Origin of the sequence: Streptomyces sp. NPDC046727 (assembly GCF_040645635.1) — a bacterium.
GTDB lineage: Bacteria > Actinomycetota > Actinomycetes > Streptomycetales > Streptomycetaceae > Streptomyces.
Map to the genome: position 1 here is coordinate 1 of NZ_JBEYYR010000016.1, position 56355 is coordinate 56355.

53 protein-coding genes (1 of these 53 only partly in view) are annotated in these 56355 nt (G+C 73.2%); 22 read left to right on the forward strand and 31 right to left on the reverse strand.

Going from position 1 to position 56355, the window contains the following annotated elements; genetic code table 11:
• From ABZ937_RS20790 to ABZ937_RS20805, 4 genes are all read right to left on the reverse strand, one after another.
• Nucleotides 1-612 (reverse strand): lysophospholipid acyltransferase family protein (locus tag ABZ937_RS20790; RefSeq protein ID WP_361693856.1); only part of this gene is annotated, 612 nt, incomplete at its 3' end.
• Nucleotides 609-905: a DUF6313 family protein gene (locus ABZ937_RS20795; protein WP_361693858.1), complete on the reverse strand. Its 297-nt coding sequence runs from the start codon at nucleotides 903-905 to the stop codon at nucleotides 609-611. The genes ABZ937_RS20790 and ABZ937_RS20795, both read right to left, overlap by 4 nt.
• Complete coding sequence (locus ABZ937_RS20800) at nucleotides 902-1330, reverse strand: DUF6313 family protein (protein WP_361693860.1); 429 nt, start codon at nucleotides 1328-1330, stop codon at nucleotides 902-904. The genes ABZ937_RS20795 and ABZ937_RS20800 overlap by 4 nt, the downstream gene beginning before the upstream one ends.
• A 393-nt stretch (nucleotides 1331-1723) precedes the next feature.
• Nucleotides 1724-3022 carry an aldolase gene (locus ABZ937_RS20805; protein WP_361693862.1) on the reverse strand — a complete coding sequence of 433 codons (1299 nt, stop codon included), beginning with the start codon at nucleotides 3020-3022 and terminating at the stop codon, nucleotides 1724-1726.
• A 213-nt stretch (nucleotides 3023-3235) separates the two neighbouring features.
• Here ABZ937_RS20805 and ABZ937_RS20810 point away from each other — a divergent pair, with 213 nt between their 5' ends.
• On the forward strand, nucleotides 3236-4141 hold the full coding sequence (locus ABZ937_RS20810) for an endonuclease/exonuclease/phosphatase family protein (RefSeq protein ID WP_361693864.1): 906 nt from the start codon (nucleotides 3236-3238) through the stop codon (nucleotides 4139-4141).
• A gap of 59 nt (nucleotides 4142-4200) precedes the next feature.
• Here ABZ937_RS20810 and ABZ937_RS20815 read toward each other — a convergent pair whose 3' ends face one another.
• From ABZ937_RS20815 to ABZ937_RS20830, 4 genes are all read right to left on the reverse strand, one after another.
• The gene (locus ABZ937_RS20815; RefSeq protein ID WP_361693866.1) at nucleotides 4201-5163 is read right to left on the reverse strand and encodes an electron transfer flavoprotein subunit alpha/FixB family protein; all 963 of its coding nucleotides are present in this window, start codon (nucleotides 5161-5163) and stop codon (nucleotides 4201-4203) included.
• Between the two features lie 53 nt (nucleotides 5164-5216).
• Nucleotides 5217-6002: an electron transfer flavoprotein subunit beta/FixA family protein gene (locus ABZ937_RS20820; RefSeq protein ID WP_361693868.1), complete on the reverse strand. Its 786-nt coding sequence runs from the start codon at nucleotides 6000-6002 to the stop codon at nucleotides 5217-5219.
• Between the two features lie 217 nt (nucleotides 6003-6219).
• The gene (locus tag ABZ937_RS20825) at nucleotides 6220-6729 is read right to left on the reverse strand and encodes a flavin reductase family protein (protein ID WP_361693870.1); all 510 of its coding nucleotides are present in this window, start codon (nucleotides 6727-6729) and stop codon (nucleotides 6220-6222) included.
• A gap of 208 nt (nucleotides 6730-6937) precedes the next feature.
• Nucleotides 6938-7366 carry a thioredoxin family protein gene (locus ABZ937_RS20830; RefSeq protein WP_361693872.1) on the reverse strand — a complete coding sequence of 143 codons (429 nt, stop codon included), beginning with the start codon at nucleotides 7364-7366 and terminating at the stop codon, nucleotides 6938-6940.
• 278 nt (nucleotides 7367-7644) lie between these two features.
• On the opposite strand from ABZ937_RS20830, the gene ABZ937_RS20835 reads away from it, so the two are divergent.
• Nucleotides 7645-8373 carry a lysophospholipid acyltransferase family protein gene (locus ABZ937_RS20835; RefSeq protein WP_361693874.1) on the forward strand — a complete coding sequence of 243 codons (729 nt, stop codon included), beginning with the start codon at nucleotides 7645-7647 and terminating at the stop codon, nucleotides 8371-8373.
• 111 nt (nucleotides 8374-8484) lie between these two features.
• On the opposite strand, the gene ABZ937_RS20840 is transcribed toward ABZ937_RS20835, so the two are convergent.
• From ABZ937_RS20840 to ABZ937_RS20855, 4 genes are all read right to left on the reverse strand, one after another.
• Complete coding sequence (locus tag ABZ937_RS20840; protein ID WP_361693876.1) at nucleotides 8485-9075, reverse strand: transglutaminase domain-containing protein; 591 nt, start codon at nucleotides 9073-9075, stop codon at nucleotides 8485-8487.
• A 78-nt stretch (nucleotides 9076-9153) separates the two neighbouring features.
• Nucleotides 9154-10224 (reverse strand): low specificity L-threonine aldolase, encoded by a 1071-nt coding sequence (locus tag ABZ937_RS20845; protein ID WP_361693878.1) that lies wholly within the window; start codon nucleotides 10222-10224, stop codon nucleotides 9154-9156.
• Complete coding sequence (locus tag ABZ937_RS20850; RefSeq protein ID WP_361693880.1) at nucleotides 10221-11012, reverse strand: SDR family oxidoreductase; 792 nt, start codon at nucleotides 11010-11012, stop codon at nucleotides 10221-10223. Before ABZ937_RS20850 ends, ABZ937_RS20845 begins: the two co-directional genes overlap by 4 nt.
• On the reverse strand, nucleotides 11009-12406 hold the full coding sequence (locus tag ABZ937_RS20855) for a DUF6421 family protein (RefSeq protein WP_361693882.1): 1398 nt from the start codon (nucleotides 12404-12406) through the stop codon (nucleotides 11009-11011). The genes ABZ937_RS20850 and ABZ937_RS20855 overlap by 4 nt, the downstream gene beginning before the upstream one ends.
• A 405-nt stretch (nucleotides 12407-12811) precedes the next feature.
• Between ABZ937_RS20855 and ABZ937_RS20860 the strand changes: the two genes are divergently transcribed.
• Nucleotides 12812-13495: a glycerophosphodiester phosphodiesterase family protein gene (locus tag ABZ937_RS20860; protein WP_361693884.1), complete on the forward strand. Its 684-nt coding sequence runs from the start codon at nucleotides 12812-12814 to the stop codon at nucleotides 13493-13495.
• 27 nt (nucleotides 13496-13522) lie between these two features.
• Here ABZ937_RS20860 and ABZ937_RS20865 read toward each other — a convergent pair whose 3' ends face one another.
• Nucleotides 13523-14062, reverse strand: a complete 540-nt coding sequence (locus ABZ937_RS20865; protein WP_361693886.1) for a GNAT family N-acetyltransferase — start codon at nucleotides 14060-14062, stop codon at nucleotides 13523-13525.
• A gap of 71 nt (nucleotides 14063-14133) precedes the next feature.
• On the opposite strand from ABZ937_RS20865, the gene ABZ937_RS20870 reads away from it, so the two are divergent.
• A complete protein-coding gene (locus tag ABZ937_RS20870; protein ID WP_361693887.1) occupies nucleotides 14134-14520 on the forward strand; it encodes a VOC family protein in 387 nt (128 codons plus the stop codon).
• A gap of 244 nt (nucleotides 14521-14764) precedes the next feature.
• On the opposite strand, the gene ABZ937_RS20875 is transcribed toward ABZ937_RS20870, so the two are convergent.
• Nucleotides 14765-15673: an N-acetyltransferase gene (locus ABZ937_RS20875; protein WP_361693888.1), complete on the reverse strand. Its 909-nt coding sequence runs from the start codon at nucleotides 15671-15673 to the stop codon at nucleotides 14765-14767.
• Between the two features lie 181 nt (nucleotides 15674-15854).
• Here ABZ937_RS20875 and ABZ937_RS20880 point away from each other — a divergent pair, with 181 nt between their 5' ends.
• On the forward strand, nucleotides 15855-16907 hold the full coding sequence (locus ABZ937_RS20880; RefSeq protein WP_361693890.1) for an aldo/keto reductase: 1053 nt from the start codon (nucleotides 15855-15857) through the stop codon (nucleotides 16905-16907).
• Between the two features lie 6 nt (nucleotides 16908-16913).
• Here ABZ937_RS20880 and ABZ937_RS20885 read toward each other — a convergent pair whose 3' ends face one another.
• Both ABZ937_RS20885 and ABZ937_RS20890 read right to left on the reverse strand, forming a co-directional pair.
• Nucleotides 16914-17510, reverse strand: coding sequence for a MarR family transcriptional regulator (locus ABZ937_RS20885; protein WP_361693892.1), 597 nt, complete (start codon nucleotides 17508-17510; stop codon nucleotides 16914-16916).
• Nucleotides 17507-19204: an FUSC family protein gene (locus tag ABZ937_RS20890; RefSeq protein ID WP_361693894.1), complete on the reverse strand. Its 1698-nt coding sequence runs from the start codon at nucleotides 19202-19204 to the stop codon at nucleotides 17507-17509. Before ABZ937_RS20890 ends, ABZ937_RS20885 begins: the two co-directional genes overlap by 4 nt.
• 165 nt (nucleotides 19205-19369) lie before the next feature.
• Here ABZ937_RS20890 and ABZ937_RS20895 point away from each other — a divergent pair, with 165 nt between their 5' ends.
• From ABZ937_RS20895 to ABZ937_RS20915, 5 genes are all read left to right on the forward strand, one after another.
• On the forward strand, nucleotides 19370-19921 hold the full coding sequence (locus ABZ937_RS20895) for a DUF5134 domain-containing protein (RefSeq protein ID WP_361693896.1): 552 nt from the start codon (nucleotides 19370-19372) through the stop codon (nucleotides 19919-19921).
• Between the two features lie 93 nt (nucleotides 19922-20014).
• Nucleotides 20015-20950: a M56 family metallopeptidase gene (locus ABZ937_RS20900; RefSeq protein WP_361693898.1), complete on the forward strand. Its 936-nt coding sequence runs from the start codon at nucleotides 20015-20017 to the stop codon at nucleotides 20948-20950.
• Between the two features lie 88 nt (nucleotides 20951-21038).
• Complete coding sequence (locus ABZ937_RS20905) at nucleotides 21039-21740, forward strand: phosphatase PAP2 family protein (protein WP_361693900.1); 702 nt, start codon at nucleotides 21039-21041, stop codon at nucleotides 21738-21740.
• Nucleotides 21741-21750: 10 nt separating this feature from the next.
• Nucleotides 21751-22440 (forward strand): HAD-IA family hydrolase, encoded by a 690-nt coding sequence (locus ABZ937_RS20910; protein WP_361693902.1) that lies wholly within the window; start codon nucleotides 21751-21753, stop codon nucleotides 22438-22440.
• Between the two features lie 211 nt (nucleotides 22441-22651).
• The gene (locus tag ABZ937_RS20915) at nucleotides 22652-23320 is read left to right on the forward strand and encodes a helix-turn-helix domain-containing protein (RefSeq protein ID WP_361693904.1); all 669 of its coding nucleotides are present in this window, start codon (nucleotides 22652-22654) and stop codon (nucleotides 23318-23320) included.
• 22 nt (nucleotides 23321-23342) lie between these two features.
• Here ABZ937_RS20915 and ABZ937_RS20920 read toward each other — a convergent pair whose 3' ends face one another.
• Nucleotides 23343-23906, reverse strand: coding sequence for a DUF6214 family protein (locus ABZ937_RS20920; protein WP_361693906.1), 564 nt, complete (start codon nucleotides 23904-23906; stop codon nucleotides 23343-23345).
• Between the two features lie 150 nt (nucleotides 23907-24056).
• Here ABZ937_RS20920 and ABZ937_RS20925 point away from each other — a divergent pair, with 150 nt between their 5' ends.
• The gene (locus ABZ937_RS20925; protein ID WP_361693908.1) at nucleotides 24057-25391 is read left to right on the forward strand and encodes an FAD-dependent oxidoreductase; all 1335 of its coding nucleotides are present in this window, start codon (nucleotides 24057-24059) and stop codon (nucleotides 25389-25391) included.
• Nucleotides 25392-25521: 130 nt separating this feature from the next.
• On the forward strand, nucleotides 25522-26958 hold the full coding sequence (locus tag ABZ937_RS20930) for a nucleobase:cation symporter-2 family protein (protein ID WP_361693910.1): 1437 nt from the start codon (nucleotides 25522-25524) through the stop codon (nucleotides 26956-26958).
• Here ABZ937_RS20930 and ABZ937_RS20935 read toward each other — a convergent pair.
• Nucleotides 26875-27234: a helix-turn-helix transcriptional regulator gene (locus ABZ937_RS20935; RefSeq protein ID WP_361693912.1), complete on the reverse strand. Its 360-nt coding sequence runs from the start codon at nucleotides 27232-27234 to the stop codon at nucleotides 26875-26877. The genes ABZ937_RS20930 and ABZ937_RS20935 overlap by 84 nt on opposite strands.
• 158 nt (nucleotides 27235-27392) lie before the next feature.
• Between ABZ937_RS20935 and ABZ937_RS20940 the strand changes: the two genes are divergently transcribed.
• The gene (locus ABZ937_RS20940) at nucleotides 27393-28472 is read left to right on the forward strand and encodes an NADH:flavin oxidoreductase/NADH oxidase (protein ID WP_361693914.1); all 1080 of its coding nucleotides are present in this window, start codon (nucleotides 27393-27395) and stop codon (nucleotides 28470-28472) included.
• Nucleotides 28473-28553: 81 nt separating this feature from the next.
• Here the strand turns inward: ABZ937_RS20940 and ABZ937_RS20945 are convergent, their stop codons facing one another.
• The 3 genes from ABZ937_RS20945 to ABZ937_RS20955 all read right to left on the reverse strand — a co-directional run bounded on the left by ABZ937_RS20945 (nucleotide 28554) and on the right by ABZ937_RS20955 (nucleotide 34856).
• Complete coding sequence (locus ABZ937_RS20945) at nucleotides 28554-32846, reverse strand: cation-translocating P-type ATPase (RefSeq protein ID WP_361693916.1); 4293 nt, start codon at nucleotides 32844-32846, stop codon at nucleotides 28554-28556.
• 7 nt (nucleotides 32847-32853) lie between these two features.
• Nucleotides 32854-33417 carry a hypothetical protein gene (locus tag ABZ937_RS20950; protein WP_361693918.1) on the reverse strand — a complete coding sequence of 188 codons (564 nt, stop codon included), beginning with the start codon at nucleotides 33415-33417 and terminating at the stop codon, nucleotides 32854-32856.
• Between the two features lie 149 nt (nucleotides 33418-33566).
• Nucleotides 33567-34856 carry an SGNH/GDSL hydrolase family protein gene (locus tag ABZ937_RS20955; protein ID WP_361694196.1) on the reverse strand — a complete coding sequence of 430 codons (1290 nt, stop codon included), beginning with the start codon at nucleotides 34854-34856 and terminating at the stop codon, nucleotides 33567-33569.
• Nucleotides 34857-35192: 336 nt separating this feature from the next.
• On the opposite strand from ABZ937_RS20955, the gene ABZ937_RS20960 reads away from it, so the two are divergent.
• Nucleotides 35193-35981, forward strand: coding sequence for a pectate lyase (locus ABZ937_RS20960; RefSeq protein WP_361693920.1), 789 nt, complete (start codon nucleotides 35193-35195; stop codon nucleotides 35979-35981).
• A 61-nt stretch (nucleotides 35982-36042) separates the two neighbouring features.
• On the opposite strand, the gene ABZ937_RS20965 is transcribed toward ABZ937_RS20960, so the two are convergent.
• From ABZ937_RS20965 to ABZ937_RS20990, 6 genes are all read right to left on the reverse strand, one after another.
• Nucleotides 36043-37221, reverse strand: coding sequence for a benzoate/H(+) symporter BenE family transporter (locus ABZ937_RS20965; RefSeq protein WP_361694198.1), 1179 nt, complete (start codon nucleotides 37219-37221; stop codon nucleotides 36043-36045).
• 140 nt (nucleotides 37222-37361) lie between these two features.
• Nucleotides 37362-38564, reverse strand: coding sequence for a PLP-dependent aspartate aminotransferase family protein (locus ABZ937_RS20970; RefSeq protein WP_361693922.1), 1203 nt, complete (start codon nucleotides 38562-38564; stop codon nucleotides 37362-37364).
• Nucleotides 38561-40408 (reverse strand): FAD/NAD(P)-binding protein, encoded by a 1848-nt coding sequence (locus ABZ937_RS20975; RefSeq protein WP_361693924.1) that lies wholly within the window; start codon nucleotides 40406-40408, stop codon nucleotides 38561-38563. The genes ABZ937_RS20970 and ABZ937_RS20975 overlap by 4 nt, the downstream gene beginning before the upstream one ends.
• Entirely contained in the window at nucleotides 40402-41403 is a 1002-nt protein-coding gene (gene sbnB / locus ABZ937_RS20980; RefSeq protein WP_361693926.1) for a 2,3-diaminopropionate biosynthesis protein SbnB, read from the reverse strand. Before sbnB ends, ABZ937_RS20975 begins: the two co-directional genes overlap by 7 nt.
• Nucleotides 41404-41459: 56 nt before the next feature.
• A complete protein-coding gene (sbnA, locus tag ABZ937_RS20985; RefSeq protein WP_361693928.1) occupies nucleotides 41460-42392 on the reverse strand; it encodes a 2,3-diaminopropionate biosynthesis protein SbnA in 933 nt (310 codons plus the stop codon).
• A gap of 282 nt (nucleotides 42393-42674) precedes the next feature.
• Nucleotides 42675-43433, reverse strand: a complete 759-nt coding sequence (locus tag ABZ937_RS20990; RefSeq protein WP_361693930.1) for a PaaX family transcriptional regulator C-terminal domain-containing protein — start codon at nucleotides 43431-43433, stop codon at nucleotides 42675-42677.
• A 71-nt stretch (nucleotides 43434-43504) separates the two neighbouring features.
• Here ABZ937_RS20990 and ABZ937_RS20995 point away from each other — a divergent pair, with 71 nt between their 5' ends.
• Nucleotides 43505-45184: a DNA alkylation response protein gene (locus ABZ937_RS20995; RefSeq protein WP_361693932.1), complete on the forward strand. Its 1680-nt coding sequence runs from the start codon at nucleotides 43505-43507 to the stop codon at nucleotides 45182-45184.
• 145 nt (nucleotides 45185-45329) lie between these two features.
• Nucleotides 45330-47330, forward strand: coding sequence for a HEAT repeat domain-containing protein (locus tag ABZ937_RS21000; RefSeq protein ID WP_361693934.1), 2001 nt, complete (start codon nucleotides 45330-45332; stop codon nucleotides 47328-47330).
• 103 nt (nucleotides 47331-47433) lie between these two features.
• Here ABZ937_RS21000 and ABZ937_RS21005 read toward each other — a convergent pair whose 3' ends face one another.
• Nucleotides 47434-47742, reverse strand: coding sequence for a hypothetical protein (locus ABZ937_RS21005; protein WP_361693936.1), 309 nt, complete (start codon nucleotides 47740-47742; stop codon nucleotides 47434-47436).
• Nucleotides 47724-48317, reverse strand: coding sequence for a hypothetical protein (locus ABZ937_RS21010; protein WP_361693938.1), 594 nt, complete (start codon nucleotides 48315-48317; stop codon nucleotides 47724-47726). Before ABZ937_RS21010 ends, ABZ937_RS21005 begins: the two co-directional genes overlap by 19 nt.
• 277 nt (nucleotides 48318-48594) lie before the next feature.
• Here ABZ937_RS21010 and ABZ937_RS21015 point away from each other — a divergent pair, with 277 nt between their 5' ends.
• From ABZ937_RS21015 to ABZ937_RS21030, 4 genes are all read left to right on the forward strand, one after another.
• On the forward strand, nucleotides 48595-49683 hold the full coding sequence (locus ABZ937_RS21015; RefSeq protein WP_361693940.1) for an exo-alpha-sialidase: 1089 nt from the start codon (nucleotides 48595-48597) through the stop codon (nucleotides 49681-49683).
• 64 nt (nucleotides 49684-49747) lie between these two features.
• Entirely contained in the window at nucleotides 49748-50425 is a 678-nt protein-coding gene (locus tag ABZ937_RS21020; RefSeq protein WP_361693942.1) for a uracil-DNA glycosylase, read from the forward strand.
• Nucleotides 50422-51396, forward strand: coding sequence for a BadF/BadG/BcrA/BcrD ATPase family protein (locus ABZ937_RS21025; RefSeq protein ID WP_361693944.1), 975 nt, complete (start codon nucleotides 50422-50424; stop codon nucleotides 51394-51396). Before ABZ937_RS21020 ends, ABZ937_RS21025 begins: the two co-directional genes overlap by 4 nt.
• A gap of 164 nt (nucleotides 51397-51560) precedes the next feature.
• Nucleotides 51561-52487 (forward strand): hypothetical protein, encoded by a 927-nt coding sequence (locus tag ABZ937_RS21030; protein ID WP_361693946.1) that lies wholly within the window; start codon nucleotides 51561-51563, stop codon nucleotides 52485-52487.
• A gap of 114 nt (nucleotides 52488-52601) precedes the next feature.
• On the opposite strand, the gene ABZ937_RS21035 is transcribed toward ABZ937_RS21030, so the two are convergent.
• On the reverse strand, nucleotides 52602-53639 hold the full coding sequence (locus ABZ937_RS21035; protein ID WP_361693948.1) for a lactonase family protein: 1038 nt from the start codon (nucleotides 53637-53639) through the stop codon (nucleotides 52602-52604).
• 295 nt (nucleotides 53640-53934) lie between these two features.
• Nucleotides 53935-55434 carry an FUSC family protein gene (locus tag ABZ937_RS21040; protein WP_361693950.1) on the reverse strand — a complete coding sequence of 500 codons (1500 nt, stop codon included), beginning with the start codon at nucleotides 55432-55434 and terminating at the stop codon, nucleotides 53935-53937.
• A 227-nt stretch (nucleotides 55435-55661) separates the two neighbouring features.
• Between ABZ937_RS21040 and ABZ937_RS21045 the strand changes: the two genes are divergently transcribed.
• Complete coding sequence (locus ABZ937_RS21045) at nucleotides 55662-56138, forward strand: Lrp/AsnC family transcriptional regulator (protein WP_189300821.1); 477 nt, start codon at nucleotides 55662-55664, stop codon at nucleotides 56136-56138.
• Between the two features lie 20 nt (nucleotides 56139-56158).
• Nucleotides 56159-56355 carry the beginning of an HAD family phosphatase gene (locus ABZ937_RS21050; protein WP_361693952.1) on the forward strand. 493 nt of this gene lie beyond the right edge of the window, so the window shows 197 of its 690 coding nt (coding positions 1-197); it begins with the start codon at nucleotides 56159-56161; its stop codon lies off the right edge, out of view.

Here is a 56355-nt window from a genome sequence, read left to right on the forward strand (position 1 = left end):
GAGGGTGCCCTCGGGGTAGAAGGCGACGCACTCGCCGCGCTCCACGGCGTCGATCGCGGCCCGGAAGGCGCTGAGCGCGTCGGTGGACTCGCGGTGGACCGGGATCTGCCCGGTGCCGCGCATGGCGGCGCCGACGAGACCCCCCTTGAACAGCCCGGCCTTCACCAGAAAGCGCGGGACCCTCCCGGTGTTGTACTGATAGTGCGCGTACGCGAAGGGGTCCACGTGGGAATTGTGGTTCACCGCGGTGATGAATCCGCCCTCGGCCGGAATGTGCTCCATGCCCCGCCAGTCCCGTCGGAGCACAACCAGAAGGACCGGCTTCACCAGGAACGCCATCAGTCGGTAGACGAAGCCGATGCGACCGCGCCGCACCCGCCCGCTGTACGCCGTGGCCCCGGCCTCGGCAGGCTGGTCCGGCGGCGGTTCACGCCCCTCCAGACGGTCGAAGGCCTGCCGCAGCCGTTCGGCGTCCTGCTCCTCGGGAACCTCGTTCAGCCCGATGTCGCTCACCACCCGGGCGGCATCGCGTACGGCGTCCGGGTCGGCGCCCGGCACGGCTGACTCGATCATCTCGCGGAGGACCTGGTCGGCGGGCATCTTCTCCGTCATACCCGCACCACCCCGCTTCCGCCCCGTGTCCCGGGATCCTGAGTGCAGGCCCAGCAGCGCCCGCCCTCCATCAGACCCTGACACAGCGTACGGGCAAGGTCCTCGGCCCGTCGGGCTGCCTCGAAGGCCGTCATGTCGTCCAGTTCCTTGGCCCGGTCGGCGATGTGCTGCACGGTGCGGGTCCAGTGCTCCTTGGCCAGGATCCAGTCCCCGGTGTGCAGCCGCTCGTTGAACTCCTCGGCGAAGCGCCGGTCGTCACCGCCCGCGGCGTAGAGGTCTGCGAGCGTTCTCATCCACCGCTCCCGCTGCGCGGAGCCGGCGGAGTACTGGCCTGTGCCCGCATCTGTTCCAGCAGGTCCGCCTCGGGCACCCGGCGGCGGCGCTCGATCTGCCGGTTGACCAGATACCCCGATGCCCCGCCGACGACCGCCGGGACCAGGAGCCACCCGGTCAGGGACAGCGGCACGCCGTACCAGGGGAACTCCGTGTCGGCCGGCGAGGTGATCCCGAGCAGCACGTTGTAGGCGGTCGTCCAGCCGAGGAGCAGGCCTCCGCCGACGTACAGCGCGAGGAAGCACGAGCCCCACCGCAGGAAGCGGGTCAGCAGCCAGTGCTGCGGCCGGTTGAGACGGGAGACGGATCTCCGCCAGTCCCGGCAGCGTTCCCGCCAGGTGTCGGGAGGCGGTGGGTCCGAGGGGGGCGGAGCAGGCTGTGCCACGGCACGAAGATAGCGAAGTCGCCGTGCGCGCAAGTCGGATACGGGCAACGCGGGGCGGCCGGAGGGTCAGCAGTCCGGGAGTCCCGGCACGGGTGCGTGCCGACTCTCACGGGTGGCGCGGCACCGGGCCACGCTGCCAGGGCGCCGCCGCCTGGCGGAGCGGGCCGCGAGCCTCCTCCGCGCCCGGGCGCTTGGCCATCAGGCGTCGAGCACCGGGGAGTTCGGCTTGGACACGATCGCCGTGCGCGTGGGCAAAGAGGGGGGTGCGCCGTTGCTTGAGGGCGGCTTCCCGGCCTCCGCGCCCATGTGGCCGTATCCCCGGCCCGGGTTCCTCCGGCCCCGGACCGAGCCCCCGTTCCCCCGGACCGGCCCCTGCTCCCCGAAGGGCCTCGGCTACTGGGCGGAGGCCGTCAGGTCGCCGCGGCGGGGTGCCGCGAAGCCCTCCAGGTCGGCGCGGGTCAGGCCGGTGAGGCGGGCGACCTCGGCGATGTCCAGGGCGCCGCAGTCCAGGCCGCGCAGCAGGTAGCCGCTGAGGGCCTTGGCGGTGGCGGGCTCGTCCATGACGTCGCCGCCGGCCCGGTTGACGTACCGGGCGAGGCGGCCCGCGGCCTGCTCGAAGCCCTCGCGGTAGAAGGCGAAGACGGCCGCGTAGCGGGTGGGGATGTGGCCGGGGTGCATGTCCCAGCCCTGGTAGTAGGCGCGGGCGAGGGCGCGCCGGGTGAGGCCGTAGTGCAGGCGCCAGGCGTCGTGGACCTTGGCGGTCGGGCCGACGGGGAGGACGTTGGTGGAGCCGTCCGAGACGCGGACGCCGGTGCCGGCCGCGGCGACCTGCATGATCGCCTTGGCGTGGTCGGCGGCCGGGTGGTCGCTGGCCTGGTAGGCGGCGGAGACGCCGAGGCAGGCGCTGTAGTCGAAGGTGCCGTAGTGCAGTCCGGTGGCGCGGCCCTCGGCTGCCTGGATCATGCGGGCGACGGTGGCGGTGCCGTCGGTGGCCAGGATGGACTGGCTGGTCTCGATCTGGATCTCGAAGCCCAGCCGGCCGGCGTCCAGGCCGTGCGCCTTCTCGAAGGCCTCCAGGAGGCGCGCGAAGGCGCTGACCTGCTCGGGGTAGGTGACCTTGGGCAGGGTGAGGACCAGGCCCTCGGGCAGGCCGCCGGCCTCCATCAGGCCGGTGAGGAAGACGTCGAGGGTGCGGATGCCCCGGTCGCGTACGGCGGCCTCCATGCACTTCGTGCGGATGCCCATGTACGGCGCCGCCGTGCCGTTCGCGTACGCCCCGGCGATCAGGCGGGCCGCGCGGGCGGCCGTCTCGTCCTCCTCGGCGTCGGGGTGGGCGCCGTAGCCGTCCTCGAAGTCGACGCGCAGGTCCTCGACGGGCTCGCGCTCCAGCTTGGCCCGGACGCGGGAGTAGACCGGCTCGGCGAGGTCGTCGGCGAGACCGAGGACGGCCGCGAAGGAGGCGGCGTCGGGGGCGTGTTCGTCGAGCAGGGCGAGAGCCTGGTCGCCCCAGGTGCGCAGGGTGTCGGCGGCGAAGGCGTCACCGGGGACGTAGACGGTGTGGACGGGCTGCCGGGTGCCGGGGTCCCCGGGGTAGCGGCGCTCCAGCTCCGCGTCGACCGGTGCGAGGGAGGCGCTGATCTCCTCGCTGACGGCGCCCGCGAGGCTCGTTGCCACCTTCTCCTGCTGACCCATCCCACACCCTCCAGACTTTCCGCTGTACGGAATCAACAATCCGTATGGCGAAGTTATCTGCCAACCTTCCCGCTGGTCAACACCGCATCCCGTCCGCTCCACTCCGCGCTCTCGGCATGTTCACATGCGTCTGGGACCGTCGGGGCCGCACACTCCTACCGCACAGCGCATCAGCAAGGACTCGTCCGGAAGCCGTTCGCAGAAGGAGCAGCCGTGTCGATCCTCAGCCGCGTCACGCGCCGTATGGGCCTGAAGACCGCGTTGGCCGCCACGGTCTCCCTACCCCTGTCCAGTACAGCACTCTCCGCCGACCTCGCCTCGGCGGGTGGACACCACGGCGGTCCGCTCCGCGTGATGTCGTTCAACCTGCGCTACGCGAGCACCGCCGAGCCCCACAGCTGGGCCGCCCGCAGGCCCGTGACGCACGCCCTGCTGCACCGCGAGCGACCCCACGTCATCGGCACACAGGAGGGCCTCTACCAGCAGCTGCGCGACATCGAGGCCGACCTGGGAGCCCCCTACGACTGGATCGGCACCGGACGCGCGGGCGGCAGCCGCGACGAGTTCATGGCGGTCTTCTACGACACCCGCCGGCTCGCCCCGCGGGAGTACGACCACTTCTGGCTCTCCGACACCCCGGACGTGATCGGCTCCAACACCTGGGGCGGCGGCTCCATCCGCATGGTGACCTGGGTCCGGTTCCGCGATCTGCATGACGGCGACCGGGAGTTCTACTTCCTGAACACCCACCTGGACAACCGCAGCCAGAACGCACGCGCGCGTGCCGCCGCGCTGATCTCCCAGCGCGTCGCCGGGCTCGACCGCTCGCTCCCGCTCGTCGTCACCGGCGACTTCAACGTCGCCGCCCACGAGAACCCGGTCTACGACACGATGCTGGGTGCCGGCCTGGCCGACACCTGGGACACCGCGGCCGAGCGCGGCGAGCTGTACGGGACGTTCCACGGCTACAAGCCGCTGACGCCGGGCGGCGACCGCATCGACTGGATCCTCGCGACCCCCGGTGTCACGGCCCACCGGGCCTCGGTCAACACGTTCTCCCTGCACGGCCGGTTTCCCAGCGATCACCTGCCGGTGCAGGCTTCCCTGACGCTGGGATGAGGCGAGGCCCCCGTGACCGTCGGCGCGGTCACGGGGGCCTCGTACAGCGAAGGCGGATCTCAGCCCTTGCGGGTCTTGATCTCCTCGGTCAGCTGCGGCACGACGTCGAACAGGTCGCCGACCACGCCGAAGTCGACCAGCTCGAAGATCGGGGCCTCGGCGTCCTTGTTGACGGCCACGATGGTCTTCGAGGTCTGCATGCCGGCGCGGTGCTGGATGGCGCCGGAGATGCCGTTGGCGATGTACAGCTGCGGCGAGACCGACTTACCGGTCTGGCCGACCTGGTTGGTGTGCGGGTACCAGCCGGCGTCGACGGCGGCACGGGAGGCGCCGACGGCCGCACCGAGGGCGTCGGCCAGCGCCTCGATGATCGAGAAGTTCTCGGCGCCGTTCACACCGCGGCCACCGGAGACCACGATCGCGGCCTCGGTCAGCTCCGGGCGGCCCGTCGACTCACGCGGCGTACGGCCGGTGACCTTGGTGCCCGTGGCCTTGTCGGAGAAGGTCACGGCCAGGGCCTCGACGCTGCCGGCGGCCGGGGCGGCCTCGACGGCGGCCGAGTTCGGCTTGACCGTGATGACCGGGGTGCCCTTGATGACCCGGGACTTGGTGGTGAAGGACGCGGCGAACACCGACTGGGTGGCCACCGGGCCCTCGTCGCCGGCCTCCAGGTCGACGGCGTCGGTGATGATGCCCGAGCCGATGCGCAGCGCCAGGCGGGCGGCGATCTCCTTGCCCTCGGCGGAGGACGGGACCAGCACGGCGGCCGGGGAGACGGCCTCGTAGGCGGCCTGCAGGGCGTCCACCTTCGGGACGACCAGGTACTCGGCGTACTCGGCGGCCTCGTGGGTGAGGACCTTCACCGCGCCGTGCTCGGCGAGCGTGGCGGCGGTGCCGGCGGCGCCGTTGCCCAGCGCGACGGCGACCGGCTCGCCGAGGCGGCGGGCCAGGGTCAGCAGCTCCAGGGTGGGCTTGCGGACGGCACCGTCCACGTGGTCGACGTAGACGAGGACTTCAGCCATGGGATTGCTCTCCTGCGTAACGAAGTTGAGGGGCGGTCAGCGGCGGGCGAGCCTTAGATGAACTTCTGGCTCGCGAGGAACTCAGCGAGCTGCTTGCCGCCCTCGCCCTCGTCCTTGACGATGGTGCCGGCCGTACGGGCCGGACGCTCGGTCGCGGTCTCGACCTTGGTGAACGCGCCGTCCAGGCCGACCTCCTCGGCCTCGATGTCCAGGTCGGACAGGTCCCAGGACTCAACCGGCTTCTTCTTGGCCGCCATGATGCCCTTGAAGGACGGGTAGCGGGCCTCGCCGGACTGGTCGGTCACGGAGACGATCGCCGGGAGCGCGGCCTCCAGCTGCTCCGAGGCGGCGTCGCCGTCGCGGCGGCCCTTGACCGTGCCGTCCTCGACGGAGACCTCGGAGAGCAGGGTGACCTGCGGGACGCCCAGGCGCTCGGCGACCAGCGCGGGGACGACACCCATGGTGCCGTCGGTGGAGGCCATGCCGGAGATGACCAGGTCGTAGCCGGCCTTCTCGATGGCCTTGGCCAGGACCAGCGAGGTGCCGATGGCGTCGGTGCCGTGCAGGTCGTCGTCCTCGACGTGGATGGCCTTGTCGGCACCCATCGACAGGGCCTTGCGGAGCGCGTCCTTGGCGTCCTCGGGGCCGACCGTCAGGACGGTGACCTCGGCGTCGTCCGCGTTCTCCGCGATCTGCAGGGCCTGCTCGACCGCGTACTCGTCCAGCTCGGAGAGCAGACCGTCCACGTCGTCGCGGTCGACAGTCAGGTCATCGGCGAAGTGCCGGTCGCCAGTGGCGTCGGGCACGTACTTCACAGTGACAACGATCCTCAAGCTCACGCCGGCTCTCCTACTGCATCGACATTTCCGGGCTGCCTCTTGCAGGCAGCATAGGCGCCTCAAGCGGCCGATCCCGATCGGGGCGTCCGCGCGCTCCGAACGAAATATTACTCGTCAGTACACCCAGTTCATGCCCGCTAAGCAAGCGCTTTGAACTGTGACCTTCGCAACGCAGCGTAACCGGAACTCGACGGCTTCGCAGGAGGGGGCGACGTGATCAATCCCGCAGGCCGCTGAAGCGGCCCTGGTGGTAGAGGAGCGGGCGGCCGGCGCCCGAGGGGTCGCCGAGGACCACCTCGGCGAGCACGATCCGGTGATCGCCGGCCGGGACCCGCCCGACGATCCGGCAGACCAGCCAGGCGAGCACGTCGTCCAGCACCGGTACGCCCTCCGGGCCCTCCCGCCAGGCGGTGGGCGCGCCGAAGCGGTCGGCGCCGCTGCGCGCGAAGGTGGCGGCCAGCTCGCTCTGGTGCTCGCCGAGCAGGTGCACGCCGACATGGTCGGCGTCGGAGATCGCGGGCCAGCTGGAGGCGCCCGTGCCTATGCCGAAGGAGACGAGCGGCGGCTCGGCGGAGACGGAGGTGAGGGAGGTGGCGGTGAAGCCGACCGGGCCGGAGGCCCCGCGCGCGGTGATCACCGCGACACCGGCGGCGTGCCGGCGGAAGGTGGTGCGCAGCAGATCGGGCGAGGCGAGCTGAGGGGTGCCGAGGTCGGGCGTGGCCGTCATGGAGTTGTCCTTCTGCGAGAAGTGAGAAGCGGGTCCGTGGCTGCTCAGCAACCAGGACAGCGCGCGCTCGCGGTGCGGGCGAGGTCGACGTGGACCCGCCCGAAGAGAAGGAGTTCGATCGGCATACGGTCAGGCTGACGATAGTTGGTGGGCACAGTCAAGTGCGTTCCGGGATCTGGAAGATGTCTCATCCCTGCCTGAAGCCTCCTCACACGGCCTCCCCGAGGGCCGCGATGACGTCCGCCTTACGGGGCTGCCCGGTGGCGCGCCGCACCACCCGTCCGCCGGCGTCCAGGACCAGGACGGTGGGCGTCTTGAGGATCTGCAGCTCGCGTACGAGGTCCAGGCGGGCCTCGGCGTCGATCTCGACATGGGTCACGCCCGGGACCATCCCGGCGACCTCGCCGAGGATGCGCCGGGTCGCCCGGCAGGGTGCGCAGAAGGCGCTGGAGAACTGCACGAGCGTGGCGCGCTCCCCCAGTTCACCGCCGAGTTCGGCCGTTCCGAGCCGCTTGCCGTCGTCGCGCCCGCGCACCCGCGTTCTCCCGTTCCGCCGCTTGCGCAGCACTCCGTGGGCGCCCGCCGCGGCGAACACCGCCCCGCACACCACCAGTCCGGTCCTCTCCGGCACAAGCATTCACGTGACCGCAAAGATTCCCGCCCCCCGGGGAGTTTCCGCTGCGGAACGCTGATGCATGGGCATCGATGCGTTCGACACGGGTGGAGCAAGGAGACTCGAAGATCCGAGAGGGGATGTAGGCCGACGTGACGAGGATCTCGCCGCCGCGGGGCACCAGGACTGGCTCCCCGTCCGTTCTTCGGGCACGATCTGCGAGACGCCGTAAACCTACGGCTGCGTAACTTTCCCGCCGGGAGCCCCTTTCCCGAGCAGAGCAGAAAGGGTCCGCCCCGCCCATGGCAGAGCTGGTCTACCGTCCCGTCATCGGATTCGCCAAGACGTTGTTCAAGGTCTGGGACCTGAAGATCGACTGCCAGGGGTCGGAGAACATCCCGCGCTCGGGCGGTGCCGTGCTGGTGAGCAATCACATCAGCTATCTGGACTTCGTCTTCAATGGCCTGGCCGCCCTGCCGCAGAAGCGTCTGGTGCGTTTCATGGCGAAGGAGTCCGTCTTCCGGCACAAGGTCTCGGGACCGCTGATGCGCGGGATGAAGCACATCCCGGTGGACCGCAACCAGGGCGAGGCGGCGTACGCGCACGCGCTGGACTCCCTGCGCTCCGGCGAGATCATCGGGGTGTTCCCGGAGGCGACGATCTCGCAGTCGTTCACGCTGAAGAGCTTCAAGTCGGGTGCGGCCCGGCTGGCCCAGGAGGCGGGCGTCCCGCTGGTCCCGATGGCGGTGTGGGGCACGCAGCGGCTGTGGACGAAGGGCCACCCCCGCAACTTCAAGCGCAACCACCTGCCCGTCACGATCCGCGTCGGCGAGGCGGTGGAGGCACCCCGCGACCAGTACGCGGGCGCCATCACCCGCCGCCTGCGCGAGCGCGTCCAGGAACTCCTCGACGCCGCCCAGCGCGCCTACCCGGGCCGCCCCAAGGGCCCGGAGGACTCCTGGTGGCTGCCCTCGCACCTGGGCGGCACGGCGCCGACGGCGGAGCAGCTGCGCACGGCGGAGGCGCACTGACGCCCGCGGCGCCGCGCGGGCGGTAGCCGCACATCAGGCACAGCCCAGCGCCTCGGGCGCGTTGCGGCCGGCCCGATCAAGGACCGGCCGGGAACTGCGGGGACGATCCGCTCAGAGGCCGCTGGGGAGCGTCTTCCACAGGTGCGGGCGGTCGGGTGCGGCCCGCAGCGCGGCGAGGACGACCGGATGCGGTTCCGCGTACAGGACCGGATAGTCCAGCTCCTGGGCCGCAGGGTCGGGGATCCAGGCCAGCCGCTCACCCTCCAGGGAGAACTGGGCGTCGACGCCCGGGATGTTGCCGCGGGGATCCTGCCGGTGCCAGGCCCCGTGGAAGCGGACGGCGATCAGACCGTGCACCGCGTGGCCGCCCTCGTCGTCGGTCAGACGCTGGTAGCACAGGGCCGCCGGGATGTCCTCGGCGCGCAGCAGTGCGGCCAGGGCGTGGGCCTTGGCGTAGCAGATGCCGGTGCCCAGGGCCAGCACGTCGGAGGCGCGCCAGGTGACGCGGAGGTCACCGGAGTCCTGGGAGTGCGGGATGGTGTCCCGGACGAATTCATAGGCGGCCCGCGCATACTCATACGAGTCGGCGGCCTCCGCGGCCAGCCGGGCGGCCGTTTCCCTGACCACCGGATGATGGTGGTCGATGACCTCGTCGGCGGCCAAGTAGGCGGACAGGTCGGCGGTGTTCTGGATCAGCTCCATGCCCGCAGAGCATAGGAATGCGATCACCCGAGCGTCAATGACTTTTCGGGTGACCGCATACCTATGCAGACACAGACCTCAGTGGGCCATCTCCTCCTTGAGGGCGGCCACGAACGCGTCGACGTCGTCCTCGGTGGTGTCGAAGGAGCACATCCAGCGCACCACGCCGGCGGCCTCGTCCCAGAAGTAGAACCGGAACCGCTTCTGCAGCCGCTCGCTCACGTCGTGCGGCAGCTTGGCGAAGACGCCGTTGGCCTGCACGGGGTAGAGGATCTCCACGCCGTGCACCGCACGGACGCCCTCGGCGAGCCGCTGGGCCATCTCGTTGGCGTGGCGGGCGTTGCGCAGCCACAGGTCCTTGGCGAGGAGGGCCTCCAACTGCACGGAGACGAAGCGCATCTTGGAGGCCAGCTGCATCGACATCTTCCGCAGGTGCTTCATCTGCCGCACCGCGTCCTGGTTGATGACGACGACGGCCTCGCCGAACAGCGCGCCGTTCTTCGTCCCGCCCAGCGAGAGGATGTCGACGCCTACCGCGTTGGTGAACGTCCGCATGGGCACGTTCAGGGAGGCGGCGGCGTTGGATATCCGGGAGCCGTCCAGGTGCACCTTCATCCCGCGCGCATGGGCGTGCTCACAGATCGCGCGGATCTCCTCGGGCGTGTAGAGGGTGCCCAGCTCCGTGGACTGTGTGATCGAGACGACCTGCGGCATCGCGCGGTGCTCGTCCTCCCAGCCCCAGGCCTGCCGGTCGATCAGCTCGGGCGTGAGCTTGCCGTCGGGCGTGGGCACGGTGAGCAGCTTCAGCCCGCCCATGCGCTCGGGCGCGCCGCCCTCGTCCACGTTGATGTGCGCGCTCTCGGCGCAGACCACGGCACCCCAGCGGTCGGTGACCGCCTGGAGCGCGACCACGTTCGCGCCGGTACCGTTGAAGACCGGGAAGGCCTCCGCGGTGGCCCCGAAGTGGCTCCGGATGATCCCCTGGAGGTTCTCGGTGTAGTCGTCCTCGCCGTACGCCACCTGGTGGCCGCCGTTGGCCAGGGCCAGGGCGGCCATCACCTCGGGGTGGCCTCCGGCGTAGTTGTCACTGGCGAAACCGCGGACCTGCGGGTCGTGGTGGCGACGCGCGTCGGTCTTGGGAGGGTTCACGGCTTCTCGGTCAGCCACAGACGGTTTCCGTTCACTTCGGCGGCGGACTTGGTCCAGACGCCCTCGATGGCCTCGGCCAGGTCCTTGACGTCCGTGAAGCCCGCGAACTTCGCGTTGGGGCGTTCGGCGCGCATCGCGTCGTGCACCAGCGCCTTCACCACCAGGATCGTAGCCGCCGAGCGCGGGCCCTCCTCGCCGCCGGCCTTGCGGAAGCCGTCGGCCATCGCGAGCGTCCAGGCCTCGGCGGCGGCCTTGGCCGCGGAGTACGCCGCGTTGCCCGCGGTGGGCTTCGAGGCGCCGGCCGCACTGATGAGCACGTACCGGCCGCGGTCGCTTCGCTGCAGGGCGTCGTAGAAGGCGAGCGAGGTGTGCTGGACGGTGCGGACGAGCAGCTTCTCCAGCAGGTCCCAGTCGGCCAGGTCGGTGTCGGCGAAGGTCGCGCCGCCGCGCCAGCCGCCGACGAGGTGGACCAGGCCGTCGACGCGGCCGTGGTCCTTCTCGATGCGATCGGCCCAGGCCCGGGTGGAGTCCAGGTCGAGCAGGTCGACGGTCTCGCCGGTGACGGTGGCGCCGCCCCGGGCGTAGCGGGCCGCGTCCACGGACTCCGCCAGCCGCTCGGGGTTGTTGTCCGCGCCGACGACGACCGCGCCCGCCTCCGCGAGCCGGACCAGCGCCGCGTGCCCGGCGGGGCCGCCCGCGCCGGCCACCGCGATCACCGCGCCACTGAGAGACCCGTTGTTCCCCACGATCTTCCCCTCTGAAACTGTCGTCCGGTCGCGGTCGCTCACGCGGCGATCCGCTCGGCGGTGTCCGCCGTGATGCCCTTGGTGGAGGCGATCACATTCTTCAGCTTCTTGGACAGCGCCTCATAGAACATGCTCAGCGGAAACTCGTCCGGAAGCACGTCGTCCACGAGCTTGCGGGGCGGCTGGGTCAGGTCCAGGGCGTCCGGGCCCTTGGCCCACTTGGAGCCGGGGTGCGGCGCCAGGTAGGTGGAGACCAGCTCGTAGCCGGCGAACCAGTGCACCAGCTTCGGGCGGTCGATGCCGTCCCGGTAGAGCTTCTCGATCTCGGCGCACAGCTGGTTGGTGACCTGCGGGGCACGCTCCCAGTCGATGGAGAGCTTGTTGTCGGTCCAGCGGATGACGTCGTGCTGGTGCAGGTAGGCGAAGAGCAGCTGGCCGCCGACGCCGTCGTAGTTGCGGTTGCGGTCGCCGGTGACCGGGAAGCGGAACATGCGGTCGAAGAGCACCGCGTACTGCACGTCACGGGCCTGCGGGACGCCGTCCGCCTGGAGCTTCACGGCCTCCTTGAAGGCGGTGAGGTCACAGCGCAGCTCCTCCAGGCCGTACATCCAGAACGGCTGGCGCTGCTTGATCATGAACGGGTCGAACGGCAGGTCGCCGTGGCTGTGGGTGCGGTCGTGGACCATGTCCCAGAGCACGAAGGCCTCTTCGCAGCGCTTCTGGTCGTGGACCATCGCGGCGATGTCCTCGGGCAGCTCCAGGCCCAGGATGTCGACGGCGGCGTCGGTCACCCGGCGGAAGCGCGCGGCCTCGCGGTCACAGAAGATGCCACCCCAGGAGAAACGTTCCGGCGCCTCGCGTACGGCGATGGTCTCCGGGAAGAGGACGGCGGAGTTGGTGTCGTAGCCCGCGGTGAAGTCCTCGAAGGTGATGCCGCAGAACAGCGGGTTGTCGTAGCGGGTGCGCTCCAGCTCGGCCAGCCAGTCCGGCCAGACCATGCGCAGCACGACCGCCTCCAGGTTGCGGTCCAGGTTGCCGTTCTGCGTGTACATCGGGAACACGACCAGGTGCTGCAGGCCGTCCGCGCGGTTCGCGGCGGGCTGGAAGGCCAGCAGGGAATCCAGGAAGTCCGGGACCGCGAAGCCGCCCTCGGCCCAGCGGCGCAGGTCCTTCACCAGGGCCTGGTGGTAGGCGGCGTCGTGCGGGACCAGCGGGGAGAGCTGCTCGACCGCGCCGGCGACACGCTCGACGGCCGCCACGACGTCGGCACGCTCCGGGGCGCCCTCGGCGTCGAAGTCGATCGACCCGTCCTTCGACTGCCATGGCCGGATCTGCTCCACGGCATCCTTGAGCACGGGCCAAGCCGGGTGCTCAACCACCCTGGTCAGCGAAGGAACCTGTCCCTCGGTACCCGACTGCACAAGAATTTCCGTCATGTCCCATCCTCCACGGGAGAACCTCGCGTATGGACACCGTATGCATACCCCGTTTCTCTCAGCAAGAGCCTGATCGGGAAAATATTCTGCTGGGCCCCTTGGTCACCGATGTTTTTCCTGCCGTCCACCGTGACGACGCTCACTTCCACCGAGTGCGTCCCGCCCTCTCAGGGGCGGTTCCCTGATCGGTCAAGGACATGGGGACTCGCCCACGGGAGGGTGACGGCCAGGGCGGGTACCGGCCAACTGGCGCCCGCCCCGCGCCCCGAATGCCCGGCGCAGCCGCGGGTTCAACGCGCGGCCCGGCCATTAGGCTGCGACCTTGCCGCGTGGACGACGAGGTCCGGAACGGGGGCCACCGGTCCGCGCGTCGCCGAGCCGCCGTCGACGGAAGCGAGTTGAACCTTGAACTTCCTTACCATCGGTCACCGCGGGGTCATGGGCGTCGAGCCCGAGAACACCCTCCGTTCCTTCGTCGCCGCGCAGCAGGCCGGCCTCGACCTGATCGAACTCGATCTGCACCTGAGCAAGGACGGCGCCCTGGTCGTCATGCACGACGCGGACGTGGACCGTACGACCGACGGCTCCGGACCGATCGCCGACAAGACCCTCGCGGAGCTGCGCGCCCTGGACGCGGGCCGCGGGGAGCGGGTGCCGGTCTTCGAGGAGGTTCTGGAGGCGGTCCGCACGCCGCTGCAGGCCGAGATCAAGGATGTGGCGGCGGCGCGGGCACTGGCCGAGGTGATGCACGCCCGGGATCTGACCGCGCGGGTGGAGGTGTCCTCGTTCCACGACGAGGCGGTCGCCGAGATCGCGCGGTTGGTGCCGGGCGTGCGCACCGCGCTGATCGCGAGCCGGTACGGCACCGACGTGGTGGAGCGCGCCGTCGCCGTGGGTGCCGCGACCGTGTGTCTCAACATCCGCCGGCTCACCCTGGAGATCGTCGAGCACGCGCGCGCGTCCGGGCTGCGGATCATCGGCTGGGTGGTCAACACCCAGGACCATCTGCGGCTGGTCCGCGCCCTGGAGCTGGACGGGGCGACAACGGACTATCCGCAGATCAAGCGGACGGGCCGGTTCACCGCGTGACCCGGCGCCGGGCCCCGCGCACGAACGTCACACCAGCGGCTTGACCAGCACCTCGAACCGCAGGTCGGTGCGCTGCGGAATGCCGTAGCGCTCGTCGCCGTACGGGAAGGGCTTCATCCGTCCCGTACGGCGGTAGCCGCGGCGCTCGTACCAGGCGATCAGGTCGTCCCGTACGGAGATCACCGCCATCTGCATCTCCGTGGCCCCCCAGGTCTCCCGGGCCAGGCGCTCCGCCTCCGCCATGACGACCTTGCCGAGGCCCGCGCCCTGCATCGCGGGGCTGACCGCGAACATGCCGAAGTAGGCGTGATCCGTGCGGTCTTCCAGCTGGCAGCAGGCGACGATACGGCCGTCCTGCTCGACGGTCAGCAGCCGGCTCCGCGGCGCCTTGATCACCTCCAGCACGCCCTGGGGGTCGGTCCGCTGCCCCTCCAGGATGTCCGCCTCGGTCGTCCACCCGGTCCGGCTGCTGTCCCCCCGGTACGCCGACTCGATCAGCGCGACGAGGGCGTCGACGTCGGCGTCGGTGGCGTCGCGGAAGGTGAGTCCGGTGGCGGGACGGTCCATGACGGGGGTCTCCGATCTCGGGCGTGGCTGAACCATCGATGAGGGTAACGCTGCCGCTAGGCTCCGCCCGCATGGTGCATGTACTCAGCAGCCGGATCCTGCTTCGGCCCACCGACCCCGAGCGCTCCCGCACGTTCTACGGCGAACAGCTCGGGCTGTCCGTCTACCGCGAGTTCGGTACCGGTGCCGAGCGCGGCACGGTCTACTTCCTCGGCGGCGGCTTCCTGGAACTGTCCGGCCGGTCCGAGACCGCGCCCTCGCCCGAGCCGCGGCTGTGGCTGCAGGTCGAGGACGCGACGGCCGCGTGCGAGGAGCTGAAGGGGCGGGGCGTCGAGATCGTCCGGCCTCCGCTGCGGGAGCCATGGGGCCTGGTGGAGTTGTGGATCGCCGACCCGGACGGCACCCCGATCGTCCTGGTGGAGGTCCCGGCGGACCATCCGCTGCGGTACCGGCCCTAGGTCCTGTCGTCAAACTCCCGCCGTCCGCCCGGAGGGCGGGCCTCGCGGCGTCAGGTGCGTGCTCTGGGGGTGCCCCCGGCCGGAGGCTGGGGGAGTGCCGGGTCCTGGCCCTCGTACTGGACGTACTTGGGCCCGGGCCCGGTGCGGCGAGAGTGCGTGCATGGCGTCGCGAGGCTGGGGGCACCTCCCGGCCGAAGGCTGGGGGAGGGAGTTTGACGACAGGGCCTCGGGGTCGCGGGGCCGGTCACCGCGGGCGGTGTTCCCAGCCGCGGTCCGTGCGGGTCAGTTCACGGAAACCCGCGGCGAGCAGGCGTCCGATGGCGGCCGTGTCGTCGGCGCGCTCGTAGGCGAGCACGCGGTCCGCCCCGCACAGCCGCAGCCAGTCGGCGGCGTGGCCCAGCAGCCGGCGCTCCCAGCCCTCGTCCCGGTGAGCGGGTTCGACGTGCAGGTTGCCGATGTCGGCCGGCCCGGCACCCCGCGCGTGCCGTTCGGGGCGGGCCAGGCAGGTGTCGGTCTCGACGAAGCCGATGGAGCCGGCGTCCGTGCGGGCGGTGAAGCGGGTGCCGCACTCCCCCACCGTGCGCTCGACCGTCACGCCGGGGCACGGCTCGGAGCGCGGCAGGTCGGACGTGCGGGCGAGGAGGATCACCTCCGTGTCCCCGTGGTGCCGGAAGCCGGCGCGTTCGTAGACGGCCCGGACGTGCGGCCAGGGCCGGGGCAGGCCGTACACGGCGGGGGCGGGGAGGTCTCCGGAGGCGCGCCGCACCCGGACCCGCCAGCGGGCGAGAGTGGCCAGACAGGCCGCCATCAGCTGGTCGGCGGCCCGCTCGGTGCCGGGCCGGAAGGAGGCGGGCGGATGCCAGAGGAACCAGTCGATCTCGCCCACGTCCCGGTAGTGCGGGCCGACCTCCTCGTCGGCGCGGTACCGCTTCAGATGGGCCGCCGCGACGAGGTGCCCGTGCTCCTCGGTGACGAGGGTGACCCGCTCGCCCACCCACGGGTCGGTCACGAACTCGTCGGGCTGTCGCTCCAGTGCGCTGAGCACGGTGTTCACGGAGACGGAGACGCCGGGTACGACGGCGGCCACATGGGCGTTCACCAGGTCGGTCAGCTGGTCGCGGTCGTCGCGGCGGAAGGGGCGCACCTCGGGCATGGGTGACCTCCGGTCTCGGAAGGGATCGGGAGGGCCGCCGTGCGATGCGGTACGGCGCCGAGGGTACGCCGGTGCGGCCGAACGGGCCAGCCGGTTCCGGCGGGCCGGGCGGCGGGCTTGTCTTCGAGAGCGCTCCAGCTCCTAGCGTCGTACGCACCACCTGCTCGGAAAGGAAACACACGTGCGGTACACCCTGTTCGGACGGACCGGTCTGCGGGTCAGTGAGCTGGCGCTCGGCGCGATGACCTTCGGGGAGGACTGGGGCTGGGGTGTCGGCAAGGAGGCTTGCGCCCGGCTCCTCGACGCCTATGCGGACGCGGGCGGCAACTTCGTCGACACCGCGAACAACTACACCTCCGGCAGCTCCGAGCGGATCCTCGGCGAACTGCTGGCCGGGCGCCGCGACCGGTTCGTGCTGGCCAGCAAGTACACCTGCGGCACCCATGACGGCGACCCCAACTCCGCTGGCAACCACCGCAAGAACCTCGTGCAGTCGGTGGAGGAGAGCCTGGCGCGGCTGCGCACGGACCGGCTCGACGTGCTGTGGGTGCACGCCCGGGACAACTTCACCCCGGTGGAGGAGGTGATGCGCGCGCTGGACGACGTCGTGCGCGCCGGCAAGGTGCTCTACGTGGGTGTCTCGGACTGGCCGGCCTGGGAGATCGCCCAGGCGGGCACCCTCACCGAGCTGCGCGGATGGACGGGTTTCGCGGGTTCGCAGCTGCGCTACAGCCTGCTGGAGCGGACGCCGGAGCGCGAGCTCCTGCCGCAGGCCCGGGCGTTCGACCTCGCCGTGTTCGCCTGGGCACCGCTGGCGGCGGGCAAGCTCACCGGGAAGTACCGGCGCGGCGAGCGAGGCCGGCTGGACGTGCTGGGAGAGCGGCCGGATGCGCGGGAGGAGGAGATCATCAGCGCGGTCCTGGACATCGCCGGGCAGGGCGGCTGGAGTCCGGCCCAGGTGGCTCTCGCCTGGCTGCTGGGCCGGCCCGGGAACGTCGTGCCCATCGTGTCGGCCACCAAGCCGGAGCAGCTCGCGGACAACCTGGCGAGCACCGGGGTGCGGCTCGACGCGGACGCGCGGGCGCGGCTGGACGAGGTGAGCGCCGTCCCGCTGGGCTTCCCGCACGACTTCCTGCGCGAGGCGCCCATCACCCGCAATGTGTACGGCGACCGCTGGCCGGACATCGAGGACCGCCGTGCCACGCACCGCCGTACGGTGCACGACGTCCTCTGATTCCCGCTACGCCCGCAGCACGCCCGCCCGGCCCTCCAGTCGGCTGAGCAACTCGGCCAGCAGGCCCGCCAGTTCGCCCCGGTCCTCGGCGGGCAGGGCCGACAGCACGGTGGTCTCGTAGGCGAGTTGCTCGGGGAGGATGCCGTCGACCAGGTCGCGGCCGGCGTCGGTGAGACGCAGGTGGGCCACGCGGCGGTCGCGGGTGTCGCCGCGCCGTTCGACCAGGCCGCGCTCGGTCAGCTGCTTGAGCCGCTTGGTGACGGCGGCCCCGGAGGAGAAGGTCTCCCGGACCAGCTCTCCCGGGGTCAGCTCGTGGCCGGTGCGGCGCAGGGCGCCGAGCAGGTCGAACTCGGGGCGACTCAGTCCGGCCCGGCGCAGCGGCGCGTCCTCGGCCTGCTGGAGCAGGGCGGCACAGCGGTTGATCCGGCCGATGATCTCCATGGGCCCGGTGTCCAGCTGTGGGTGGACGGCCTGCCACTGGCGGACGACGGCGGAGACGGTGTCGCTCCGCGCGGCTTCGGTACCGGCCTGGGGCCGGGCACCGGTCGCGTCGCTTCCGGTCGCGTCGCTTCCGGGCGTCGGTCCGCCGTTGGTCCCCGTCATGGCCGTATGCCCTCCGTCGTCCTGCCCGGGTCCTGGTCACGGTCCGGGTCCTGGCCCTGGTCCCGGTCGTCGTCGTCCGGGTCCCGCGGTACGAGCCCCTGACGTCGTACCGTCGCCGCGAGCGTACGGTGTCCGGACCGCTCGGTGAGCACGACCCGCTCCTCGGGCAGGGCGCGCTGCCACCACTCGCCGGAGGCAGCGTCGGCCGTGGCGCGCAGGTCGACCAGGGCGGCGGCCAGGCCGCGGCGGGCGGACTCCAGGGCGCGGGGCGCCGGGTGCGGCTCGGCGAGCAGGCGGGCGGCGTTCTCCCGGGCACGCTCGGCCGCGGCCAGTTCCCGCTCCAGACGGTCGCCCGCGCGCCGGTTGGTGACGGCGACGGCGGCGACGAAGCCGACCAGCGCGCCGACGAGGGTGTCCGCGACCCGGTCGGTGATCAGTTCGGCCGGGTCCTGGGTGCGGGCGAACTCGGTGACGAGCAGGGCCATCGGGGTGACACAGACGCTGCCCAGCCAGTAGTTGCGGCCGATGAGCGCCTCGGCGCCGAAGTTGAGGGCGAGGCAGCACAGCACCAGGGCGGCGGGGTGCAGATGGGCGACCGGGGCGAGGGCGGCGAAGACGAGAACGCCGACGAGGTTGCCGACGACCCGCTGGACGCCCCGGCTCCAGGTGAGGGTGACGTTGGCCTGGTAGAGGGAGGCCGCGGTCACCAGCGCCCAGTACGGGCGGCCGACGCCGAGCGCGAGGGCGGCGTATCCGGCGAGGGCGCAGCCGAGCGCCGTACGTGCGGCGAGCGGCGCGAGCGGGGCGAGGCGGTGCCGGATCAGGGGAGCCTGTGCGGTGGCCACGCCGAGGAGTTCGTCGGCGTCCTCGCGCGGGGTCGCGACGCGCGGGATCCGGCCGGTGCCGCGCAGTTCGCGGGCCCAGGCGCGCAGGCGTGCGGGGTCGGTGTCGGCCGGCGCGGCGAGGGCGACCTCGGCGCGCACGAGGAGCTGTTCGAGGGCGTGCCGGGTGCGGTCGGGGCGGGCGCCCACGGAGAGCAGCGACTGCCAGGCGGCGTGGATCGCGGCGGCGCTCGCGGCGCGGGCGTGGCCGTCGGCGGTGATGCCACGCGTCTCGGCGTACGCGGCGGCGGCGTTCAGGGCCTGTGCGGTGGCGCGGCGCTCGGGCCCGTGCGGGCGGACCAGGCCGGGTGCCATGCCGACCAGCCAGGCCCAGGCGCCGGCGGCCAGGGCCAGCCCGACGTGCCCGGGGATCTGACCGAGGGTCTGCGGCGCGAACAGCGAGGCGGAGCTGATAAAGCTGAGGACCACATTGCCGGGCGGCCCGATCCGGGTCGCGTCGCACACCGCCTTCTGGGCCGCCGCCAGAACGGCGCCGACGGTGACGAGGACGAGGGCGTTCGTGGTGAGCGCCGCGGCGAGCAGGGCGACGGCGAGGCCGCCGACCATGCCGAGCACCACCCACGCAAGGGCGCGGGCCCGGGCGGCGTAGGGCCGGTTGTGGCCGTAGAGCGCGCACAGCGATCCGGCCATCGTGTACATCGCGAGGTCGAGGCGGCCGAGCGCGAGCAGCGTGAGGTTGGGCGGGGCGACCGCGGCGACCACGCTCAGCGCCGGCTTGAACCAGATGTCGGAGGGGCGTCCGAGGCGGAGCGCCGCGGCGAGGGGAAGACGGTGGGGGGTGGCACTGCGCATACCATTAATTTAGCACGTGTTTTACTTATAAAACACTTTGGTACGGCACGTCGGTGACGGTCCGTGCTCCCCCGCATGCTCCCCGCGTACACCCTTGCGCTTGCGTGCGCCCCGTCAGCCGTGGGCATCGCATCCCTGGACCGACCGTCGAACGGGGAGGTGCGCGTGCACGGACCGGTGTCGACAGCCTGGCTGCTGGTCGCGCTGTGCGCGGCGACCGGGGCCTACTGCCTGCTGCGGATGCGCAGCGGCGACGAGGAGCAGCGGCGGGCCGCGGGCGGCGAGGCGCTGATGGGCTTCGGGATGGCCGTGATGGCCGTGCCGGCGGCGGTGTTCACGCCACCGCGATGGGCGTGGCCGGTGTACGCGGCCGTGTTCGGCGCGGCGGCCCTGCGCGCGCTGTGGGCCGCGCGCGGCGGCCCGCACCATCTGCACCACCTGGTGGGCAGCGCCGCGATGGTCTACATGGCGGTGGCGATGGCCGCGGCCCCTCCCGCCGTCCACCACGCGCACGGCGGTGCCGGCGTGCCGCTGCTGACGGGCGCGCTGCTGCTGTACTTCACGGGGTATGTGCTGCTCTCCGGCGCCCGTCTGGTTCCCGCCGGCGCCCCGGCGGGCGGGAGCGGGCCGGCCCGCTGGGGCGACCGACCGGAGCTGGCGCGGGCGTGCCGGCTGTCGATGGGGATCGGCATGGTGGCGATGCTGCTGGCGATGTGAGGACCCGCCGCGGGCGGACGCGTCCGTTGCCTGCGTCACTTCGGCGGCGCGGCCCGTACCGCTGAGCGGCTTCGCGCTCATAGGGTGCTGACCATGATGGTCCCCGTGGCCCTGCTGCTGCTCGGCGCCCTGACCGCTGTCGTCGCCCCCCGGCTGCTCGCCCGGGCCGACTGGCCGGACCGCGAGCCGGTCGTCGCCCTCTGGGTGTGGCAGTGCGTGGTGGCGGCCGTCCTGTTGTGCTGCGCTCTGTCCATGACGCTCAGCGCGGCGGCGGCCTGGCAGGCGGTGCGCGGGCATGTGTTCGCCTCCGCGCCGGGCGCGGTCGTGGACGCCTACGCCCTCGGCACGGCCGGCCCCTGGGCGGCACCGACCGCCGTACTGCTCGCCTGCGGCGGCCTGTGGAGTCTGGCGATGCTGGTCCGCGAGGTCGTACGGGCCCGGGCGCGGCGGCGCGGGCGACGGGCCGAACTGCTGGTGCGGGCACCGCTGTTGCCGGGTGAGGAACCGGCGAGCGGCCGGCTGGTGGTGCTGGAGGGAGACCGGCCCGACGCCTGGTGGCTGCCCGGCGCCGCCCCTCGGCTGGTCGTCACCACGGCCGCGCTCCGCCGCCTGAAGGGCCGTCAGCTGGACGCGCTCCTCGCGCACGAGCAGGGGCACGCGCAGGCCCGGCACGACTGGTTGCTGCACTGTTCGGCCGCGCTGGCGGGCGGATTCCCGCAGGTCCCGGTGTTCGCCGCGTTCCGCGCCGAGATGCACCGGCTGGTCGAGCTGGCCGCCGACGACATGGCGTCCCGCCGCTTCGGCCGGCTGACGACGGCGCTGGCCCTGGTCGAACTCAACGAGGAACGGGGCGTCTTCGGGCCCTCACCGACTCCGCACGCCCATGTGCCGCAGCGCGTACACCGCCTGCTCACCGCCCCGGACCGACTCCCGGCCCTGCACCGCCTCCGCCTGACGGCGACCGCCGCGCTGGTCCCGGTGATTCCCGTACTGGTGACCCTGATACCGGGTCTGCGGGCGTTGGGCTGACCCGGGGGGCCCGACGACACCCCGACCGCCACCCGATTCCGGTCATGCCGGTCTTGGCCCCGGCCGTCCCATCAACAAAGATCACGGCATGCACGATCGTCGCCCCACCGCCCCCTCGCCGAAGCCGTATCGCAGGGCTGTCCGCGTGGCCGCCGCTCTCGGTGTCTGTTCGGTGCTGCTGCTCATCCTTGTCGCGGCGCGCTGGCACCCGCTGATCGGTCTGGACGGCGACGTCTCGCGCACCACGCACCGCTGGGCGGTGGACGACCGAGCGATGACACACGTCTTCCGGGTGCTGACGGACTGGGTGTGGGACCCGCTGACGATGCGTCTCGTGTCCGCGGCGGCGGCGGTGTGGCTGATCTGGCGCCGCGCGGCCTGGTGGACGGCACTGTGGCTGGCGGTCACCCTCGCGGTGGCCGCGATCGTGCAGCAGTCGGTGAAGGCCGCCGTCGACCGCCCCCGCCCGGTCTGGCCGGACCCCGTCGACTCCGCCCACTACGCGGCCTTCCCCTCCGGGCACGCGATGACCGCCACCGTGGCCTGCGGCCTGCTGCTGTGGCTGCTGCACCGCTGCGGGCCGGGCCGGGCGCTGTGGCGTACGGCTGTGGCGGCGGCGCTCGTCTCGGTGGTCGGTGTCGGAGTGACCCGGGTGTGGCTGGGCGTCCACTGGCCCTCGGACGTGGTCGGCGGATGGTTGTTCGGGGCGCTGCTGGTGGCGCTGGCGGTGGTGGTGTACGAGTGGCCGCGGAAGGGCAGGTCGGAACCGCCGGTGGGGCGGCGCGGGTAGAGTCCCGCGCATGGCTGCCGTGTTGTTCGACTTCTCCGGGACGCTGTTCCGCGTGGAGACCACCGAGTCCTGGCTGCGCGCGGTGCTGGCCGAGACCGGACACACCCTGCCCGAATCCGAACTGGCCTGCACCGCCAAGGCGTTGGAGGCGGCCGGTGCGCTGCCGGGCGGTGCGGTGCCGGTGGAGCTGCCGGCGGACCTCGCGGACCTCTGGGCGGTGCGGGACGAGAGCGCGGAGCTGCACAGGGCCGCCTACACGGGTCTGTCCCGCCGGGTGCCGCTGCCGGATCCCGGGCTGTACGACGCCTTGTACGACCGGCACATGGAGCCCGCCGCGTGGTCCCCGTACCCGGACGCCGCCGAGGTGCTGCGCACCCTGCGCGAGCGAGGGGTCGGCGTCGGCGTGGTCAGCAACATCGGCTGGGATCTGCGCCCGGTGTTCCGCGAGCACGGGCTCGACGCGTACGTGGACACGTATGTGCTGTCGTACGAACACGGCGTGCAGAAGCCGGATCCGCGGCTGTTCTCGGTCGCCTGCGAGGCACTCGGCGCCGATCCGCGTCGGGTGCTGATGGTCGGCGACAGCAGAACGGCGGACGGCGGGGCCGCCGCACTCGGCTGCCGTGTCCACTTCGTCGACCACCTACCGATCGGCCAACGCCCGAACGCACTGCTGCCGGTGCTGGATCTGATGCACTGAGCACCGTGAAGGCCGCCGCCTCTTCCCCGGTCCGGGCAGGCAGCGCTGAGCGTGAGTCAGCGATAGATCCGTGCCGTCCGGTGCCGTCCGTCTGAGACGATCCCCCGCGTCGCCCCAGACGGACGGCTGCTCCGGGCGGGCCCCGAACACAGGGGTGCCCTGATGCGTTGAGTATAGTTGGCTGGCAGCCAGTCAACGCAGGAGTTACAGGATGTCCCCGCGCAGCGCCTCGGTCAATGAAGAATTGCGGCGGCGTTCCCGGGAACGGCTGCTGCAGGCCGCCGTGGAGCTGGTCGGTGAGCGCGGGTTCGAGGCCACGACGCTGGGCGACATCGCGGACCGGGCCGGTTCGGCGCGCGGGCTGGTGTCGTACTACTTCCCCGGCAAGCGCCAGTTGGTGCAGTCCGCCGTGCACCGGCTGATGCACCGCACACTGGAGGAGGCACTGGAGCGGGAGCCGCGCACCGAGGACGGCCGGGAGCGGCTGGCCCGGGCCATCGACGCGATTCTGGGGCTGGCCCGGGACCGGCCCGTGCTGATGCGTCAGCACATGGCGGGCCTGCTCGACGCCGAGGGCTTCCGGCAGTGCCCGGAGCAGCGCCGGCTGGCGGAGTTGCTCAGCGACACCGTCGCCCGGTACGGCGCGCAGAACGTCTCGGCGGACTACCCGATGCTGCGGGCCCTGCTGATGGGCGCGGTGTACGCGGCGCTGGTGCCGGGGGTGCCGATGCCCGTCCCGGTGCTGCGGGCCGAGCTGTTCCAGCGGTACGGGCTCGACTGGGAGATGGGCTCGCCCCCGGAGAGCGAGCCGGCCGCGGGCACGGGGGACGAGGATCTGTCCCGGTTCTTCGCCACCGAGGAGCGGCCCGACCGCCCCTGAGGCGAGCGGTCAAGTCGACTGTTCAGCGGCGCGCGTGGCGAGGTGTCAGCAAGCCCGCGTCCCGCGCCTGGGCGATGAGCCGCAGGGCGCGCCGGCGACTGCGTCCGGTCGCGCTCATCACGGCGAGCACCGGATCGGCGCCCTCGCCCTGCGCCGCCCGGTACTCCTGTGCGACGAGCCGGCGGCCCTCGGTGCCCCGCGGCCAGGCCGGACGGGCCCGTCCGAGACTCGGGGGGCCGGCCTCGGGCACCGCCGCGCAGCCGTCGTCCCCACTGTCGGTCCCGACCTCGCCGTCCTGCGCCGGCGTCACGCCGCACGCCTCGAACAGCGGTCCCTCGATCCAGCCGGCGAGCGCCGTCAGGTCGGCGAGGGAGAGGGCCGGCTCGGCCTGGACGTCCTCGATGGAGACGTACCCCTCGTTCAGCACGGCCAGGGCGTCGACCCTGGCCGCGTCGGGGAAGGCCAGCCGGACATGGAACCAGGACGTGACGGCGCCGCGCTCCCACACCCTCCACGCGGGCCAGACGGAGACCGCGCCGTCCTCCGCGTCCCGATCGGAAAGATTAAGAAAGGATGCTTCTAGCACACACGGAACGTAACCGCATGATCACAATCCATAAGAATGGGACACGAACGGACACGCATCCGGATCACCCCACCGGCCCCTGCCGCCCGACGCCTCACGGTGCGATCCTGGAGCCGTCCGCACGCCCCTCCTTGGGCAAGGAGTACCGCTGTGCTGCGTGTCGCCGTCGTCGGTTCCGGGCCGAGCGGGTGCTACACCGCCCAGAGCCTGATTCAGCGCGATTCCGAGGTCCTCGTGGACGTCCTGGACCGGCTGCCGTGCCCCTACGGCCTGGTCCGCTACGGCGTCGCCCCCGACCACGAGAAGATCAAGTCCCTGCAGGGCAGCCTGCGGACGGTGCTGGAGGACGAGCGGGTGCGGTTCCTCGGCGGGGTCCGGGTGGGCGGCCCCGGCGGCCTGCCGGTGGAGCGGCTGAGGACGCTCTACCACGCGGTGGTGTACTGCGTGGGCGCCGCCACCGACCGGCACCTCGGGATCCCCGGCGAGGAACTGCCGGGCAGCTGGTCGGCGACCGAGTTCGTGTCCTGGTACAGCGCGCACCCCGACGCGGCCGACGCCGGATTCCTGCGCGGGGTGCGGTCGGCGGTGGTCATCGGGGTCGGCAATGTCGCGGTGGACGTCGCGCGGATGCTGGTCCGGGGTGCGGCGGAGCTGCGCCCCACGGACATCCCGCAGGCCGCGCTGGACACGCTGACGGCGAGCGGGCTCACCGAGGTGCACATGGTGGGCCGGCGCGGCCCCGCACAGGCCCGCTTCACCACCAAGGAGCTGCGCGAGCTCGGCGGACTGCCGGACACCGAGGTGACCGTGGACAAGACCGACCTGGCGCTCGATCCGGGCGACCCCGGCGCGCTGCCGGCCGTGCAGCGGCGCAACGTGGAGGTGCTGCGCGGCTGGGCGGCGCAGCCCTCGGCGGCAGCCGCCCGGCGGATCCGGCTGCGGTTCTTCCTGCGCCCGGTGGAGTTGCTCGGGGACGGCGGCCGGGTGAGTGCCGTCCGCTTCGAACGGACGGAGCCGGACGGCCAGGGCGGGGTGACCGGCACGGGCCGGTACGAGGACGTGCCCGCCCAGCTGGTGCTGCGCTCGGTGGGCTATCGGGGAGTGCCCCTGGAAGGTCTGCCGTTCGACCCGGCGACCGGCACCATCCCGCACCAGGAGGGCCGTGTCCTGCGCGACGGCGTGGCCTCCCCCGGCGAGTACGTCGCCGGGTGGATCAAGCGCGGCCCGACCGGGGTCATCGGCACCAACCGCCCCTGCGCCAAGGAGACGGTGACCTCCCTGCTCGCGGACGCTCCCGCGCTCGCCCGCGCGGACGTGCCCGAGGACCCGGTCGCGGCACTCCGGGCGGCCGGCGTCGACCCCGTGCCCTGGGACGGCTGGCTGGCGATCGAGCGGGCCGAGGCCGACCTGGGGGCGCGGCTGGGGCGGAGCGTGGTCAAGCTGTCCGACTGGGACGCGCTGCTCGGCGCGGCGCGGGTGCCGTAGCGCACCGGGAGTGACCGGCGGCGGGGCGGCAGGACACACACCGGCAACAGTCCGGAAATCAACAAACTGTTCAAGGCCCTTACGGTCTCGTCCTGTTCGCATGCCACTCCCCCGCAGCCCAGGAGTTCCCATGGCCACGACGACCACGGACGTGCACCCCGTCGACGAGATCCCGCCCCTACGGCAGCTGGCCGCCTTCGGGCTGCAGCATGTGCTCGCGATGTACGCGGGCGCCGTCGCGGTCCCGCTGATCGTGGGCGCCGCGATGAAGCTGTCGCCCGCCGACCTGGCGTACCTGATCACCGCCGACCTGCTGGTGTGCGGGATCGCCACGCTGATCCAGTGCGTCGGGTTCTGGCGGTTCGGGGTACGGCTTCCGATCATGCAGGGGTGCACGTTCGCCGCCGTGTCGCCGATGGTGCTCATCGGGACGACGGAGGGCGGACTGCCGGCCGTCTATGGCTCGGTGATCGTCGCCGGGCTGGCGATCATGCTGCTCGCGCCGGTCTTCGGCAGGCTGCTGCGCTTCTTCCCGCCGCTGGTGACCGGCACGGTGATCCTGATCATCGGGGTCTCGCTGCTGCCGGTCGCGGGCAACTGGGCGGCGGGCGGCGCCGGTGCGAAGGACTTCGGGGAGCCCAAGAACCTGGCGCTGGCGGGCTTCGTCCTGGCCGTGGTGCTCGGCGTGCAGCGGTTCGCGCCGGTCTTCCTCAGCCGGATCGCGGTGCTCATCGGCATCGTGGTGGGCGTGGCGGTCGCCGTGCCGTTCGGGTTCACCGATTTCGGCGGGGTCGGGGACGCCGACTGGGTGGGCGTCAGCACGCCGTTCCACTTCGGGGCACCGGAGTTCCGGGCGTCCGCGATCGTGTCGATGCTGGTGGTGGCCCTGGTGACGATGACCGAGACGACGGGGGACCTGATCGCCGTCGGCGAGCTGACCGGGCGCGAAGTCGAGCCGCGCCCGCTGGCCGACGGGCTGCGCGCGGACGGGCTGTCGACCGTGCTGGGCGGGGTCTTCAACACCTTCCCGTACACGGCGTACGCGCAGAACGTGGGCCTGGTCGGCATGACCCGGGTGCGCAGCCGCTGGGTGGTCGCGGCGGCCGGCGGGATCCTGGTGCTGCTCGGTCTGCTGCCCAAGCTGGGCGCGGTGGTCGCGGCGATCCCGGCGCCGGTGCTCGGCGGGGCCGGTCTGGTGATGTTCGGGACGGTCGCGGCGAGCGGGCTGCGCACGCTGGCCCGGGTCGGCTTCAAGGGCAACGACAACCTGACCGTGGTGGCCGTCTCGGTGGCGATCGGCATGCTGCCGGTGGGCGTGCCCACGGTGTACGAGAAGTTCCCGGACTGGTTCCAGACGGTGATGAACAGCGGCATCAGCGCGGGCTGCCTGTCCGCGATCCTGCTGAACCTGCTCTTCAACCACCTTCCGGCGAGGAGGAGTTCACTGCCCGCGAAGGACGGTTCGCTTCCCGCGGCGGACGGTTCAGCCGCCGTCGGCGATGCGGCCGGCCTGCCGGTCGGCGGCGGCGAGGAGGCTGTCGAGCAGTCCCGGGAAGAGACCGTCTAGATCGTCCCGGCGCAGGCCGTTCATCTTGGCCGTGCCCCGGTAGACCTGCCGGATGACCCCGCTCTCCCGCAGCACCCGGAAGTGGTGCGTGGTGGTGGACTTGGTCACCGGCAGCTCGAACTGCGAGCAGGTCAACTCGACCTCGCGGGCGGCGAGTTCGCGGACGATCTGCATCCGCATCGGGTCGGAGAGCGCGTGCAGCACGGACTCCAGCCGGATCTGCTCCAGGTCCGGGTGCGGCAGCGTACGGCCGGTGGTGGCGGTGTCGCCGGTCACGGCGGCTCCCCCTTCGTCCTTCGTCGCGGATCCCTGGCCGTTCCGCCGCGGATCCCTGGCTGTCAGCATTGTACGACTGCCGTCGTAGTTTGACATCTATCGTAGTACGAGGAGTACCGTACGAACCCATCAGCGGTCCGTGACGAATGGAGTCCGTCGTGAGTGCGCTCTTCGAGCCCATCACCCTGCGCGAAGTGACCATCCCGAACCGGGTGTGGATGGCCCCGATGTGCCAGTACTCGGCCGAGCCGGAGGGTCCGCTCGCCGGCGCCCCGCACGACTGGCACTTCGCGCACTACGCGGCGCGGGCCACCGGCGGCACCGGGCTGATCGTGGTCGAGGCCACCGCGGTCTCGCCCGAGGGCCGGATCTCCCCGTACGACCTCGGGCTGTGGAACGACACCCAGGTGGAGGCCTTCCGCCGGATCACCCGCTTCCTCGCCGCCCAGGGCACCGTGCCGGCGGTCCAGCTCGCCCACGGCGGCCGCAAGGCGTCCACCGACCAGCCGTGGAAGGGCGGCGCGCCCGTCGGACCGGAGGCGCACGGCTGGCAGCCGTTCGGCCCGAGCCCGGTTGCGTTCGACGAACGCCACCCGGTCCCCACGGAGTTGAGCGTCGAGCAGATCGAGGAGGTCGTCGGCCAGTTCGCCGCCGCGGCGCGCCGGGCCCTCGCCGCCGGCTTCGAGATCGTCGAGATCCACGGCGCCCACGGCTATCTGATCAACGAGTTCCTCTCCCCGCACTCCAACCGGCGCACCGACGCCTACGGCGGCTCGTACGAGAACCGCACCCGGTTCGCCCTGGAGGTCGTGGACGCCGTACGCGAGGTGTGGCCCGCGGACAAGCCGGTGTTCTTCCGCATCTCCGCGACCGACTGGCTGGAGGAGGCCGGCTGGACCCCGGACGACACGGTCCGCTTCGCCCGCGATCTGCACGCCCACGGCGTCGACCTGCTCGACGTCTCCACCGGTGGCAACGCGGCCGGCGTCAGCATCCCGACCGGGCCGGGCTACCAGGTCCCGTTCGCCTCCCGCGTGAAGACCGAGACCCCGCTGCCGGTCGGCGCGGTGGGCCTGATCACCGAGGCCGAGCAGGCCCAGAAGATCCTGGCGAACGGTGAGGCCGACGTGGTGCTGCTCGGCCGTGAGCTGCTGCGCAACCCGTCCTGGGCCCGGCACGCCGCCCGCGAGCTGGGCGGTGAGGTCCGGGTGCCGGACCAGTACCACCGGTCGGTCTGAGCGGGTCACGGACGCCGGCCGGTCCGGTCCCGGGCCGCCCGGCTCCGCTTCCGCCGGCCGCCGCACACGCGCCCCTGCCGGTCACCCCGGCAGCAGGCGCCCGACGGTCTGCTCCAGGCGGGGCAGGGTCCGCTGCCCCGCCAGTGCCAGGCCGATCGCGACCAGGACGCCGGCCCAGGCGACCGGGCCGAGCGGGGTGCAGCCGACCGCGCGGCTGACGCCCGGGGTCTGGACCACGGCGACGAGGGCCAGCGCGGAGCCCAGCACGGTGATCCGCACCAGTCCGCTGTCGCGCCGGTCGAGCAGGGTCTGGACGAGCTGGGTGCCGACCACCCCGCACAGCGCCATGGTGCTGGAGCGGCGCGCGGTGCCCGGCGTGAAGCGGCCGATCAGCCAGGCCGCGAGCGCGCCCAGGCAGGTGGTCAGGGCCCGGTGCCGGATCTGCCGCAGCAGGGGGTCGCCCAGCACCCCGGCCGCCTCCTCCACGTGCGACAGGTCCGCCTCGTCCTCCTTCTCCGTCACGGCCACCGCCATCGACGGGAAGAGGTCGGTGAACAGGTTCACCATGAGCATCTGCCGGGTGGACAGCGGCGCCCGCCCGGACAGCAGCGTGCCGAGGAGGCCGAACCCGACCTCGCCCGCGTTGCCGCCGATCAGGATGGCGATCGCGTCGGCCACGCTGTGCCACAGGGCGCGGCCCTCGCCGACCGCGTCGATCAGCACCGTCAGGTCCTCGTCGGTCAGCACGATGTCCGCGGCGTTGCGCGCGGCGGCCGAGCCCCGCGCGCTGATGCCGACGCCGATGTCGGCGGCGCGGATCGCGGCGGCGTCGTTGGCGCCGTCGCCGACCATGCCGACCACCCGGCCCGCGTCCCGCAGCGCCTCCACGACCTGGAGCTTCTGCTCGGGCGCGACCCGGGCCACCACGCCCGCGTCGCGCAGCATCCGGGCCCGGGCCGCACGGTCAGCCGCGGCCAGCTCGTCGCCGGTGACCACCACGGTGTCCTCGGGCCAGCCCAGGTCGGCGGCGATGGCCCGCGCGGTCTGCGGATGGTCGCCGGTGAGCATGACCGGTCGTACGCCCGCCCCGTGCAGCCCGTTCACCAGCGCCGTGGAGGTCTCGCGCGGTACGTCGGACAGGGCCAGCAGTCCCGTGAACTCCAGCCCCTCCAGCGGCTGTTCGAGGACGGCGGAGTCCTGCTCGCCCGCGCCGAGCCGCCGTTCGGCCACCGCCAGCACCCGCAGGCCGTCCCCGGCCAGTGCCTGCGCGGCGTCGGAGACGTGCGCCGGCAGCCCGGAGCAGGCGGGCAGCACGATTTCCGGGGCGCCCTTGACCACCAGTACGGGCGGGCCGTCCCCGCTCCGGCCGACGGCGGCGGCATACCCGCGGGCGGCCTCGAAGGCCAGGCCGTGCAGCTGGGTCCAGTCCGGATCGGGCGCCGCCGCGTCCAGCACGGCCTCGTCGGTGGCGTGCACCGGCTGGTCGGAGTCGCCGTTCACCACCGGGCAGGCCCGCGCGGCGGCCCGGAGCGTCCGCTCGGAGGCGTCGTCGTCCACCGCGTGGACCGTGCCCTCGGCGTCGGACGTGCGCACCAGCCGCAGCCGGTTCTCGGTGAGCGTGCCGGTCTTGTCGAAGCAGATGGTGTCCATGCGGCCCAGCGCCTCCAGGGTGCGCGGGGTACGGACCAGGACGCCGCCCCGGCTCAGCCGCCGGGCCGCCGCCAGCTGAGCGACCGTCGCCACCAGGGGCAGCCCTTCCGGTACGGCCGCCACGGCCACCGCCACCCCGCCGCTGACCGCCTCGTGGATCGGGGTGCCGCGCACCAGCGCCAGGCCGGTCACCGCGGCGCCGCCCGCCAGCGTCAACGGCAGCGCCTTGCGGGTGAGGTCCTGGAGCCTGGCCTGCACACCACCGGCCGGGGGCGTGCGGGCGGCGAGGTGGACGGCACGGGCGGCCTCGGTGTGGTCGCCGGTGTCGACCACGACGGCCCGCGCCTGCCCCGCCACCACGGTCGTCTCCTCGAAGACCATGCAGCGCCGGTCGGCCACGAGGGCGTGCGGAGTGGGGTCCGTCTGCTTCTCCACCGGCAGCGACTCGCCGGTCAGGGCGGACTCGTCCACCTCCAGGCCGTCCTGCCACAGCAGCCGGGCGTCGGCGGGCACCACGTCGTCCGCCTTGAGCTGGATCACGTCGCCCGGATGGAGCCGGCCCGCCGCCACGGTGCGGATGCCGCCGGCCGGTGCCTCGTCCTCCGGCGGCACCAGACGTGCCTGCTGCTGCTGCTCCGCGACCAGTCCGGACAGCGCCCGCTCGGCCCGCAGCCGCTGGACGCCGCCCACCAGGGCGTTCAGGTCCAGGGCGCCGACGACGAGGAGCGCGTCCACGACGGAGCCGAGGATCGCCGACGCCGCCGACCCGACGGCCAGCACCGGGGTGAGGGGGTCGTGCAGTTCCCCTCGGACGGCCCGGCCGAGCCGGTAGGACCAGCGGGCGGGCGCGGCGGCCGGGTGCCGGGTGACGCCCTCGGCCACCTTGCGCACCCGGGCGGTCAGCTCGTCCAGCGGGCCGGTGTCGGCGGCCGGTTCGTGCTCCAGCCGTTCCCGGGCCTGGTCGGGATCCAGCTCGTGCCAGTGCACCCGGGGGCGCGGGTGCGGGGCGCGCGCCGCCGCCACCCCGAGCGCGCCCCGCACACCGGACAGCAGGGCCGTCGCGGCGGCGGCGTCGACGGGTGCGTGCCGGAGCCCGGGCAGCGCGGCCCGGCGACCGCCTCCGCCGCCGGACTCACCGATGGCGACGAGCAGCCCGGACAGCGCGGCGCCGGAGCGGGCCAGGGTCTGGGCCCGGTGGCCGACCGCGCGGGCGGCCGGTATCGCGGTGAGGACCCGCCACACGTCGGGCAGGCCGTGCAGGGCGAGGATGTCCGCGCCCCAGACGACCGCGCCGTCCCGGTCGGTCAGGGCGACAGCGACATCGGCGGCGCGCAGTGCGGCCAGGAGGTCGTGCTCGCCGGCAGCCCGCACCCGGGCGACCACCAGCACGGCGCCCTCGTCGCCGCGCGCCTCGTGCACGACGTCGTCCAGCGGCCGGCGGGCGTCGACGACCCGGTCGGCGAGGCCGGTGAAGTCCTCCAGCGCCGGATCGTCCACCAGAACGACCCGGAGCCCGGCCCGGCGTGCCGTGTCCAGCACCGGTTCGGCCCACGGGTCGGCCTCCCCGTCCTCGGTGCGCAGCGCGCCGGAGTGCAGGACGACCGTGCCGGCCATCTCCAGCTGGCGCAGCCGCTCCGGGGCACGGACCAGCACCCCCGTACGGGCCAGGGCGGCACTCAGGACGGCGTGGAAGGCGGCGGGACCGTAGCGGGCGGCCTTCGGGGAGCCGGCCAGCACCGCCTCGGCCGCCTCGCCGGCGTCGTGTTTGACGAGCAGGGTGGCCGCCGCGCCCAGGACGCTGCCCGCCGAGGCGTGGCCGGCGTACTCCTGGGCCGGGGATTCGCGCAGCGGCGGGCGCGGCGGGCCTTCCGGGGCGAGGCTGACCCGGCCGGGCGCGCACAGCCGGTCGTGCACCGAGTCGAAGGCGGCCGAGCGGGCCACCGTCTCGGCCACCTGGCAGGTGCGCAGGGCACCGTCGAGCACCAGGGAGGTGGGAGTCTGGCCGGCGCCGTGCGCGGCGGCGTTGGCACAGGCCAGCACGATGTCCATCGGGGCGTCGCCGAGCCGGCCCCGTAGCCAGGCGCGAAAGCGCGGGTTCTCCCGCAGCAGCGTCACGACCGCGGTCACCATCCGGGGCGAGGGCGGCAGCCGCAGCGCGTACGCGGTCATGGCGACGGCGGTCCCGATGCCGTCGGCGGCGAGGGTGGCGACGGCGGCGCGGACACCGGCCGGGTCGGCCGGATGTGTGGTCTCCTCCACGTCGCCGCCCGCCAGGACGAGGCCGTGCCGCTCGGCCAGACCGGCCGCGTGGTCCACGACCCGGTCGGCGGCCTGCTCCCCGGTCGCGGTCACCACGAGGCGGGCCAGCCCCTGGTCCCAGTAGGCGAAGAGCACATCGGGATGGTCCGCCAGCGCGTCGGCCAGCCGGCGTGCCAGCTCCCCCGTGCCGTCGGCGCGCCGCGCCAGTTCCTGTTCCAGGGCGCGCACGGCCAGGTGGGCGCGGGCGCCGGACCGCCAGTGGCCTCCGGCGCCGGGCAGCGCGTTGCGGGCCACTCGCGTGACCCGCACGGCGGCGTCCGCGCCGCGCACTCCGGCGCGCGCCGTTCCGGCGGCGGCACCCGCGGCCATGCCGACCGCGGGGGCCGCCGCCCGCGAGAGCAGGCGTGGTGCCGCGGGCAGCAGGCGGGCTACGGCCGACGGCACCGTCAGCAGACCGGGCACCATGACCTCCTCAGAGTGTGGTGCGGTCGGGCCGCGCGGTCGGCCCGAGGGGACCGGAGGAGGTCTTGCCCGACGAGGCCCTGACGCCGTGGGCGGCCTCGGGCGGACTGGACGCCTCCGTGTGTCCGGAATCCTTGGCCCGCCCCGGTCCCCCGGTACGAGCGGAGGCCGGATCAGCCGCGGAGGTCCCGGCGGGCACCGGCCCGGCCTCCGGGCCGGCCCCGTGGCCTGCGCCGCCGGACCTCAGCGCCGCGGTGCCGAGATCGTGCGCGGGTTCGGGGCCCTGTGCGCCCGCGTCCCCGCCGTCCGCCGGCCGGCCCGGCCGCGGCTGGGTGAGCCAGGCCACCGCCGCCCCGGTGAGGGCCACGGGCCACTCCACCACGCCCGCGGCGCCGAGCACCCCGGCGCCCGCGTACACCGCCATGCGCCGCCCGCGGGGCGAGACCGCTCCGACCTTGTCCAGTGTTTCCTCCGCGGCCCTGCTCACCGTGCTGGCGCCGGGCACCCTGCGCAGGACCGAGGCCGCGCCGCGCAGGGGCGCCGTGAGGACCGACGACGACTTCTGCTCAGCCATGACTCTCCTCGGGTCGATCCGCCTTGCCGCCCTCCCGAGTGCCCGCGACCGCGCTGGTCATCCCTCCTTTCCCGGGGGATCGCCCGGGACCGCCGGCTCTCTTCCCGCACCGCGGGCACCGACCGCCCCGCGCACCCCTGGCCGTCTCGTCAGGCGCGGCGGAACAGCCCCTCGGGCACGGCCGCGGCGAGGACCCGGTACCCCTCGGGGTTGAGGTGCAGCCAGTCCCCGGCATGCAGGGCGGGCCGCAGCCGGCCGGGGGCCTCGGGGTCCCGTACCGCACGGTCGAAGTCGATCACCGCGTCGAAGTGGCCGGGGGTGCGGATCCAGGCGTTGACCCGCTGCCGGGCGGCCTCCCGCTCCCCCGCCGGGTCGTCGTACAGGGTGCTGCCGCCGAACGGGGTGAGGGTCGCGCCGTAGACCCGGATGCCCTGGGCGTGGGCGCGGACGACGATCTGCCGGTAGCCGGCGATCAGGTCGTCGGTGACCGCGCGCTGCGCCGCGGGGGTGGCGTCGGCGGTGCCGATGTCGTTGACGCCCTCGAAGAGGATCAGCCAGGAGACCCCGCTGCGGGAGAGGACGTCCCGGTCGAGGCGGGCGAGCACGTTGGGGCCGAGCCCGTCGTTGAGGACGCGGTTGCCGCCGGCCGCCTGGTTGAGGACGGCGATGCCCGAGGTGGCCGCCCGGCTCCGGAGGCGGTCGAAGAACTGGTCGGGCCAGCGGTCGTTGCCGTTGGTCGTGGAGCCGCGTCCGTCGGTGAGGGAGTCACCGACGACGGCCACCGCCCGGGTACGGCCCGGTGCCAGCACCTCGACATCGCTCAGCAGGTACCAGTGGTCCACGGCGGTCGCGCCCGCCAGGTCCTGGTCGCGCGTGTGGTCGCCGTGCACGAGGTACGACGTGGTGCGCGAGCCGGGGTGCGAGGTGAGGGCGAGCGACGCCTGGCCGCGGGCGGTGTACGCCGTCACCGTCAGCTCGGAGCCGGCGCGCAGCTCGAAGTCCAGCGGATCGGAGACCATCTGGGCGCCGACCGGGACGGTCGTGGAGTCCCGGCCGGCGAAGGTGACCCGGCGCAGGCTGTCCGGCTCGACGGCGCTGACCCCGGCCCTGCCGTCGCGGGGCAGGGCCACGGTGACGGCGGTGAGCGGCAGCGGGGTGTCGCCGTAGGCGTTGGAGAAGCGCAGCCGGATGCGGGGGCCTCCGGCGGTGACCCGCACGGTCTGCCGCAGGGTGGTGTCCACGAGCACCGACGTCGTTCCGGTGTACGGCGCGGGCGGCAGGTTGGCGGGCTCGGTCAGCTGGGGCATGCCGGTCCAGGTGTTCACCCAGTGCCGGCCGGGTCCGGCGGCGGCGGTGGCCGGGGCCGTTCCGGTGACCAGCGCCGTGAGCGCGGAGCCCGTCACGATCAGGGCGAGGACGAGGACACACGTGCCGAGCAGGGTGGCGAGCGGGGCTCTGGAGGACCGCTTCACGAACGGCTTCACGGACACCTTCCCGGGGGCGGCGGTGGCGGACAGACCGGCGGACGAGCGTCATCGTGGCATGAACACGCCCTCCATGGAAGCGCTCCCACACCGCACCCGGCGGCCTGCGCGAGAGGCGTTGACTAGAAAGCGCTTACCCCCTACGGTCCGTTCATCAGCATGACCTTCGAGCCGCAACGACGGGCTCACCTTGCCCCACGAGCGGGTGCCACACGTAGATGCCGTACGTGTTGATGCACGCGCTTCACATACATGTCCGACCGACCCCACTCGGAAGAAGGCATCCGGGACATGACTTCACGCACACCCGCGCGCGCCCTCCTAGGCGGCCTGGCCACCCTCGGCCTCACGCTTGGCATGATCATGACCTCCGGCGCACCGGCGGGCGCGGCCACCTGGCCCACCCCCAACGGCAGCCAGCCGGTCTCCGCCACCATCTCGGTGTCCGGCACCAAGGACTACGGGATGAAGCGCCTCTACGGCAGCGGAGAGCTCGGCACCGGCGGGCAGGACGAGGACCAGGGACCGATCCTGGAACTCGCCCCCGGCACGGTCCTCAAGAACGTCGTCATCGGCTCCCCGGCCGCAGACGGCATCCACTGCCTCGGCAGTTGCACGCTGCAGAACGTGTGGTGGGAGGACGTCGGCGAGGACGCGGCCACCTTCCTCGGCTCCTCGTCGTCCAACGTCTACACCGTCAGCGGCGGCGGGGCGAAGGAGGCCGGCGACAAGGTCTTCCAGTTCAACGGCGCCGGCACGCTCAACGTCTCCGGCTTCGCGGTGAAGAACTTCGGTACGTTCGCCCGCTCCTGCGGCAACTGCAGGACGCAGTACAAGCGGACGATCAACCTGAGCGGCATCGAGGCGACCTACAAGGGCAGCAAGCTCGTCGGCATCAACACCAACTACGGCGACAGCGCGACCCTGCGGAACATCACCATCGTCGGGGACACCAGCAAGAAGATCATTCCCTGCCAGAAGTACATCGGGAACAACACCGGCAAGGAGCCGACCACCAACGGCTCGAACCCGGACGGCACCTACTGCAAGTACGCCGGCTCGGACATCACCTACAAGTGAGCCCGAGCGGGCGGGCTGATCATCGTGGCCGGGCCGCCGCCGTCGGCGGCCCGGCCACGGGTCACGCGGCGGCTGCCTTCCGGCGCCACTTCCCGGACAGGACGAGGTGGGCGGCGACACCGAAGACCAGGCCCCAGAAGGCGGAGCCGATGCCGAAGAGGGTGACGCCGGACGCGGTGGCCAGGAACGTGATCAGTGCGGCCTCGCGGTCCTTCTCCTCCTTGACCGCCCCGGTGAGACCACCGGCGAGCGCCCCGAACAGGGCGACACCGGCGATGGCCGCGACCAGTTCCTTCGGCAGCCCGGCGAAGAACGCCACCAGCGTGGAGCCGAAGGCGCCGATCAGCAGGTAGAAGGCGCCGCAGGAGACACCGGCCACATAGCGCCGCCGCGGATCGGTGTGCGACTCCGGGCCGGTGCAGATCGCGGCGGTGATCGCGGCCAGGTTGATCGCGTGCGAGCCGAAGGGGGCGAGCGCGGTGGACACCAGTCCCGTGGAGCCGATGAGCAGACGGTCCTCGGCCTGGTAGCCCGAGGCGGAGAGCACCGCCATGCCGGGGGCGTTCTGCGAGGCGAGGGTGGCCAGGATCATCGGCACGGCGATGCCGATGAGGGACGCGACGGAGAACTCCGGGGCGGTGAACACCGGACGGGCCAGCTCGATCTTGTCCACATGGACGTGCAGCCGCGAGGTGGCCGCGCTGCCGACGACACCCACGGCCAGCGCGATCAGCACCGCGTACCGCGGCAGCAGCCGCTTGGCCAGGAGGTAGGCCGCCAGCACGGACCCGGCGATGAGCGGCGCCGTCTTCAGCGAGGTGAAGACATGGGTGCCGAAGCTGAACAGGATGCCCGCCAGCATCGCCGAGACGACCGCTGTCGGTACCTGGCGCATGAGCCGGCCGAACACCCCGGTCAGGCCGATCAGCGTGATGACGGCACCGGTGATGAGGAACGCGCCGATGGCCTCGGCGTAGGAGTACGCGCCGAGGCTCGTGACCAGCAGCGCCGCTCCCGGCGTCGACCAGGCGGTGATGATCGGCATACGGGTGCGCAGGCTCAGCCCGATGCAGGTCAGGCCGCTGCCTATGGAGATGGCCCACACCCAGGAGCTGGTCTGCGCGGTGTCGAGGTGCCCGGCCGAGGCCGCCGAGAGCACGATGACCAGCGGCCCGGAGTAGGACACGACGACGGCCACGAAGCCCGCCAGCACGGCGGACAGCGACGCGTCGCGCAGCAGCCGGGGCCGGTCCGCCGGTGCCGGTTCACCCGCGGGCTCCGGTCCCCCGGACCGCTCCTGTGCGGAGCGGCCGGGAGGGGCGGACGGCGCTGCGGTGTGCGCCGCCCCGGAGGTGGTGTCTGTCTCTGGGGACTCGGGACTCAACTGTCTTCCTTCGCAGCCCTTTCCAGGGCCTGTTCCAGGTCGGCGACGAGATCGGCCGGGCTCTCCAGGCCGATGGAGAGGCGGACCATGTCCTTCGGTGCGGTGCTGCCCGGCCCCTCGAAGGTATAGCGGTGTTCGATGAGACTTTCCACGCCGCCCAACGACGTCGCGCGGATGAAGAGTCGGCAGTTCTGGGCGACGCGCAGGGAGCGCTGCCAGTCCCCGGCCACATGGAGGGAGAGCATGCCGCTGAATCCGCCGGTCATCTGGCGGGCGGCGACCTCGTGTCCGGGGTCCGTGGGCAGGCCCGGGTAGGCGACGCGGCTCACCAGCGGGTGCTCGGCGAAGTGCTCGGCGAGGGTCTGGGCGGTGGCCGATATCTGCCGCATGCGCGGGAACAGCGTGCGTATGCCGCGCATCAGCAGGTACGTCTCCAGCGGGCCGAGCAGCGGGCCGGTCAGCCTGCGGTGGAGCCGGAGCCGCTCCCAGACCGTCTCGCGGGCCTCGGTGCGTTCCGGCGCCAGCACGAGGAAGCCGGCGACGACGTCGGTGTGCCCGTTGAGGTACTTGGTCCCCGAGTGCATGATCAGGTCGGCGCCGAGGTCGAACGGCCGGCTGTGCACCGGAGTGGGCACGGTGTTGTCGACACCGAACAGGGCGCCGGCCCGGTGGGCGATCTCGCCGACGGCCGCCACGTCGGTGACCGTCCAGGTGGGGTTGGCCGGGCTCTCCACCCACACCAGGGCGGTGGGGGCGGCGGACACGGCCGCGGACACGGCGTCCAGGTCGTCCATCGGCACCTGGACGACCTCCAGGCCGCGCTGCGGCCCGAATTCCGTCAGCCACTTGGTCAGCCCGAAGTACATCGTCTTCGGTACGACGACCCGGGAGCCGCCGGGCAGCACCTGGAAGACCGCGGTGGCCGCCGCCATGCCGGAGGAGAACACCAGGGCCTCGGAGCCGCCCTCCAGGCCCGCGACCACGTTCTCGACCTGCTCGTAGCCGGGGCTGCCCTGGTCCCGCAGGTACGCGAGCCCGCCGGGCAGCTGGTACTCGGCGTCCCTGGCGAAGGTCGCGGCGAGGCTGACGGGCGGCGGTACGGCTCCCGTCGCCGGGCCGCGCCAGCCGTCGCCCTGCGCGGCCCGTGTCTCGGCCCGGTACTCCGTCGTCCAGGGCGTGAACTTCTCGCTGTTGGTCATCGCTTCCTCGTGATCACTGACGGCAGGGAGGTGCTCAGGGCGAGTTCCGCGTCCATCAGTGCGCGGGACGGCATGCCCGGAGAGGGGACGTAGTGGTTGTAGTAGCTGGAGCCCTCGGTGTGCGGACCCAGGAAGAACAGCCGGGGCTGGAGGTCCCCGTCGCGGCCGACGCCCTGGCCTTCGCGGGTGACGTCCAGGCCGTGCGCGGGGCCGCCGCGGGAGCCGAGGGTGCGGACCCGGCCGGCGCCGACGAGGGTGCCGAGCAGGGATCCGGGCACGCGGTCGGGGGCGGGCTCGCGGACGTGCGCGTGCACCACGTGGTCGACCTCGAAGGTCGTGGGCCGCAGCAGGGCGGTGGACTCGAGGAGCCAGGGGCCTTGCCCCGCCGGGGCGATGACCTTGGGCCGCGGTCCGGGGCCGAGCTGGACGACGCCCGCCTCGACGAGGGCCAGCAGCTCGGCCGAGCGGTCCAGCTGCGGTCCGATGACCAGTCGGTTGACGGTGGCGTTGAACGCGCCGAAGAACCCGGCCAGGGACGCGTCGTCGAGGCCGGGCGCGTCGACGGCCGTCCGCAGCACGTCCCGGTGGTCCCGCAGGACCTCCAGTGCCTCCTTCAGGGGGCTGACGCCGAGTCCGGCCCGGGCCTCCGCCAGGTCCGCCGCCACCTCGCCGGTGAACCAGCGGGCGTACGCGTCGTGGTCGGCCCACTGTCGCCCGCCGGCCGGGGCGAGGACGCCGCTGAGCGGGCTCGGCCCCCAGCGGCGGCGGGACTCCTCCAGCAGCGACTCGTACCCGGCCTCCCGGCCGCGGTCGGCGAACTCGCGGCCCGCCGTCGCCGCGTCCCCGCACTCGCGGGCCCGCAGGGTGCGGTAGTAGGCGAGTTCCATCTCCGCCTCGACCAGCGGCAGCACGTCCTCGGCGAAGTGCAGGCGGCCGTCGGCACGGTTCCGGCGCAGCCCCGCGACGGCGTCGGCCGTCAGGGCGAGCGGCGCGAACCTCACCCGGTCCGGGGCGAGGTACGGCCGGCTGCGCGAGGGCAGGCCCGAGCGGTTGGCCAGGACGATCCTGGGCTCCTGCCCGCTCGGCAGGTAGCGCAGCCCCGACGCGTGCGGCTCGTGCCGGCCGCCGCGGCCCAGGGTCAGGCTCGCGATGACGTCCATGGCGGTGAGCCCCATGCCGAGGACGGCCACGCGTTCGCCCGGCGCGATGCCGTCGAGCGCCTCGGGCAGCGGGTACGGGCGGGTGATCAGCCGCGGTTCGGTGGCCGGCGCCGCCGGACGGTACAGGGAGTGATGGCCGACGGTGACGAACACGGCGTCGGCGTCGACCAGGCTGCCGTCGGCGAGTTCCACCACCTCCCCTGTGGGGCCGGGCCGTACGTCGACCGCCTCGCACCGGTGCCGAACGATCGTCAGGCAGTCGGGTGCCGCCGCGGCGATCTCGCCGGCGGCCCAGGCGAGGTACTCGCTGAGCAGCCTGCGGGGCAGGAAGTCGTTCGGCCGGACCGGACGGCCCTCGCCGGCGCGGACGGTGTGGCCGTCGTCGGCGAGGCGCAGGTCCCGCTCCTGGCACCACTCGGCGAGCGAGGGGCCGGCGAGCGGTGCGGGGCCCTCGACCATCCGCTCGTCGGCGAAGGCCGTCAGCTGGGAGCAGACGGTGTTGAGCAGCAGGTGGTCGGGCTGGTCGGCCAGGTGGAATCCGGGGCCGAAGGGCTGCGGGTCCACCAGGTGCACGGTCATCGGCGTGGGCCGGGTGAGGCTGTGGGCGACGAGGCGTTCCAGGAGCCCAAGGCCCCGGGAGCCCATGCCGATGATCGCCACGGAGGGCCGTATCGGGGTCACCATCGGCGTGTCTCCCCGAAGAAGTCGGGGATCTCGATGGCCGTGCCGTCGCGGCGGGCCTCTTCGAGGACGAACGCACCGACCGCGAGGTCCAGCACGCCGAGACCGAACGGCGAGAAGATCACCGGGCGGTCGGCGTCGAGGGTCACGTCGCCGTTCAGTACGCCGGCGAGCGTTCCGGTGACGAAGTCGCGGGAGCCGGTGGCCTGTTCGGCGAGGTGCGGCGAGGTGTCGGCCTTCAGGCAGTGGTCGATGTCGTCCAGGATGTTCTGGGCTCCGAGCACCACCTCGGGCACCAGGTCGCGCAGCGAGATGTGCAGCACGAGCTGGCCGGGCTTGAACGGCGTGGTGACGTACGGCTTGAGAGCCGTGGTGGCGAACACGACGGTGTCGGCCGCGAGGGCCTCGGCGAGGTCCGTGGTGAAGGAGACGGGCGCGTCCTGGGTGCCGCGCAGATGCTCGGCCAGGGCCTGGCCGGAGGGCTCGTGCAGGTCATGGACGAGGTAGGCCTCGGGGAGGCAGTCCGCCGCGCTCAGGTAGTCGCAGATGTTGCGGGCGATGACACCGGCCCCGATGACCGCGATCGTCTTGCCCTGGTGTCCCTCGGGGCGCAGCGCGGTGGCGGCCACGGCCGCGGAGGCGGCGGTGCGGGCGGAGCTGATGGCGGCGGCTTCCAGGCAGGCGATCGGGTAGCCCGTCGCGTAGTCGTTGAGCACGAGCACCGCGGAGGCGCGGGGTGCGCCCGACTCCGTGTTCTTCGGGAAGCTCGCGATCCACTTGATGCCGGCGACGCCGGATTCGGGTCCGAGGAAGGCGGGCAGGGCGATGATGCGGGAATCCGGCTTCTCGGGGAAGCGCAGGAAGTAGCTGTCGGGATTGACGGTCTGTCCGGCCTCGTGAATGCGGTAGGTGCGGCTCACCAGGTCCAGAACTTCGCGACGCCGGTTCTGCAGCACGGTGCGCACGGTGCCGCCGGCGACTATTTCAAAGTTGAACACTTTTCTTTTCCCCCGGCTCGGGCGTCGCCCGAGCTTTTTTGTTCTGTGACGGTCTTTCAGAGTTGTCCGGGCCAGCGTTCGGCCACCCAGGAATCGTTGTAGACGGTGTCGAGGTACCGGTCGCCGAAGTCCGGCGAGAGCGCCACGACGACACTGCCGTCCGGAATCTTCTTGGCGGTGCTCTGCACCGCGCTGAGTACCGTTCCGGTCGAACCGCCGAGCAGCAGTCCGCGTTCCCTGGCGAGGGCGCGGCACATGTCCACGGCTTCCGCCTCGGATACCAGCACCACTTCGTCGACCAGTGTCTCGGTGAGAATTTCCGGCCGCCGGCTGGTGCCGAGACCGGGAATGTGGCGGCGGGCGGCCGGCCCCCCGAAAGTCACCGATCCCTCGCTGTCGACGGCGATGATCCGGGTCTCGGGGCTGTGGCGGCGGAAGAACTCCGCGCACCCCATCAGCGTCCCCGTGGTGCCGGCGCCGACGAACACGTAGTCCACCTGGCCCAGCGCCTCGAAGATGGACCGCCCCGTCCGTTGCCGATGTGCCCGCGGACCTGCGGGATTGGCGTACTGGTTGAGCCAGTGCAGGTCGGGCTCCCGGCTCAGGCGCTCCTGGATGTAGTCGATGCGGGACTGCAGATAGCCGCCGTTGCCGTCCCTGACGGTCACCGTCACGACCTCGGCGCCGAGGGTCTCCATCAGACGGACCGTCTGAGGGTTGGCGTTGGGGTCGGTGACACAGGTGAGGGAATAGCCCTTGGCGGCGCAGACCATCGCCAGGGCGACTCCCAGATTTCCCGAGGTCGATTCGATGAGCCGGGTCCGCGGAAAGCGGTACCCGGATGCCTCGGCTTCTTCCACGAGGGCCACCGCGGTCTTGAGCTTCACCGAGCCCGCGGGATTGAGGCCCTCGATCTTGAGGAAGACAGAACTTCCCGGAACCAGTTGATGGAGCTGGATGAACAAGTCGTCCAGCACAAGGTCGTACACTTCTTCCGCTATCACCAGAATCCAAACCTAGAACTGGGCACGCATGGCGCGGTCAACGCCATGTCAACTGGTGCCCATCGGGCTTGTCGGCCGGTGCGCAACATTCAGCGCACGCTACGCAGAAGGGACTTCTTTCCCCCGTCCCCCGTGTATCGCTGTATCCCCCAGTCATTCGTCGCGATGATGCCACTCTGACATGACCCGACTTGCATGACAAGCAAATTCTTGCCAACGGGCGTGTCGACCCGGGGCGTTGAGTCCTGCGCGGGGCTCACACGGCGGTCAGTACTCCCGTTCCCGCGCGCCGAGCGCCGCGGCGAGTTCGCTCCGGTAGCCGGCGTAGGCCGTTCGCAGGTCCTCTCCCGGCCAGTCGGGGGGCAGCAGTACGGACGGCAGGACCGGGTCGGTCAGCAGATGGCGGACGGCCGCCGCGTAGGCGGTGAGCCGGTCGGCCGGGCGGCCGGCTCCGGTGGCACGGGCGAGCAGGGAGCGGGCGGTGTCCGCCCAGCCGTCCAGCGGCCAGAGCCGGGCGGCCAGCTCGCGCGCGGGCTCGTCGGGGCGGGCGGTGTACGTCAGGGCCACCCGGCGCAGACCGGCCGGCAGGGGGCGGTCGAGGTTGGCCGGGCGCAGCCACACGCCCTCGCGGAGTTCGGCCAGGCGCAGAGCGGTCAGCCGGGCGCGCAGGTCGGCGCGTTCGGCGGGGCCGCGGCCGGTCGCCGTGATCACCACCATCTCCCAGTCGCCGTCCCACGCGCGCGTGCGCGGGTGCACGGCGTCGTCCTGGCGGCGCTGCCGGGCCAGCAGCCGGTCGCTGAGCCGGTAGACGGCGTCCGTGCGCCTCAGGTCCCCGGCGGCCACCATCCGGCTCAGCGCGGCCCGCAGCGTGGAGCCGCCGACCCCGAACGGTTCCACGAGCCGGACCAGGTCCTTCACCGGCAGCTCGGGCGGATGCACGCCGAGGAGCAGGCTCAGCACGACCGACCGGGCGGACAGCGGTCGCAGGCCGGCCGGGCCGGGCTCCGCCGGGACGTTCATGCGCATGGACCCGTACTGTACGTGCGCCTTGTTGTTGCATCATTGCTACAGTCGCAGGGAGAGTGCAACATGCTCGTATGGTCTCGATTCCCGAGCAGTCGCAGCTGCCGTCGCAGCCCCCGCAGCCGTACGCCACGCACGACGTCACCAACCAGCCCCCGTCGCTCGCCCCGTACGACGCCTCCGACGACCCGGCCCTCCTCGAAGGACTGCGCCGGGAGGGCGCCGGGTGGGCCGAGGACGGCATCCGGCGGCTGGGGGCGCGCGCCGGCAGCGCGGAGGCCCAGGAGTGGGGCGAGCAGGCGAACCGGCACGAGCCGGTGCTGCGCACCCACGACCGCTACGGCCACCGCGTCGACGAGGTGGAGTTCCACCCCAGCTGGCACCACCTGATGCGGACGGCGGTCGCCGAGGGCCTGGCCGGCGCCCCCTGGGCCGACGACCGGCCGGGCGCGCACGTCGCCCGGACCGCCGGCGGACTGGTGTGGGGGCACACGGAGGCGGGCCACGGCTGCCCGACCTCCATGACGTACGCCGCCGTTCCCGCCCTGCGCGCGCAGCCGGATCTCGCCAAGGTGTACGAGCCGCTGCTCACCAGCCGGGAGTACGACCCCGAGCTGCGCGTCCCCGCCGAGAAGCCGGGGCTGCTCGCCGGGATGGGCATGACCGAGAAGCAGGGCGGCTCCGACGTCCGGACGAACACCACCACGGCCACGCCCACCGGCGAGGCGGGCGTGTACACGCTGCGCGGGCACAAGTGGTTCACGTCGGCTCCGATGTGCGACGTGTTCCTGGTGCTGGCGCAGGCACCGGGCGGCCTGTCCTGCTTCCTCGTCCCACGGATCCTGCCGGACGGCAGCCGCAACACCTTCCGTATCCAGCGGCTGAAGGACAAGCTGGGCAACCGGTCCAACGCCTCCTCGGAACCGGAGTTCGACCGGACCGTGGCCTGGCTGGTGGGTCCGGAGGGCCGGGGCGTCAAGACCATCATCGAGATGGTCAACTGCACCCGGCTGGACTGTGTGATGTCCTCGGCGACCCTGATGCGCAAGACGCTGGTCGAGGCGGGGCATCACGCCCGGCATCGCAGCGCGTTCGGCGCGCGGCTGATCGACCAGCCGCTGATGCGCAACGTCCTGGCCGATCTCGCGCTGGAGTCGGAGGCGGCGACGACGCTCACACTGCGGCTGGCCGGCGCGGCGGACCGGGCGGTGCGTGGGGACGCCTCGGAGCGGGCCTTCCGGCGCATCGCGACCGCCGTCGGCAAGTACTGGGTGACCAAGCGCGGCCCGGCCTTCACCGCCGAGGCCCTGGAATGCCTGGGAGGCAACGGATACGTCGAGGACTCCGGCATGCCCCGGCACTACCGGGAGGCCCCGCTGCTGTCGATCTGGGAGGGCTCCGGGAACGTCAACGCGCTCGACGTGCTGCGCGCCCTCGGCCGCGAGCAGGAGACTGCCGAGGCCCTGTTCGCCGAACTCGCCCTCGCGCGCGGGGCGGACGCCCGCCTCGACACGGCCGTGGCCGCACTCAAGGCCCAATTGGCCGAAACCGATCAGGTGGGCGCCCGTCGGCTGGTCGAGCGGATGGCGCTCGCCCTGCAGGCCTCCCTGCTCGTCCGGCACGCCCCGCACCCGGTCGCGGACGCCTTCTGCGCGACCCGGCTGGGCGGCGACTGGGGCCACGCGTTCGGCACCCTCCCTGCCGGAGCCGACCTGGACACCATCCTTCAGCGCGCCCTGCCCGGCGAGAACTGACCCCTCCACGCGCGCGTGCGGCCGAGTGCGTCCCCGTGGCCGGTGACCGCCGACGGATCGCACACAGTCAGCGGATGATTCCGGACCGTTGTCGGTGTCGTGGTGCACACTCGCGATCAGGTGGCACTCGCCTGGGGAGGACAACGTGGTCACGGGGATCGACGAGGTCGACTGGGCCTCGCTGCGGCACGCGCACGGCAGCGCGGAGGACGTGCCCGGTTGGTTACGGGCGCTGGCGTCCGCGGACACCGCCGAGCGGGCGACCGCCCTCGACGGGATGTACGGCGCGGTGCACCACGAGGGAAGGGTGTACGACTCGACGCTGGCCGTCGTGCCCTTCCTGTTCGCGCTCGCGGCCCGCGAGGAGGTGCCGGACCGGGGCGGCATCGTGGAGTTGCTGGTCAGCATCGGCGGGGAGAGCGCGGAGGACGCGGGCCGGGACCGGCGGGCGCGGGAGGCGGTGTGCGCGGGCGCCGAGGCCTTCGCCGCGCTCGCCGGTGACCCGGACCCGTCGGTCCGCCGGGCGGCGACCGGGGCGCTGGTGCGCTTCCTGCACGATCCGCCGCGGGTCCTGGAGCTGCTGCGGCGGCGGCTGCGGGCCGAGCGGGACGACAGTGTGCTGCTGGCCCTCACGGAGGCGCTCGGCCTGTTCGCGCACCGGTACCCCGCGCACGCCGGCGGGGCGGTGGACCTGCTGGCAGAGCAGAGCGCGCCACCCTACGCGCCGGGGCTGCGGCTCGCCGCGCTCGGCCAGCTCGCACTCCGCGCGCCCGGCCGGCTCCCCGCCGACCTGGTGCCGGCGGCGGTCCGCCTGCTGCAGCAGCGGTCCGCGCAGCGGCGCGGGAGCCGGGAGCACTCCGGCACGGACACCCTGGTGCGGCGGATCCGGCGGCTGCGCCCCTCCGACGAGCAGGGCGCCGTGCTGCTGCGCACCCTGCACAGCGCGCTCGGCGACCGGGTGGACGACCGGATCGCCCTGCTCACCGGCCAGTTGACCAGCCCGGACCCGGTGGACCGGTGCAATGCCGTGTGGATGTCGGCGGGGCTGTTCCGCGGCTGGCGCGGCGCGTACGACGAGCCGGTACGGCTGCTCGGCGCCCAGCTGAACACCGAGGAGGACCGGTTGCGGGACGCGGCCGTGTCGGTCCTGGCGGAGCTGTACACCCTGGCGGCGCCCGCCGCGGACGAGCTGCACGCGCTGGTGACCGCCCGGCCCGACCTGTGGACGCACCGCTGGGAGCGCTCCACGCCCACGCTGGGCGGCCCGCTCAAGGCACTGGCCAGGACCGGTGATCCCCGCGCGGTCCCGGCTCTGGCCCAGCTACTGGCCGGCCCGTCGGCACCCGTCGGGCTGGGCTTCGAACTCGCCCACCTCGGCCGGGCCGCGGCCCCGCTGGCCCCCGCGCTGCGCCACCGCCTCGCCCGCATCCCGCTGGCCTCCCCCGCAGCGGCCCGGCTCGCCGCCCCGCTGCTGACGGCGGTCAAGGCCATCGGCGACCGGGACGCCGTCCCCGAACTGCTGCGCCTCCTGTCGGGCTCCCCCGACGGCCTGGGAGCGCGGGACGCTGTCGCCGACGACGTGATCGAGATCCTCACGAAGCTGGGCGCCGCCACCCGTGCGGCACCCTTCCTGCGCCCACTGCTCCAGACCCGGCACGCGGCCACCGCGGCGGGCGCGCTGTGGTCGGCGGACGGGGACGCCTCCGCCGTACTCCCCGTCCTGCTGCGCGAGTTGGCGCACCCCGATCCGGGTGCCCGTCGCAGCGCCGTCCGGCAGCTCGGCAGGATGGGCCCGGCCGCGCGCACCGCGCTGCCCGAGCTGCGCCGGCTCGTCCGGTCGGGGCCGGTACGGGAGCGCGTACCGGTGGCCCGCGCCCTGTGGCGCATCGGCGGCGATCCGGACCCGGTCCGGCCCGTCCTCCGGGCCGCCTGGGCGGCGGACCCGCGCACCCGCGTCCCCATCGCCCGCTGCCTGATCACGATGGGCCCCGCCGCCGCACCGCTGCACGACCTGATCACCACGGAACTGACCCGCCCCCGCCGCCACACGTCCCGCGCGGGCGCGTACGGGCACCGCGACATACCGGACGACGAGGAACTGGTGCGGATGTGCGGGGAGGTGCTGGCGGAGCTGGCGAGTCCGTAGGCGTTGGAGGCACCGGCGTGGCGGTCTCGGGGGACGGCGTGGCGTGGGGCGTGGGTCAGCGCGGCGTGGAGCCGACGCGGCGTTGCGGGGGGCTGGCGGGCCGTCAGGCCAGCGTGCCACGAGGCCGCAGCACGGCGTTGCGTGGGGCTGACGCGCCGTGAGGCCGGCGCGCCATGAGGGAACTGCCGCCGCGGCCCGGGAGGGCGGCGACCGTAAGAGTCGCGTCGGCCCCGTTCACGCCCTGGGCGGCGGTCTCCGGGCCGGTCGGCCGGTGTCTCGGACGGCGGCGGATCAGCAGGGCGCCGATTCCGGCCAGGACGTGCGTCAGCGCGGCCTCCAGCTCCTCCACCCCCTGCGCGAGCAGCTCACCGCGCGGCCGGCCCAGGGCCGGGCTCAGACCATCCGCCCCCACTGCGGGCCCAGGCGGGCCCATTCCGTGTCCCAGGCTTCCATGCGACGGCGTTCCAGGCGGCCTCGTACGGCCAGGCCGCCGGCCAAGGGCACCGCGGCGGTGCTCACGCCGACCAGGAGGCCTATCAGGGTGGACCGGAACGCGGCCTCGGAGGCGGTGGCGGGGCGGGTGACGAGGTGGCCCTGCGGGTCGGTCCATACGGTGACCGGCGTACCGGCCTTGCTGCCGGGCTCCACCCGGACCCGGCCCGTGTGGGCGGAGCCGTCGGTCGCCGCCCAGCGGACCTTGGCCCAGACCTGCTCACCGGCGGAGGCATGGCTGCTGCTCGCGGGGGACGACCCCGGCACCTGTGCGACGACGCGGGCTACGGCGGGCCGCCAGAGGGCCCGCTCCCGGGCGAGCCCGTGCTCCACCGAGCCGGCCGCCGCGAGACCGGCCAGCACTCCGGTCAGGACCGTCAGCAGCCAGGCACCGAGCAGGACCCAGGCCTCCACCATGTCGGCCCGGCGTTTGAGCGGGTTGCGCCGCCAGCGCCACAGCCACACCTTCGGACCACGGAACGCCTTCAAAGGCATCCTCCTCACGAGCGCACCGACCGGCCGGACCGCCCTCCCATACGGGAGAGATCGCTCCGTTGCTCACGACGAGCCGTCACCCCGACGGTCGCACGAGACACCCCTCTCGCGCAGGCGCATGCCGGAAGGGAACCGGCCGATCTTGGCAGCGGGCCGGCGACACAGCCTCTGACCTGCGGGGACGCGTCATCTGGGGGAGAGTGTCAGTGGTGGGGTGCAGACTGGCCGATAACTGACGACGAACTACGGCGACAATGACGTCCCGGAGGTGATCGGCATGGCCGAGGTACTTCTCGCGGTGGGCACCCGCAAGGGCCTGTTCATCGGGCGGCGGAGGGGCGGCGGCCCCTGGGAGTTCGACGAGAGTCCGTATTTCAACGCCCAGGCGGTGTACTCGGTCGCGATCGACACCCGGGGCGCCCGGCCTCGGCTGCTGGCGGGCGGCGACAGCGCGCACTGGGGCCCGTCGGTTTTCCACTCCGACGATCTGGGCCGCACCTGGACCGAACCGGCCCAGCCCGCCGTGAAGTTCCCGAAGGACACCGGCGCCTCCCTGGAGCGCGTCTGGCAGCTGCACCCGTCCGCCGCCGAGCCCGACGTGGTGTACGCGGGCACGGAACCGGCCGCGCTGTACCGCTCGGAGGACCGCGGCGAGAGCTTCGAGCTGGTCCGGCCGCTGTGGGAGCACCCGACCCGCTCGCAGTGGGTGCCGGGCGGCGGTGGCGAGGGCCTGCACACGGTGCTCACCGACGCCCGTGATCCGGCGGCCGTGACAGTGGCCGTCTCCGCGGCGGGCGTGTTCCGCACGACCGACGGCGGGGCGAGCTGGGCGCCGTCCAACTCCGGTGTGTCCGCGGTGTTCCTGCCGGATCCGGACCCGGAGTTCGGCCAGTGCGTGCACAAGGTCGCCAGAGACGCGGGCGACCCTGACCGGCTGTATCTGCAGAACCACTGGGGGGTGTACCGCAGCGACGACGCGGGCGGGCAGTGGACCGACATCGGCGCGGACCTGCCGACCACGTTCGGTTTCGCGATGGCCGCGCACCCGCACCGGGGCGACACGGCGTACGTCTTCCCGATCAACGCCGACGCCGACCGGGTGCCCGCCGAGCGCCGCTGCCGGGTCTTCCGCACCGCGGACGCGGGCCTGACCTGGGAGCCGCTGACCAAGGGACTGCCGGAGGAGGACCACTACGGCACGGTCCTGCGGGACGCCCTGTGCACGGACGACTCCGACCCCGCCGGGGTGTACTTCGGCAACCGCAACGGCGAGCTGTACGCCTCGGCCGACGACGGAGACAGCTGGCGGCAGCTGGCCGCGCATCTGCCGGACGTGCTGTGCGTACGGGCGGCGGCGGTCGGCTGACCGCACGCACGGGCAAGGGCCATCGGTTGATCGCCGACGGGTGTACGGCAGTAGGGTGACGCCCGTGGCACCACGACCCTTGCATGAAATCGTCGAAGCGGGCTGGGCGAAGGCCCTGGAGCCCGTCACCGGACGGATCGCCGAGATGGGCGACTTCCTGCGCGCGGAGATCGCCGCGGGACGCACCTACCTCCCGGCCGGACCGAACGTCCTGCGGGCCTTCCAGCAACCCTTCGACGAGGTACGGGTCCTGATCGTCGGTCAGGACCCGTATCCGACCCCGGGGCACGCGGTGGGGCTGTCGTTCTCCGTAGCGCCGGAGGTGCGCCCGCTGCCGCCCAGTCTGATCAACATCTACCGCGAGCTGAACACCGACCTCGGGCTGCCCCAGCCGTCCACCGGCGACCTGACCCCGTGGACGCAGCAGGGCGTGCTGCTGCTCAACAGGGCGCTCACCACCGCACCCCGCAGCCCGGGTGCGCATCGCGGCAAGGGCTGGGAAGAGGTCACCGAGCAGGCGATCCGGGCCCTCGCGGCGCGCGGCAAGCCGCTGGTGTCCATCCTGTGGGGCCGTGACGCCCGCAACCTGCGTCCGCTGCTGGGCAGTCTGCCGGCGGTGGAGTCCGCGCATCCCTCGCCCATGTCGGCCGACCGCGGATTCTTCGGTTCGCGCCCGTTCAGCCGGGCCAACGACCTGCTGATCCAGCAGGGCGGACAGCCGGTGGACTGGCGCCTGCCGTGACCGCTCCCGGGTATCTCGCCGTGGACTCCGGCGGTTCCGGCCTCCGGGTCGCCGTCGGTGTCCCGGGGCGGGAGCCCTCGGCCCAGCGGGAGACCCGGGAGCCGGTGCGCACGGGCGAGCGGGGCATCGACCCCGCCCACCTGATGGCACAACTCGTTCCGGTGGCCCGCGCCCTGGCCACCGAGGCGGGGGTGGCCGAGCTGGACACGGCCGTCGTCGGCGCCGCCGGGTTCGCCAGCCTGGGCGACGCCCTGCGCGCCGAACTGCCCGGCGTGCTCGCCCGGGAGCTGGGTGTGCGGACCCTGGCGCTCGCCGCCGACGCCGTCACGGCGTACGTCGGCGCTCTCGGGCCGCGTCCGGGTGCCGTTGTCGCCGCGGGCACCGGGCTGATCGCGATCGGCACGGACCTGACGGGCTGGCGGCGGGCCGACGGCTGGGGCCATCTGCTGGGCGACTGCGGCAGCGGTGCCTGGATCGGCCGGGCCGGTCTGGAGGCGGCGCTGCGCGCCCATGACGGCCGGGCCGGCGGTTCGGCACCGCTGTTGACCTGCGCGGAGGAGCAGTTCGGCCCGGTGCGCGGCCTGCCCGGGCTGCTGTACCCGCGCACCGACCGGGCCGCCGTACTCGCCTCCTTCGCACCGCGGGTGGCCGCGTGCGCCGCGCACGACCCGGTCGCCGCGGACATCCTGCGCGCGGCGGCCGGGCACATGGCCGACTCGGCCGCGGCCGTGTGCCCGGCGGACGGCGCACCCGAAGTCGCGTTCACCGGCGGCCTGTTCAAGATGGGCGACCCGCTCCTCGTACCCCTGCGCGAGGAGCTGGCGCGCAGGCTGCCGCACGCCCGGCAGGTGCCGGCCGAGGGGGACCCGTTGCACGGCTCGGTACGGATCGCGACGGACCTGGCCGCGGGCCGGTTCACCCTGCCGGGTGAACCGGCGCTGCTGTACGTGGTCCGTACGCAGGGTGATTGAAGGCCCGTCAAGGGCGGTTCTGTCCAGGTGCGTGGTTTTGCGTCCGGCATGTGCCTGGTAAGCGTGTCATCTGTACGTAACTCATCAGACAAAACTGGACGTAAACCGCTCACCTGCACCCTCCCCGAACGGCCGAGCCCAGGAAGCCAGTAACATGCGGCGCCATGAGCTCCCCCACTGGACCCGCGTCCGGCCTGCCCGTACGAATGCCGCGACCCCGCCAGCCCGGACGGCACCGCCGCCCGGAGCCGCTGGTGGCTCCCGAGGGCGCGCCCGCGCTCGTCCTCGCGGTGCCCGGCGCGCCCAGCGCCGCCACGCGCAGCCTCGCCGAGGAGGTCGTGAGCATCGCCCGCTCCGAGCTGCCCGGCCTGGACGCCCGGATCGGGTACCTGGACGGGGACGACACCGAGTTCCCCACGCTCCGCTCCGTGCTGGCGCGCACCGCCGAGGAGCGCAGCGCCCGATACGAGCAGGCCGTCGCCGCCGGCGTCGAGGGGATCAAGGAGCCCGACGGCCCGGTCGCGGTCGTCGTTCCGCTGCTGGCCGGTCCGGACAGCGCGCTGCTGCGTCAGATCCGGCAGTCCGTGATGGACAGCCGGGTCGCCGCCGACCTGACCGATGCCCTCGGTCCGCACCCGCTGCTCGCCGAGGCGCTGCACGTGCGACTGTCCGAGGCGAGCCTGGCCCGCGCCGACCGCGCCCGGCTGTTCACCGTGGCCACGGCCGCGGACGGCATCATCCTGGCTTCCGTGGGCGGCGAGGAGGCCGTGCAGGCGGCCGGGATCACCGGCATGCTGCTCGCCGCGCGCCTGGCCGTGCCGGTGATGGCGGCGGCCCTGGACCAGGAGGGTTCCATCTCCTCCGTGGCCGAGCAGCTGCGCGGCTCCGGCTCGCACCAGCTTGCCCTGGCGCCGTACCTGATCGGCCCGGAGATCGACCCGGCGCTGCTGGCCGCCGCGGCCGAGGAGGCGGGCTGCGCGACGGCCGAGGCGCTCGGCGCGTACCCGGCGATCGGCAAGCTCGCGCTCGCCAAGTACACGACGGCGCTGGGCATCGCCCCGCAGCAGGCGCAGAGCGCGCCGGTCCGCTGACGCATCCGGCGTCCGCCGCTCGGCACCTGTGGCAAGGCGAAGGGCCCGCTCCCGTCCCGGAGCGGGCCCTTCGTCTTGCCCGGCCGCGTCCCCTTCACGCTCTCCCGGTGTGCTCTAGCCGAAAACGACGCAGGAGGCCGCGTCGACCCGCACCGAGCCGTCGTAGCGGGGGATGCCCGTCGCCTCGTCCACGGCGAACCAGGTGACGTCACCGGAGCGCTCGTTGGCCGCGTAGAGGTAGCCGTGGTGCTCGGCCAGCGCGCGGGGCCAGCGTCCGCCGCAGGGCACCGTGGCGGTCAGCCGGAGCCCGTCCGCTTCGACGGCGAGGACCGACAGGACGTCCTCGCCGCGGGTCGCGGTCCACACGAAGCGGCCGTCGGGCGAGACGACGATGCCCGAGGGGTAGGCGTCGCCGGCCGGTGCGTCCCGCAGCACGGGGACCTCGGTCAGCGGCTTCAGCGAGCCGGCCGTGGCGTCCCAGCGGCACACCGTGACCGTGGGGGTCAGTTCGTTGACCACGTAGGCGTGCTCGCCGTCCGGGTGGAAGACGAGATGGCGCGGGCCGGAGCCCGGGCGCAGGGCGATCTCGCGGTGCAGGGCGGGGGTGCCGTCCGTGAGGGTGCACACCCGGACCGAGTCCGTCCCGAGGTCGACGCTGACGGCCCACCGGCCGCTGGGGTCGGGTTGCACCTGATGGGCGTGCGGGCCGCGCTGGCGCCGGTCGTGCGGCCCGGAGCCGGTGTGCTGGAGCCGCCCGGAGAGCGCGCCTGCGAGCGTGCCGTCCGGGCGCACGGGTACGGCGGTGACGCTGCCGCAGCCGTAGTTGGCGGTCAGCACATGCCCGGCGTAGAGGCTGAGATGAGTGGGACCGCTGCCGTCCACCCGTACCGGGGCACCGGCGGGTTCGGGCCGGTCGCCGGTGACGCGGTAGGCGGCGACGGCACCCTCGGCCGTCTCGCTGACCGCGTAGAGGGTGGCCCGGTCCCGGGACAGGGCCAGGTAGGAGGGGTCGGGCAGGTCCCGCACGGCGGAGACGAGGGTGAGAGCCCCGGTGCGCGGCGCGACCTCCGCGGTCACCAGTCCGGGGCCGCCGGCCGCCGTGAACGATCCGATGAACGCCCGGCGCCTGCCCGCCGTGCCGTCCTGTGCCACCGCTGTCCCCTCTCGGTCGAGCCCGTCGAGCCGCTCCGGGCCCGACGGTAGCAGTCGGTCAGACGCGGTCTAGACCAAGGGGACGGAGTGGCAGGCCGGTTCTTCGCCGGACTCCCCGGCTCCGCCCCGTCACTCCACCCAGGCCGTGCAGATGGGCAAGGGCGGGTTCGGCGGGCGCTTCGGCGGAGCCACGGACGGGATCGGCACGGCCCGCGATGACCACCTCACCGCGACCTGAGCCAAGGACACGGAGCGGCCAGAGCGGCTCTTCACCGGACCCCCGGATTCCGCTACGTCACTCCACCCAGGCCCCGACCGACCGGGAGACCGACGGCGTCCTCAGCGGCTCCGCCAGATCCGCGAGGGCCCGCTCCAAGCCGTGCAGATGGGCAAGGGCCGGTTCGGCGGGCGCCTCGGCGGGGCCGCGGACGGGTTCGGCGCGGCCCGCGGTGAGGGCCTCGACCGCGGCCTCGACGCGCCAGCAGGCGGCGGCGAGGCGGGCGTCGTGGGAGGCCTCGGGGTCGGCGGCGACCGCGACCAGGCCGCGGATCTCGCGGGCGCAGTCGTCGAGCAGCGCCAGCACCCGGCGGGCCCGTGCCTTGCGCGCCGGCATCGGGTTCAGCGGGTGCACCAGCGGGGCCACCGAGAGCCGGACGCGGCCGAGCAGCTGCTCCAGTTCGGCCACGCGCGGCGCGGGGTCGGCCGTGGCGGAGCCGGCCAGGCGGGCCGCGGCCTCGGCCGTGCAGGCGTGCACGCAGCGCAGGGCCCGCTGGATCCAGGCGTCGGTGGTGGCGTGCGTGGTGACCGGCAGTACGAGCGCCACCGCGAGCGTCGCACCGAGCGCGCCGACCCCCGTCTCGGCGAGCCGCAGCGCGAGCAGTCCCGGGCTGAGGACGCCGAGCAGGCCGTAGAGCAGCTCGGCGAGCAGCGTCACCCAGAGCATCATCCAGGTGTAGGAGACGGCGGCCGTGTAGAAGATGCCGAAGACGGCGACCGCGACGAGGACGGCCGTCGGGAGGGGCGCGCCGTGCACGGGGACGGCGACGAGGAAGCCCAGGCAGATGCCGATCACCGTGCCGAGGACCCGGCGGAAGCCGCGGACCAGCGTCTCGCCGCGCGAGGCGGTGTTGACGAAGATCCACCAGGTGGCGCCGACGGCCCAGTACCAGCGCTGCCCCGACACCAGCTGGCCCAGGACGAGCGCGAATCCGGCGCCCGCGGTCGCCTGCACGGCCTGCCGTGTGGTGACCCGGGCCAGCCCGGTCCCGGCGGGCGGGGCGGGGGCGACGGCCGCAGGGAGCCGACGCTCGTAGCACCACACGCCGAACCGCACGGCGGCCGCGGTGACCACGGAGAGCAGGACGGCGGCGTACAGCTCGGGCAGCTGGGCCGGGGCGGCGTGCAGGAACTGGGCCACGAAGAAGGTCATGAAGGCGAACACGCCGAGGCTGTGCCCGCGCGGCCCCCACCGGCGGGCGTACACACCGGCGCCGACCACGGCCAGGAAGGTGAGGTCGCGGGCGACCGGGTGGTCGTGCAGCTCTGCCGCGGCGGCGAGCACCGGCAGGCCCACGGCGGGCAGCAGCACGGTGGTGACCGCCTGTCCGCGCACGGTCGGGTCGGTGACGGTGAACAGGGCGAGCAGGGCGGCAAGACCCCCGGTGACGGCACCGGCGAGGGAGTGTCCGGCGAGTGCGCAGACCACGACCGCCGCTCCGATGCCGAGGACGGCCCGCGCGGCGAAGCGCAGCCTCGCCCGGCCCGGGTCCGGAGCCACGAACACCCTCTTCAGCACTGCTGCCCTCCCCTGGGACCGGCACAGAAAAGGCGCCGCGGGGATCCGCAGCGCCATCGACACGTCCATGAGAGCATCACCGGGGTCACTGGCTCAAGTGAGGGCCGATTCACTGCACCATTGGCCCGGCAGCGACCGGGTGCGGTGATCCGCCGGAATGCCAACGGCCCAGGTCGGGCGGCACACGCGGCGCCGGGCAACTTGGGCCATTGGTACAGTCGTACATCATGGCCGTGGACGAACTCGACACCCGCATCCTGCGGCTGCTCCTGGAGCAGCCGCGCACCAGCGTGCGTGAGTACGCCCGCATCCTCGGCGTGGCCCGGGGCACGCTCCAGGCGCGGCTGGACCGGATGGAACGGGACGGGGTGATCACCGGCACGGGCCCGTCCCTCTCCCCCGCCGCGCTGGGCCATCCGGTGCTGGCGTTCGTGCACATCGAGGTCACCCAGGGCCATCTGGACGACGTGGGGGACGCGCTGGCGGCCGTACCGGAGATCGTGGAGGCGTTCTCGATCACCGGTGGCGGGGATCTGCTCGCCCGGGTGGTGGGCCGGGACAACGCGCATCTGGAGGACGTGATCCAGAAGCTGATCAGCCTCCCGGGGGTGGTGCGCACCCGCACCGAGGTGGCGCTGCGGGAGCGCGTCCCGTACCGGCTGCTGCCGCTGGTGGAGTCGGTCGGCCGGGCGGCCCGCGCCTGACGCTTGGCATCCTGGACGTCATGAGCGATCTCGGCGCCCTCTCGGTCATCTTCGATCTCGACGGCACGCTGGTGGACAGCGAGCCGAACTACTACGAGGCGAGCCGCCAGACCCTGGCCGAGCACGGCGTCCCCGACTTCACCTGGGCGGACCACGAGAGCTACGTCGGGATCAGCACCCGGGAGACCGTGGCGCTCTGGCGGGAGCGCTACGGCCT

Coding starts and splice junctions, on each gene's coding strand:
- ABZ937_RS20840 (WP_361693876.1), bottom strand. CDS start 9,075: ATGGAGCTGATCCAGAACACCGCCGACCTGTCCGCCTACTTGGCCGCC.
- ABZ937_RS20890 (WP_361693894.1), bottom strand. CDS start 19,204: ATGCGCAGTGCCACCCCCCACCGTCTTCCCCTCGCCGCGGCGCTCCGC.
- ABZ937_RS20975 (WP_361693924.1), bottom strand. CDS start 40,408: ATGGTGACCCCGATACGGCCCTCCGTGGCGATCATCGGCATGGGCTCC.
- ABZ937_RS20915 (WP_361693904.1), top strand. CDS start 22,652: ATGTCCCCGCGCAGCGCCTCGGTCAATGAAGAATTGCGGCGGCGTTCC.
- ABZ937_RS21010 (WP_361693938.1), bottom strand. CDS start 48,317: ATGCCTTTGAAGGCGTTCCGTGGTCCGAAGGTGTGGCTGTGGCGCTGG.
- ABZ937_RS20875 (WP_361693888.1), bottom strand. CDS start 15,673: ATGCCCGAGGTGCGCCCCTTCCGCCGCGACGACCGCGACCAGCTGACC.
- ABZ937_RS20945 (WP_361693916.1), bottom strand. CDS start 32,846: ATGGTGCCCGGTCTGCTGACGGTGCCGTCGGCCGTAGCCCGCCTGCTG.
- ABZ937_RS21045 (WP_189300821.1), top strand. CDS start 55,662: ATGGCCGTGGACGAACTCGACACCCGCATCCTGCGGCTGCTCCTGGAG.
- ABZ937_RS20835 (WP_361693874.1), top strand. CDS start 7,645: ATGGCAGAGCTGGTCTACCGTCCCGTCATCGGATTCGCCAAGACGTTG.
- ABZ937_RS20855 (WP_361693882.1), bottom strand. CDS start 12,406: ATGACGGAAATTCTTGTGCAGTCGGGTACCGAGGGACAGGTTCCTTCG.
- ABZ937_RS20865 (WP_361693886.1), bottom strand. CDS start 14,062: ATGGACCGTCCCGCCACCGGACTCACCTTCCGCGACGCCACCGACGCC.
- ABZ937_RS20960 (WP_361693920.1), top strand. CDS start 35,193: ATGACTTCACGCACACCCGCGCGCGCCCTCCTAGGCGGCCTGGCCACC.
- ABZ937_RS20805 (WP_361693862.1), bottom strand. CDS start 3,022: ATGGGTCAGCAGGAGAAGGTGGCAACGAGCCTCGCGGGCGCCGTCAGC.
- ABZ937_RS20950 (WP_361693918.1), bottom strand. CDS start 33,417: ATGGCTGAGCAGAAGTCGTCGTCGGTCCTCACGGCGCCCCTGCGCGGC.
- ABZ937_RS20910 (WP_361693902.1), top strand. CDS start 21,751: ATGGCTGCCGTGTTGTTCGACTTCTCCGGGACGCTGTTCCGCGTGGAG.
- ABZ937_RS20930 (WP_361693910.1), top strand. CDS start 25,522: ATGGCCACGACGACCACGGACGTGCACCCCGTCGACGAGATCCCGCCC.
- ABZ937_RS21030 (WP_361693946.1), top strand. CDS start 51,561: ATGAGCTCCCCCACTGGACCCGCGTCCGGCCTGCCCGTACGAATGCCG.
- ABZ937_RS20900 (WP_361693898.1), top strand. CDS start 20,015: ATGATGGTCCCCGTGGCCCTGCTGCTGCTCGGCGCCCTGACCGCTGTC.
- ABZ937_RS20905 (WP_361693900.1), top strand. CDS start 21,039: ATGCACGATCGTCGCCCCACCGCCCCCTCGCCGAAGCCGTATCGCAGG.
- ABZ937_RS21015 (WP_361693940.1), top strand. CDS start 48,595: ATGGCCGAGGTACTTCTCGCGGTGGGCACCCGCAAGGGCCTGTTCATC.
- ABZ937_RS20795 (WP_361693858.1), bottom strand. CDS start 905: ATGAGAACGCTCGCAGACCTCTACGCCGCGGGCGGTGACGACCGGCGC.
- ABZ937_RS20885 (WP_361693892.1), bottom strand. CDS start 17,510: ATGACGGGGACCAACGGCGGACCGACGCCCGGAAGCGACGCGACCGGA.
- ABZ937_RS20995 (WP_361693932.1), top strand. CDS start 43,505: ATGGTCTCGATTCCCGAGCAGTCGCAGCTGCCGTCGCAGCCCCCGCAG.
- ABZ937_RS20990 (WP_361693930.1), bottom strand. CDS start 43,433: ATGCGCATGAACGTCCCGGCGGAGCCCGGCCCGGCCGGCCTGCGACCG.
- ABZ937_RS20825 (WP_361693870.1), bottom strand. CDS start 6,729: ATGACGGCCACGCCCGACCTCGGCACCCCTCAGCTCGCCTCGCCCGAT.
- ABZ937_RS20970 (WP_361693922.1), bottom strand. CDS start 38,564: ATGACCAACAGCGAGAAGTTCACGCCCTGGACGACGGAGTACCGGGCC.
- ABZ937_RS20870 (WP_361693887.1), top strand. CDS start 14,134: ATGGTGCATGTACTCAGCAGCCGGATCCTGCTTCGGCCCACCGACCCC.
- ABZ937_RS20830 (WP_361693872.1), bottom strand. CDS start 7,366: ATGCTTGTGCCGGAGAGGACCGGACTGGTGGTGTGCGGGGCGGTGTTC.
- ABZ937_RS20815 (WP_361693866.1), bottom strand. CDS start 5,163: ATGGCTGAAGTCCTCGTCTACGTCGACCACGTGGACGGTGCCGTCCGC.